59 protein-coding genes are annotated in these 57,154 nt (G+C 44.2%); 14 read left to right on the top strand and 45 right to left on the bottom strand.

Going from position 1 to position 57,154, the window contains the following annotated elements:
* Positions 1–85: 85 nt before the first annotated feature.
* From GGR02_RS13100 to typA, 3 genes are read right to left on the bottom strand one after another with little or no spacing between them, the layout of a single operon-like run.
* The gene (locus GGR02_RS13100) at positions 86–361 is read right to left on the bottom strand and encodes a hypothetical protein (protein WP_183185477.1); all 276 of its coding nucleotides are present in this window, start codon (positions 359–361) and stop codon (positions 86–88) included.
* Between the two features lie 60 nt (positions 362–421).
* Positions 422–736, bottom strand: a complete 315-nt coding sequence (locus tag GGR02_RS13095) for a YlaH-like family protein (RefSeq protein ID WP_183185476.1) — start codon at positions 734–736, stop codon at positions 422–424.
* A 12-nt stretch (positions 737–748) separates the two neighbouring features.
* A complete protein-coding gene (typA, locus tag GGR02_RS13090) occupies positions 749–2,590 on the bottom strand; it encodes a translational GTPase TypA (protein ID WP_183185475.1) in 1,842 nt (613 codons plus the stop codon).
* A gap of 116 nt (positions 2,591–2,706) precedes the next feature.
* Between typA and GGR02_RS13085 the strand changes: the two genes are divergently transcribed.
* Positions 2,707–2,892: a YlaF family protein gene (locus GGR02_RS13085; protein WP_183185474.1), complete on the top strand. Its 186-nt coding sequence runs from the start codon at positions 2,707–2,709 to the stop codon at positions 2,890–2,892.
* A 27-nt stretch (positions 2,893–2,919) separates the two neighbouring features.
* Here GGR02_RS13085 and GGR02_RS13080 read toward each other — a convergent pair whose 3' ends face one another.
* The 4 genes from GGR02_RS13080 to GGR02_RS13065 all read right to left on the bottom strand — a co-directional run bounded on the left by GGR02_RS13080 (position 2,920) and on the right by GGR02_RS13065 (position 5,388).
* Complete coding sequence (locus GGR02_RS13080) at positions 2,920–3,708, bottom strand: inositol monophosphatase family protein (RefSeq protein ID WP_183185473.1); 789 nt, start codon at positions 3,706–3,708, stop codon at positions 2,920–2,922.
* A gap of 127 nt (positions 3,709–3,835) precedes the next feature.
* Positions 3,836–4,024 carry a hypothetical protein gene (locus GGR02_RS13075; RefSeq protein ID WP_066323466.1) on the bottom strand — a complete coding sequence of 63 codons (189 nt, stop codon included), beginning with the start codon at positions 4,022–4,024 and terminating at the stop codon, positions 3,836–3,838.
* Positions 4,025–4,133: 109 nt separating this feature from the next.
* Positions 4,134–4,412: a UPF0223 family protein gene (locus GGR02_RS13070; RefSeq protein ID WP_183185472.1), complete on the bottom strand. Its 279-nt coding sequence runs from the start codon at positions 4,410–4,412 to the stop codon at positions 4,134–4,136.
* Between the two features lie 16 nt (positions 4,413–4,428).
* Positions 4,429–5,388, bottom strand: a complete 960-nt coding sequence (locus tag GGR02_RS13065; protein ID WP_183185471.1) for an NAD(P)H-dependent flavin oxidoreductase — start codon at positions 5,386–5,388, stop codon at positions 4,429–4,431.
* A 220-nt stretch (positions 5,389–5,608) separates the two neighbouring features.
* Between GGR02_RS13065 and GGR02_RS17635 the strand changes: the two genes are divergently transcribed.
* Both GGR02_RS17635 and GGR02_RS13060 read left to right on the top strand, forming a co-directional pair.
* On the top strand, positions 5,609–5,743 hold the full coding sequence (locus tag GGR02_RS17635) for a hypothetical protein (protein WP_260175119.1): 135 nt from the start codon (positions 5,609–5,611) through the stop codon (positions 5,741–5,743).
* 97 nt (positions 5,744–5,840) lie between these two features.
* Positions 5,841–7,313: an aminotransferase class I/II-fold pyridoxal phosphate-dependent enzyme gene (locus GGR02_RS13060; RefSeq protein WP_183185470.1), complete on the top strand. Its 1,473-nt coding sequence runs from the start codon at positions 5,841–5,843 to the stop codon at positions 7,311–7,313.
* A gap of 108 nt (positions 7,314–7,421) precedes the next feature.
* Here GGR02_RS13060 and GGR02_RS13055 read toward each other — a convergent pair whose 3' ends face one another.
* Positions 7,422–7,544, bottom strand: a complete 123-nt coding sequence (locus GGR02_RS13055; protein WP_183185469.1) for a GapA-binding peptide SR1P — start codon at positions 7,542–7,544, stop codon at positions 7,422–7,424.
* Positions 7,545–7,687: 143 nt separating this feature from the next.
* Positions 7,688–7,990, bottom strand: coding sequence for a DUF3055 domain-containing protein (locus GGR02_RS13050; protein ID WP_183185468.1), 303 nt, complete (start codon positions 7,988–7,990; stop codon positions 7,688–7,690).
* 107 nt (positions 7,991–8,097) lie between these two features.
* Here GGR02_RS13050 and GGR02_RS13045 point away from each other — a divergent pair, with 107 nt between their 5' ends.
* Entirely contained in the window at positions 8,098–8,511 is a 414-nt protein-coding gene (locus tag GGR02_RS13045) for a DUF1885 family protein (protein ID WP_183185467.1), read from the top strand.
* An 18-nt stretch (positions 8,512–8,529) separates the two neighbouring features.
* Here GGR02_RS13045 and GGR02_RS13040 read toward each other — a convergent pair whose 3' ends face one another.
* From GGR02_RS13040 to GGR02_RS13015, 6 genes are all read right to left on the bottom strand, one after another.
* Positions 8,530–8,769, bottom strand: coding sequence for a hypothetical protein (locus GGR02_RS13040; RefSeq protein ID WP_183185466.1), 240 nt, complete (start codon positions 8,767–8,769; stop codon positions 8,530–8,532).
* A gap of 94 nt (positions 8,770–8,863) precedes the next feature.
* Positions 8,864–10,273, bottom strand: a complete 1,410-nt coding sequence (lpdA, locus tag GGR02_RS13035) for a dihydrolipoyl dehydrogenase (protein WP_183185465.1) — start codon at positions 10,271–10,273, stop codon at positions 8,864–8,866.
* 5 nt (positions 10,274–10,278) lie between these two features.
* A complete protein-coding gene (locus GGR02_RS13030) occupies positions 10,279–11,571 on the bottom strand; it encodes a dihydrolipoamide acetyltransferase family protein (protein WP_183185464.1) in 1,293 nt (430 codons plus the stop codon).
* Positions 11,572–11,756: 185 nt separating this feature from the next.
* Entirely contained in the window at positions 11,757–12,734 is a 978-nt protein-coding gene (locus GGR02_RS13025) for an alpha-ketoacid dehydrogenase subunit beta (RefSeq protein ID WP_183185463.1), read from the bottom strand.
* A gap of 2 nt (positions 12,735–12,736) precedes the next feature.
* Positions 12,737–13,846, bottom strand: a complete 1,110-nt coding sequence (gene pdhA, locus GGR02_RS13020) for a pyruvate dehydrogenase (acetyl-transferring) E1 component subunit alpha (protein WP_066323454.1) — start codon at positions 13,844–13,846, stop codon at positions 12,737–12,739.
* Between the two features lie 364 nt (positions 13,847–14,210).
* On the bottom strand, positions 14,211–14,834 hold the full coding sequence (locus GGR02_RS13015) for a YkyA family protein (RefSeq protein ID WP_183185462.1): 624 nt from the start codon (positions 14,832–14,834) through the stop codon (positions 14,211–14,213).
* Between the two features lie 46 nt (positions 14,835–14,880).
* Between GGR02_RS13015 and def the strand changes: the two genes are divergently transcribed.
* Positions 14,881–15,435 carry a peptide deformylase gene (def, locus tag GGR02_RS13010; RefSeq protein ID WP_183185461.1) on the top strand — a complete coding sequence of 185 codons (555 nt, stop codon included), beginning with the start codon at positions 14,881–14,883 and terminating at the stop codon, positions 15,433–15,435.
* 27 nt (positions 15,436–15,462) lie between these two features.
* Here the strand turns inward: def and GGR02_RS13005 are convergent, their stop codons facing one another.
* On the bottom strand, positions 15,463–16,239 hold the full coding sequence (locus GGR02_RS13005; protein WP_183185460.1) for a Cof-type HAD-IIB family hydrolase: 777 nt from the start codon (positions 16,237–16,239) through the stop codon (positions 15,463–15,465).
* Between the two features lie 451 nt (positions 16,240–16,690).
* Between GGR02_RS13005 and GGR02_RS13000 the strand changes: the two genes are divergently transcribed.
* The 4 genes from GGR02_RS13000 (at position 16,691) to GGR02_RS12985 (ending at position 19,991) form a co-directional block, all read left to right on the top strand.
* Positions 16,691–16,900: a DNA-dependent RNA polymerase subunit epsilon gene (locus GGR02_RS13000; protein WP_183185459.1), complete on the top strand. Its 210-nt coding sequence runs from the start codon at positions 16,691–16,693 to the stop codon at positions 16,898–16,900.
* Between the two features lie 3 nt (positions 16,901–16,903).
* Positions 16,904–18,571, top strand: a complete 1,668-nt coding sequence (rnjA, locus tag GGR02_RS12995) for a ribonuclease J1 (protein WP_183185458.1) — start codon at positions 16,904–16,906, stop codon at positions 18,569–18,571.
* A gap of 212 nt (positions 18,572–18,783) precedes the next feature.
* Positions 18,784–19,236, top strand: coding sequence for a TlpA family protein disulfide reductase (locus tag GGR02_RS12990; RefSeq protein ID WP_183185457.1), 453 nt, complete (start codon positions 18,784–18,786; stop codon positions 19,234–19,236).
* Between the two features lie 86 nt (positions 19,237–19,322).
* A complete protein-coding gene (locus GGR02_RS12985) occupies positions 19,323–19,991 on the top strand; it encodes a potassium channel family protein (RefSeq protein ID WP_183185456.1) in 669 nt (222 codons plus the stop codon).
* 146 nt (positions 19,992–20,137) lie between these two features.
* On the opposite strand, the gene GGR02_RS12980 is transcribed toward GGR02_RS12985, so the two are convergent.
* From GGR02_RS12980 to fadH, 10 genes are all read right to left on the bottom strand, one after another.
* A complete protein-coding gene (locus GGR02_RS12980; RefSeq protein ID WP_183185455.1) occupies positions 20,138–20,380 on the bottom strand; it encodes a YkuS family protein in 243 nt (80 codons plus the stop codon).
* A 57-nt stretch (positions 20,381–20,437) separates the two neighbouring features.
* Complete coding sequence (locus tag GGR02_RS12975; protein WP_183185454.1) at positions 20,438–21,559, bottom strand: N-acetyldiaminopimelate deacetylase; 1,122 nt, start codon at positions 21,557–21,559, stop codon at positions 20,438–20,440.
* A gap of 41 nt (positions 21,560–21,600) precedes the next feature.
* On the bottom strand, positions 21,601–22,311 hold the full coding sequence (dapD, locus tag GGR02_RS12970; RefSeq protein ID WP_183185453.1) for a 2,3,4,5-tetrahydropyridine-2,6-dicarboxylate N-acetyltransferase: 711 nt from the start codon (positions 22,309–22,311) through the stop codon (positions 21,601–21,603).
* A gap of 71 nt (positions 22,312–22,382) precedes the next feature.
* Positions 22,383–22,832, bottom strand: coding sequence for a cyclic-di-AMP-binding protein CbpB (gene cbpB, locus GGR02_RS12965; protein WP_183185452.1), 450 nt, complete (start codon positions 22,830–22,832; stop codon positions 22,383–22,385).
* A 79-nt stretch (positions 22,833–22,911) separates the two neighbouring features.
* Positions 22,912–23,109 carry an antirepressor AbbA gene (gene abbA, locus GGR02_RS12960; protein ID WP_183185451.1) on the bottom strand — a complete coding sequence of 66 codons (198 nt, stop codon included), beginning with the start codon at positions 23,107–23,109 and terminating at the stop codon, positions 22,912–22,914.
* Positions 23,110–23,197: 88 nt separating this feature from the next.
* On the bottom strand, positions 23,198–23,344 hold the full coding sequence (locus GGR02_RS12955) for a hypothetical protein (protein ID WP_183185450.1): 147 nt from the start codon (positions 23,342–23,344) through the stop codon (positions 23,198–23,200).
* Complete coding sequence (locus GGR02_RS12950) at positions 23,341–23,601, bottom strand: YkuJ family protein (protein ID WP_183185449.1); 261 nt, start codon at positions 23,599–23,601, stop codon at positions 23,341–23,343. The genes GGR02_RS12955 and GGR02_RS12950 overlap by 4 nt, the downstream gene beginning before the upstream one ends.
* Positions 23,602–23,699: 98 nt before the next feature.
* Positions 23,700–23,936: a hypothetical protein gene (locus GGR02_RS12945; RefSeq protein ID WP_183185448.1), complete on the bottom strand. Its 237-nt coding sequence runs from the start codon at positions 23,934–23,936 to the stop codon at positions 23,700–23,702.
* A 49-nt stretch (positions 23,937–23,985) separates the two neighbouring features.
* On the bottom strand, positions 23,986–25,203 hold the full coding sequence (locus GGR02_RS12940; protein ID WP_183185447.1) for an EAL domain-containing protein: 1,218 nt from the start codon (positions 25,201–25,203) through the stop codon (positions 23,986–23,988).
* Between the two features lie 140 nt (positions 25,204–25,343).
* Positions 25,344–26,111 carry a 2,4-dienoyl-CoA reductase gene (gene fadH, locus GGR02_RS12935; RefSeq protein ID WP_183185446.1) on the bottom strand — a complete coding sequence of 256 codons (768 nt, stop codon included), beginning with the start codon at positions 26,109–26,111 and terminating at the stop codon, positions 25,344–25,346.
* Positions 26,112–26,263: 152 nt separating this feature from the next.
* On the opposite strand from fadH, the gene GGR02_RS12930 reads away from it, so the two are divergent.
* Positions 26,264–27,142: a metallophosphoesterase gene (locus tag GGR02_RS12930; protein ID WP_229706220.1), complete on the top strand. Its 879-nt coding sequence runs from the start codon at positions 26,264–26,266 to the stop codon at positions 27,140–27,142.
* A gap of 7 nt (positions 27,143–27,149) precedes the next feature.
* On the opposite strand, the gene GGR02_RS12925 is transcribed toward GGR02_RS12930, so the two are convergent.
* Both GGR02_RS12925 and ppx read right to left on the bottom strand, forming a co-directional pair.
* Positions 27,150–29,237, bottom strand: coding sequence for an RNA degradosome polyphosphate kinase (locus GGR02_RS12925; protein WP_183185478.1), 2,088 nt, complete (start codon positions 29,235–29,237; stop codon positions 27,150–27,152).
* Between the two features lie 16 nt (positions 29,238–29,253).
* Positions 29,254–30,777 carry an exopolyphosphatase gene (gene ppx, locus GGR02_RS12920; RefSeq protein WP_183185445.1) on the bottom strand — a complete coding sequence of 508 codons (1,524 nt, stop codon included), beginning with the start codon at positions 30,775–30,777 and terminating at the stop codon, positions 29,254–29,256.
* Between the two features lie 157 nt (positions 30,778–30,934).
* On the opposite strand from ppx, the gene GGR02_RS12915 reads away from it, so the two are divergent.
* Complete coding sequence (locus GGR02_RS12915) at positions 30,935–31,375, top strand: YkyB family protein (protein WP_183185444.1); 441 nt, start codon at positions 30,935–30,937, stop codon at positions 31,373–31,375.
* A gap of 20 nt (positions 31,376–31,395) precedes the next feature.
* Here the strand turns inward: GGR02_RS12915 and GGR02_RS12910 are convergent, their stop codons facing one another.
* The 13 genes from GGR02_RS12910 to GGR02_RS12850 form a co-directional block, all read right to left on the bottom strand.
* A complete protein-coding gene (locus GGR02_RS12910; protein WP_183185443.1) occupies positions 31,396–32,490 on the bottom strand; it encodes a Ger(x)C family spore germination protein in 1,095 nt (364 codons plus the stop codon).
* On the bottom strand, positions 32,487–33,593 hold the full coding sequence (locus GGR02_RS12905; RefSeq protein ID WP_183185442.1) for a GerAB/ArcD/ProY family transporter: 1,107 nt from the start codon (positions 33,591–33,593) through the stop codon (positions 32,487–32,489). Before GGR02_RS12905 ends, GGR02_RS12910 begins: the two co-directional genes overlap by 4 nt.
* A gap of 3 nt (positions 33,594–33,596) precedes the next feature.
* On the bottom strand, positions 33,597–35,048 hold the full coding sequence (locus GGR02_RS12900; RefSeq protein ID WP_229706219.1) for a spore germination protein: 1,452 nt from the start codon (positions 35,046–35,048) through the stop codon (positions 33,597–33,599).
* Positions 35,049–35,131: 83 nt separating this feature from the next.
* The gene (locus tag GGR02_RS12895; protein WP_183185440.1) at positions 35,132–38,008 is read right to left on the bottom strand and encodes an ATP-binding protein; all 2,877 of its coding nucleotides are present in this window, start codon (positions 38,006–38,008) and stop codon (positions 35,132–35,134) included.
* Positions 37,995–38,366: a response regulator transcription factor gene (locus GGR02_RS12890; RefSeq protein ID WP_183185439.1), complete on the bottom strand. Its 372-nt coding sequence runs from the start codon at positions 38,364–38,366 to the stop codon at positions 37,995–37,997. Before GGR02_RS12890 ends, GGR02_RS12895 begins: the two co-directional genes overlap by 14 nt.
* A 5-nt stretch (positions 38,367–38,371) precedes the next feature.
* Complete coding sequence (locus GGR02_RS12885; RefSeq protein WP_183185438.1) at positions 38,372–41,596, bottom strand: hypothetical protein; 3,225 nt, start codon at positions 41,594–41,596, stop codon at positions 38,372–38,374.
* Positions 41,593–43,002, bottom strand: a complete 1,410-nt coding sequence (locus tag GGR02_RS12880) for a glycosyltransferase family 2 protein (protein ID WP_183185437.1) — start codon at positions 43,000–43,002, stop codon at positions 41,593–41,595. The genes GGR02_RS12885 and GGR02_RS12880 overlap by 4 nt, the downstream gene beginning before the upstream one ends.
* A complete protein-coding gene (locus tag GGR02_RS17795) occupies positions 42,993–44,042 on the bottom strand; it encodes a HEAT repeat domain-containing protein (protein ID WP_183185436.1) in 1,050 nt (349 codons plus the stop codon). The genes GGR02_RS12880 and GGR02_RS17795 overlap by 10 nt, the downstream gene beginning before the upstream one ends.
* Entirely contained in the window at positions 44,043–45,650 is a 1,608-nt protein-coding gene (locus GGR02_RS12870; RefSeq protein ID WP_183185435.1) for a diguanylate cyclase, read from the bottom strand.
* A gap of 31 nt (positions 45,651–45,681) precedes the next feature.
* Positions 45,682–46,587 (bottom strand): chemotaxis protein, encoded by a 906-nt coding sequence (locus tag GGR02_RS12865; RefSeq protein WP_183185434.1) that lies wholly within the window; start codon positions 46,585–46,587, stop codon positions 45,682–45,684.
* Positions 46,588–46,720: 133 nt separating this feature from the next.
* A complete protein-coding gene (locus GGR02_RS12860) occupies positions 46,721–47,371 on the bottom strand; it encodes a glycoside hydrolase domain-containing protein (RefSeq protein WP_183185433.1) in 651 nt (216 codons plus the stop codon).
* A gap of 60 nt (positions 47,372–47,431) precedes the next feature.
* On the bottom strand, positions 47,432–48,679 hold the full coding sequence (locus tag GGR02_RS12855; RefSeq protein ID WP_183185432.1) for an ATP-binding protein: 1,248 nt from the start codon (positions 48,677–48,679) through the stop codon (positions 47,432–47,434).
* 125 nt (positions 48,680–48,804) lie between these two features.
* Positions 48,805–50,025: a PLL family lectin gene (locus GGR02_RS12850; protein ID WP_183185431.1), complete on the bottom strand. Its 1,221-nt coding sequence runs from the start codon at positions 50,023–50,025 to the stop codon at positions 48,805–48,807.
* A gap of 140 nt (positions 50,026–50,165) precedes the next feature.
* Here GGR02_RS12850 and GGR02_RS12845 point away from each other — a divergent pair, with 140 nt between their 5' ends.
* Positions 50,166–51,674 carry an MDR family MFS transporter gene (locus GGR02_RS12845; RefSeq protein ID WP_183185430.1) on the top strand — a complete coding sequence of 503 codons (1,509 nt, stop codon included), beginning with the start codon at positions 50,166–50,168 and terminating at the stop codon, positions 51,672–51,674.
* A 92-nt stretch (positions 51,675–51,766) separates the two neighbouring features.
* On the opposite strand, the gene GGR02_RS12840 is transcribed toward GGR02_RS12845, so the two are convergent.
* Together GGR02_RS12840 and corA are read right to left on the bottom strand one after the other, a co-directional pair.
* Positions 51,767–52,321, bottom strand: coding sequence for a TIGR00725 family protein (locus tag GGR02_RS12840; RefSeq protein ID WP_183185429.1), 555 nt, complete (start codon positions 52,319–52,321; stop codon positions 51,767–51,769).
* Positions 52,322–52,334: 13 nt separating this feature from the next.
* The gene (gene corA / locus GGR02_RS12835) at positions 52,335–53,279 is read right to left on the bottom strand and encodes a magnesium/cobalt transporter CorA (protein WP_183185428.1); all 945 of its coding nucleotides are present in this window, start codon (positions 53,277–53,279) and stop codon (positions 52,335–52,337) included.
* 172 nt (positions 53,280–53,451) lie between these two features.
* On the opposite strand from corA, the gene GGR02_RS12830 reads away from it, so the two are divergent.
* Together GGR02_RS12830 and GGR02_RS12825 are read left to right on the top strand one after the other, a co-directional pair.
* Positions 53,452–53,673 carry an IDEAL domain-containing protein gene (locus GGR02_RS12830; RefSeq protein WP_183185427.1) on the top strand — a complete coding sequence of 74 codons (222 nt, stop codon included), beginning with the start codon at positions 53,452–53,454 and terminating at the stop codon, positions 53,671–53,673.
* Between the two features lie 291 nt (positions 53,674–53,964).
* Positions 53,965–55,113 (top strand): aminotransferase A, encoded by a 1,149-nt coding sequence (locus tag GGR02_RS12825; protein ID WP_183185426.1) that lies wholly within the window; start codon positions 53,965–53,967, stop codon positions 55,111–55,113.
* A 244-nt stretch (positions 55,114–55,357) separates the two neighbouring features.
* Here the strand turns inward: GGR02_RS12825 and GGR02_RS12820 are convergent, their stop codons facing one another.
* Together GGR02_RS12820 and GGR02_RS12815 are read right to left on the bottom strand one after the other, a co-directional pair.
* Positions 55,358–56,332 (bottom strand): quinone oxidoreductase family protein, encoded by a 975-nt coding sequence (locus GGR02_RS12820; protein ID WP_183185425.1) that lies wholly within the window; start codon positions 56,330–56,332, stop codon positions 55,358–55,360.
* A gap of 79 nt (positions 56,333–56,411) precedes the next feature.
* Entirely contained in the window at positions 56,412–56,975 is a 564-nt protein-coding gene (locus GGR02_RS12815; RefSeq protein ID WP_183185424.1) for a TetR/AcrR family transcriptional regulator, read from the bottom strand.
* Between the last annotated feature and the right edge of the window lie 179 nt (positions 56,976–57,154).

Genomic DNA, 57,154 nt, shown 5'->3' with positions numbered 1-57,154 from the left:
CAATATGATGATAACATATTGCCAGATTAAAAATAACTATTTTTATAAAAATTTTTAATTATTTTTATTTATTTGGTTAATTTTATTATCCATATTTCTCAGGCTCGCGCTCGATTTGTTCAAGCATAACGTCAATCAATTCTACCGGAAAGCGCGCCGTTTTCCACTCGTCTTCTTTTTTATAGTGAACGGTATACATCGATTCCTCTTTCACGACGTTTATGTCTGTAACGTGAAAGTCCGTTTGTAAAATAGCGCGGAAAAAAGCAACCGTTTCTTGCGCTGCCGTATCATTCGGTCGCGCCTCAGCAACGACGTGAATCGTCAACCAGTTATAAAGGGCGTCTTGCAATGACTTCACTCCACCACCACCTTATTTTATGCTTGTATGCGTGGACTACGGCAAAAAAGATTTGTCTAATTAATTAGCCCCTTTATTTGCATCTTGTTTTTTCGCTTGATGTAGTCGAATTTTATAAATCGTCAAAATAAGCGCGGCGACTACTAACCCTTCCGCAATAGGCAAAAAGACAGCAAAAAATGTTAAAATGGTACAGCCTAACGCCAAGAGCACGTAAATGATGACGTTTTTTAATACCGGCAGTTTTTTCGCAAACCCAAGCCGATATACAATGGCGGATAAAATGAGCACTGTAACATACAACAGCCACATGCCTTGCTTCGGGTTCGTATGCACCCCGTACAGCGAGGCAAAGAAGGAAAGCCGCTCTAACATATTATCTCCCCCTTATTTCGCCTGTTCCGCCGCTTTCTTTTTCTTCGCTAGCTTCTCACGCTCGTTTTTATCTAAAATTTTCTTGCGCAAGCGAATCGATTGCGGCGTCACTTCGCAATATTCATCGTCATTTAAATATTCAAGCGCTTCTTCCAGCGTCATAATGCGCGGCTTTTTCATCGTCACCGTCTGCTCTTTTGTCGCCGAACGAATATTTGTCGCGTGTTTGACTTTGCAAATGTTTACGACTAAATCGTTTTCGCGCGTATGCTCGCCAACAATCATTCCTTCATACACTTCTGTTCCTGGCTCCACAAAAATCGTGCCGCGGTCTTCCACTTGCATAATTCCATAGGCAGTCGCCTTGCCCGTTTCCAGCGAAATAAGCACTCCTTGGCGTCGTCCGCCGACAAGCCCTTTTTGCACTGGCGCGTAATGGTCAAACGAATGGTTTAAAATCCCGTACCCGCGCGTCAACGACATAAATTCCGTGCGATAGCCGATTAACCCGCGTGCTGGCACTAGGAAAATAAGGCGGACTTGTCCATTTTCTTGATGGAGCATATCGACCATTTCCCCTTTACGCATACCGAGCGACTCCATAATCGCTCCTGTATACTCTTCTGGGATGTCAATTTGCACGCGCTCCATCGGCTCACAAAGCACCCCATCTACCTCCTTCATAATGACTTCCGGTTTGGATACTTGCAGCTCAAACCCTTCACGCCGCATATTTTCGATTAAAATCGATAAATGCAATTCCCCGCGCCCCGAAACAATCCACGCGTCCGGCGACTCGGTCGGTTCGACGCGTAAACTCACGTCTGTCTCAAGCTGTGTGCGAAGCCGTTCTTCGATTTTACGAGCGGTGACGTATTTTCCTTCGCGACCAGCAAACGGGCTATTATTCACTAAAAATGTCATTTTTAACGTCGGTTCATCAATTCGTAACGCTGGTAACGCCTCTTGCTGCTCAATCGGGCATACCGTTTCCCCGACGTTAATGTCTTCCATTCCCGAAACAGCAATAATATCGCCTGCTTCTGCTTCAGTAATTTCGATGCGCTTTAATCCGATGAAGCCAAATAGCTTCGTAACGCGGAACGTTTTCACCGATCCATCTAACTTCATTAACGCCACTTGTTGGCCGACTTTAATCGTGCCGCGAAACACACGCCCAATCCCAATTCGACCGACATAGTCGTTATAATCAAGCAGCGCCACTTGGAATTGCAGCGGCTCAGTGCGGTTATCAACAGGAGCAGGAATGTGCTCCATAATCGTTTCAAATAGTACCGTCATATCGCTTTCTTGCCGGTGCGGGTCTAAGCTTGCCGTCCCGTTCAATGCAGAAGCGTAAACGACCGGAAACTCTAGCTGCTCTTCTGTTGCCCCTAGTTCAATAAATAAATCAATGACTTCATCGACGACTTCTTCCGGACGAGCAAATTCGCGGTCGATTTTATTGACAACGACAATCGGCGTCAACTGCTGCTCGAGCGCTTTTTTCAGCACGAAGCGCGTCTGCGGCATGCACCCTTCGTACGCATCGACAACAAGCAACACCCCATCCACTAATCGCATAATCCGTTCTACTTCTCCACCAAAATCGGCATGCCCAGGCGTGTCTAAAATGTTAATGCGCGCATCTTTATAATGAATCGCGGTGTTTTTCGCCAAAATAGTAATGCCACGTTCTCTTTCTAAATCATTGCGGTCAAGCGCCCGTTCTTGTACTTGTTCATTTGCACGAAACGTCCCTGATTGGCGCAACAACTGATCGACTAACGTTGTTTTGCCATGGTCGACATGGGCGATAATTGCAATATTTCGAAGATCTTCTCGCCGTTTCACTTCATTCAACTCCTATACGTAAATTGCTCGTTTATTATATCATAAAGAGGATAGAAAAGCGGAATGTTTTCCTGTAAACTGAAAAAGGAAAAGAGAAGACGAGAAAGGGGATTTTCATGAAATCGATTCAGCCCGTGTTTTTGTTGTTTGCGATTTTGGCTGCTTCATCGATTATGGCCATCGGGATTTTTATTGCCGAACAAATTACAATCGGCATTATCCTTTCAATTGTTGCTTTTGTGCTTATTATGGGAATCGGATTCATCACGAAAAAACGGATGCGTGAAAAAGGTATGTTATAATCGGGACATGGAACGCTTGTCCCGATTTTATTTTCGAATATATTGCTTTACAATTTGTTCATGAAGCCCTGGTTTGGCGACTAACACCGAGTTTTGTTCAAGCAATTGAAGTGGTTCACCATAAATATTTGTCACCACGCCGCCAACTTCCTCGACAATGATAAGCCCACCGGCAAAATCCCACGGCGACAACCGCATCGTCATGTACGCATCTAACCTTCCCGCGGCAACATATGCCATTTCGAGCGCTGCTGAACCGTATGACCGCGTCCCACGCACTGCTTTCACAAGCGGTGTTAGTCTAGATGGGTCAATGCGGGCATTGTCAATCACCCACGTTGTATTTAAGGAAATAATCGCTTCGGAAACAGATACCGGCTGCAACCGCGGAAGCGGAGAATCGTTTACATACGCGCCCTTTCCTTTTTGTGCCGAATATAGTTCGTCATGCACAACATCGTAAATATAGCCAAGTTGACCGACGCCATCATGAAAAATGCCGATCGAAATGGCAAAATTTCGTTGTTGGTGAATAAAATTCATCGTCCCATCAATCGGGTCGATAATCCACACCGTCCCATCTAATGCTCCTATATCATCGCCAAACCCTTCTTCGCCAAGCACGCGATGTTGTGGAAAAGTATTTTTTATGTGCTCAATGAAAAACTGCTCCGTTTCTTTGTCCACGTTAGTCACTAAGTCTTTCCGATTCGATTTCGTTTGTATCGTCAATTGCTGCGCAAACGTTTCACAAATGCGGGATCCAGCTTCTTTCAACCATGCTCGGGCACATTCGTCGATTTGTTCCCAATTCATTTTTCCAACTCCTATCGAAAAAAATCATCATAATTTGTTATGTACGAATATACATTAGAATAGTGCAAGTTGGCACATTCTGCAAGAAAAAACGAACCGTATCATATGGTTCGCCAGTTCGCTTTCTTTATAGCTGAAGACGCATCAGTTCTTGACGTAACTTTTCTAATTTTCGCTTGCACTCTTTTTTCTTCTCTTCATCATTTTCCATCATCGCATCATAAAGGGTTGCCAACTCATAATCTAACTCAAGCTTGAGAACTGCCATCCGCTTTTCGCCGTCTGTCCGTTTGACTGAATTGACTGTTTTTTTCATTAACAGAAGCACCCCTTTCCCTTTCTTTTGGAAAATCACAAAATTTTCTGATAGTGTTTATATATATTATGTAAGGAAAGGGGGCTATGCAACAAATTTGTGCATTCGTCTAATTTTTTTCGTTCATCTGAATCCACTCGCCATTTTTTGCTTCTTTCGCTTTTTTCACGACGCGATAGGACGAGTAGCCGCTCGTTTTTTCAAATTCATCACACCATTTTTTCTCTTCGCTTTTGCTCGGAACGATTTCTTTAAATCGACGGTACATATTCATTAACTGCTCACGTTCCATTCCGTGTTCATAAACCGTTTCGACCGCTTCAAAAAACTTAATCACATCAATAATTTCTTGCGTTGTCCAATCGTAAGAAAACGGGTACGAGTACACTAAATCACCTCCGCCATTAGTTTGCCCAGCGTTTGCGAATTTGTTCCGCCTCTTTCACCATGCGGGCAAATAATTCGGCAACGGTCGGCACATCATGAATTAAGCCCATCACTTGTCCGGCCCACGCAAATCCTTCGTTCGTTTTCCCGTCATAAATAAAGCGACGGTTCGCTTCCCCGCTAATGTATTCTTTTAATTGTTCGTACGTTCCACCTTGTTGTTCCATTTGTAAAATTTTTTCCGTCCACTCGTTCGCAATCGCTCTTCCTGGCGCTCCTAAACTTCGCTTAATAACAACGGTATCGTTTTCCGATCCTTTTACAAGCAACTCTTTGTACAGCGGATGGGCATGTACACATTCTTGCGTTGCAATAAAACGTGTGCCCATTTCGATGCCTTCCGCACCGAGCGCTAATGCCGCCATTAGCCCTCTGCCGTCTCCAATGCCGCCAGAAGCAATCACCGGAATCGATACAGAATCAACAACTTTCGGAATCAGTACAAACGTTCCGATATCGTATTTTCCTAAATGTCCTCCTCCTTCTTGCCCGACGACCATCACCGCATCTGCCCCTAGCTCTTCTGCTTTTACCGCTTGGCGGACAGCCGCGACAAGTACAAGCTTTTTAACATCTACTCCTTTTAACTGCTCAAAAAACGGGGCAGGATTTCCTCCTGTCACCGAGACGACCGGCACTTTTTCTTCAATCGCCACTTCAAGCATATGGGAAAACGGTCGTCCGTGTTGCCCAATCGCAAAGTTCACGCCGAACGGTCGGTCGGTTTTCTCGCGCACTTTTCGAATTTCTTCACGCAACGCCTCTGGTGTCGATAGCGACATTGCCGTAATTTGCCCTAATCCGCCTGCGTTCGAGACGGCTGCTGCTAGCTCTGCATATGCTAAATACGCAAGCCCACCTTGAATAATCGGATAGTCAATCCGTAATAACTCTGTCACTCTCGTTTTCCAATCCATTTGTCACACCCCCTATGTATAAGTATAATATGTTTCGAGAATACTTGCCTCATTTCCTGCGTATCGAGCGGAAAAGTTTTTCCCCATTAAACATTGCCTAAAACATAATTGAAAAATCACGGGTGTTGATTATCCATTATTTTACTAAAAAAACACAGAATCATATGACTGAACATAAGCTTTTCTGCCTCTTCCCTCGAACAAGAACGCCGGCGGGCAAATGACATTTGCCCGCAAAGCGTGCATTGTTCGAGGAGGGCATGCTGTGCGCATGCCCAGTCGGCAAGCGGTTCGCTTGCCGACTAAGGCAGAAAAGCTAGAAATAGAGCGATGTCAACTGGTTTTTATTGGTTAATCAACACGCCTGTTGAAAAATGATTCTTTGCAAACGGTGAAATAAGTGCTATAATGCATTTGTTTTATTTTTATGCAAAAAGAGGTGTGAGGGAGCATTGTCACAGTTTGAGACACCGTTGTTTACTGGGCTGTTAGAACATATGAAAAAAAATCCGATTCAATTTCACATTCCTGGCCATAAAAAAGGAGCAGGAATGGATCCCGATTTTCGTGAGTTCATCGGTGAAAATGCGTTAGCCATCGATTTAATCAACATCGGTCCTTTAGATGATTTGCATCAACCAAAAGGGATGATTAAACGCGCGCAAGAACTAGCCGCAGAAGCGTTCGGCGCCGACTATACGTTTTTTTCCGTGCAAGGAACGAGCGGGGCGATTATGACGATGGTCATGTCTGTCGCAGGTCCTGGCGATAAAATTATCGTGCCGCGCAACGTGCATAAGTCGGTCATGTCTGCCATTGTTTTTTCTGGCGCTACGCCTATTTTTATTCATCCAGAGGTGGACAAGGAGCTTGGCATTTCACACGGCATTACACCAGAATCCGTCGAGAAGGCGTTAACGCAACATCCTGATGCCAAAGGAGTGCTCGTCATTAACCCGACGTACTTTGGCATCGCTGGCGATTTGAAAAAAATTGTGGAGATTGCTCATGCCCATCATGTGCCTGTCCTCGTCGATGAAGCACACGGGGTGCACATTCATTTCCATGAGAAGCTACCGCTTTCTGCAATGCAAGCCGGAGCAGATATGGCAGCGACAAGCGTTCATAAACTAGGTGGCTCGATGACGCAAAGCTCCATTTTGAACGTGCGGGAAGGGCTTGTCTCCGCGAAGCGCGTCCAAGCAATTTTAAGCATGTTAACAACGACATCGACGTCGTATTTATTGCTTGCATCGCTTGACGTCGCGCGCAAACGGTTGGCGACAGAAGGGAGAATCCTTGCCGAAAAAGCGATTCAGCTAGCGGAAGCGACGCGCGAGAAAATTAATGAAATTCCACATTTGTACTGCGTTGGCAAAGAAATTTTAGGGACGGAAGCAACGTACAATTACGACCCGACAAAGTTAATTATTTCCGTAAAAGAACTTGGATTAACCGGGTACGACGTCGAAAAATGGCTTCGGGAAATGTACCAAATTGAAGTCGAGTTGTCCGATTTATACAACATTTTATGTATTATTACACCAGGCGATACGGAAAAGGAAACAGACATATTAGTCAAAGCGCTCTGCCATTTATCCGAGCAATATCGCCATCAAGCCGATGCAGGTGTGAAGCCGAAAGTGTTGCTTCCTGACATTCCGGCACTGGCGTTAACGCCACGCGATGCGTTTTATTCGGAAACGGAAATCGTGCCGTTTGAGCAATCTGCCGGACGAATTATTGCCGAATTTGTGATGGTCTATCCTCCAGGGATTCCGATTTTTATTCCTGGCGAAATTATTACAGAAGAAAATTTAGCGTACATTAAGAAAAACCTCGAAGTCGGCTTGCCGGTACAAGGTCCGGAGGACGATACGCTTCAAACATTGCGCGTGATTAAAGAACATAAACCGATTAAATAACAGGGTGCCAACGCACCCTGTTTTCATGCAAAAAAAAGCACATGCCGCTCCCGTTCTGCATGCGCTTTCATTATATCGAAACCTTTCCCCCATTGTTTAAAAACCGTGTTACTCTCGCTCGTCTACTTCTTCATGACCACATTGTGTACATTTTCCGTAAAGCGTTGTCACTTTTTCGTCTTCAAAATGCCCAATTGTTGAATTGCATGTTTGACAAACGATTGTGCCCATCCCCATAACCCCTTTATGATGATTTAATGATTGGCTAATTTAATAATAATATATCATATTTTGTTTGTCAATTATTAATTTGTATGTCACATTTAAATAAAAATGCAACAAAAAACGGGCGTTATGCCCGTTTTTTGCCTTCACTAATAATCATATTCTGGATGCAACGCCGTCGCTGGAAGAACATCGGAGAAAAACTCAGCTAAATCTGCTGCCTGCTCGGCCGTATCAATTCGGAAAATTCGCTGCAAATACTCATGGTTTTCAACGTCTTTTGGATCGAGGAGAGTCGAGCGGCCTGTTTGCATACAAATGACGAGCGGCTTGCCAAAAAACATATTCGTATACACAATCCCAAAATCATACCGCGTATCTTTTGTCGTAAAGCCAACGAACCGCACTTTCACTTTTTCGTATTCATCATACAACTTTTCAAACAAATTCATAAACTCCCCCCTTTAAATATACTGAATTTTATTATAATTCAAATTTCTTTTTGAATCAATAGCAAAAATGTTGCGATAATGTTACAATATCGTTGGGGGTGATCGAAATGTCCACACATGCATACATAAAGCTTGTACCAGCATCGAAAAAGAAAACGATTACATTAGAAGAAGTAAAAGAGCTGTTTCACACATATCAACAACTAATGAAAAAAACAGGCGAACAGCTCGGGTGGGGATTTGAAAATGCCTCGTTTCCTTATCAAATCGTAGAGGCAGACGGAAATGGACAGTGGTTTTATTTAAAAGGAACGAACGACCGTTACCATTCAATTATTATTGGGGTCGGTCAAGAAAAGACAGAAGACGACGAAACGTCATTTATTCAAGTAACGCTTCCAAACAACGCTACGCATGGAGACAAAGGAAAAGCGAACGAATTTTGCAAATTTCTTGCAAAACAATTAGAAGGGGAATTGCATTTATTTAACGGCAGAATCATGTATTATTATAAGCGATAGCCCGAAGCTATCGTTTTTTTATATGAACTCCCAAACAAAATGTTGGCAACTAAAATAGATAATTGCTGTAACGCATGTTGTCAATAACGCTCTTTTCGTTCGCAAGCCAACTTTCCGTGCTAGCAAAAACGCCAAATATAAAAACATGCAAAGCAACATTCCACGAAATAGCGGACGATCGCGGCCAGATAACCATTCCACGAGCGAAAAACTACTCCAAATCATCATTTGCAGCAAAAAAACGACGTACGCTTTCATTGGGAATCCCCTTTTTTCCTTTTTACCATAACCATATGACTTTACGAGAGAAAATAGTCATAAAAAAGGACATCCCCCCGGATGTCCTTTTTCTTTATTTAATGATATGGATTGGGCTGCCAAGAACGACTTCCGCTGCTTCCATCGCGATTTCGCCTAACGTCGGATGCGCATGAATCGTCATCGCAATATCTTCTGCTGTCATCCCTGCTTCAATCGCAAGTCCAAGTTCGGCAATCATATCCGATGCGTTCGGACCGACGATTTGTGCCCCGATAATCACGCCATCGTCTTTGCGTACGACGAGCTTCATAAAGCCTTCCGCATCGTTGAGTGCCAATGCGCGGCCGTTTGCCGCAAACGGGAATTTTGCTGTTGTAACGTCAATGCCTTCCTCTTTCGCTTGTTTTTCAAAATAACCGACCGATGCACATTCAGGGTCTGAGAACACAACCGCTGGAATCGCTAAATAATCCATCTCCGACGGATGACCTGCGATTGCTTCCGCCGCGATTTTCCCTTCGTACGACGCTTTATGGGCAAGCGGCGGCCCTGGAACGATGTCGCCAATTGCATAAATGTTCGGTACACTCGTACGGCATTGTTTATCAATTTCGATGAGCCCACGCTCTGTCATTTTCACACCGACTTGTTCGAGCCCTAACTCATCTGTATTCGGGCGGCGTCCAACGGTGACAAGCACATATTGTGCATCAACTGTTTTCGTTTCCCCTTGTACTTCGAACGTCACCGTTACGCCATCTTCGCGTTCTTCCACGCCTTTCGCAAGCGCGTTTGTGAACACTTCGACGCCTTTTTTCTTTAAGCGGCGCTTCACGACGGCACTCATTTGTTTTTCAAAGCCGGATAAAATTTCATCTGCACCTTCAAGAATGGTCACTTTCGTCCCAAAGTTCGCGTACGCTGTCCCTAATTCTGTTCCGATATACCCTCCGCCGATGACAACAAGCGATTTCGGGATTTCCGGTAAGTTTAATGCGCCAGTTGAATCAAGAACGCGCTTTGAGAACTTAAATGCAGGAAGTTCGATTGGACGGGAACCAGTCGCGATGATGGCGTTTTTGAATTTGTACGTTTGTGCACTTGTTTCTGTCATGACGCGCACGGTATTTGCATCGACAAAATATGCCTCGCCGCGAACAATTTCCACTTTATTTCCTTTTAATAATCCTTCGACGCCGCCTGTCAATTTTTTAACAACGCTCGCTTTCCACTCTTGCACCTTCGCAAAGTCCACCGTTACGTTTTCCGCTTTAATCCCCATGTCTTCGGAATGGGTTGCCATTTCGTAGCGATGACCTGCCGAAATTAACGCTTTCGATGGGATGCAGCCAACGTTTAAGCATACGCCGCCGAGATTGCCTTTTTCAACAATCGTCACCTTTTGCCCTAACTGAGCGGCACGAATTGCTGCCACATAGCCGCCAGGGCCGGCTCCAACGACAAGAGTTTCTGTTTCAATTGCAAAATCGCCGACTACCATAATTATTACGCCTCCATTAATAATAGTTCAGGATCGTTTAGTAAACGTTTAATATGATTCAACGCATGTTGTGCCGTTGCACCGTCGATCATGCGATGGTCAAAGCTTAACGATAACGCTAATACTGGCGCAATAACGATTTCTCCGTCACGCACAACTGGCTTTTCTGAAATGCGACCAATGCCAAGAATCGCCACTTCTGGATGGTTAATGACTGGCGTAAACCATTGTCCGCCTGCAGAACCGATGTTTGTAATCGTGCAGGACGCCCCTTTCATTTCGTTCGGCATTAATTTGCCGTCGCGCGCCTTTGTCGCAAGTTCGTTAATTTCTTTTGCTAACGCAAAAATCGACTTCCGATCAGCATGTTTGACGACCGGAACGAGCAATCCTTTATCCGTGTCTGCTGCGATGCCGATGTTGTAGTAATGTTTATGAATAATTTCTTCTGTTGCATCGTCAATTGATGTGTTGAGCGCTGGATATTCGCGAAGCGCAGACGTTAACGCTTTAACAACGTATGGTAAAAACGTTAGTTTGATGCCTTTTTGCGCCGCCACTTCTTTGAATTTTTTCCGATGCGCAACAAGTTTCGTTACATCTACTTCATCCATTAATGTGACGTGTGGCGCTGTATGTTTCGAGTTCACCATCGCTTTGGCAATCGCACGGCGGATGCCGCTCATTTTTTCGCGCGTTTCTGGGAACTCGCCTTCTAACACAACTGGTGCAGCGGCAGGTTTCGCTTCTACTTTTGGCGCTACTTGCTCTTCCGCCCGTTGTTCTGCTGCCTCTACTGCCGGCGTAGCGGCTACTCTACCTGCTAAGTATGCGTCAATATCGCTTTTTAACACGCGGCCATTTTTGCCTGTTCCTTGTACTAAGCGAATGTCGACTCCTTTTTCGCGTGCATATTTGCGCACAGAAGGCATTGCAATCACGCGGCGATTCGGATCTACCGCTGTCGGTGTTGCTTCTGGTTGTTTTGGTGCCTCTTCTTTTCTTTCTTCCGCTTTTGGTTCGTCATGGTCTTGCCCTTTAAATTTTAAATGTTCATATCCAGGGGCATCGAACGTTACAAGCGTTTGCCCAACCGTTGCCACCGTTCCTTCATTCACTAAAATTTCTAATACTTTCCCTTTGACAGGAGAAGGAATTTCGACAACCGCTTTATCGTTTTGCACTTCGCATAGCACGTCATCTTCATTTACTTCATCTCCTGGTTTCACGAACCATTTGACAATTTCGCCTTCGTGAATACCTTCCCCGATATCTGGTAGTTTGAATTCAAACGCCACTGTTTGTCGACCTCCTATTTTTTCGCAATGCGGAGGAGGAAGTAAGCTTCCTCCTTCCTACTTTTAGACGCTCATCCGTGTTGATTTATTTAAGTCGGCAAACGGCTCGTTTGCCGACTACGGCAGAAAAACGATCAATGTAGTAATGCTACTTGGCTGATCAGCTGACGTAATAAACGCACTTGTTAGAAACTCATCACTTTTTTCACTGTTTCGATGACATCTTTAAAGTTTGGCAACCATACTGGCTCTGCTTGCGAGAACGGATATACTGTATCTGGAGCCGCCACGCGCAACACTGGAGCTTCTAGGCTAAGAATCGCCCGTTCATTAATTTCTGCGACGACGTTTGCTGCAATACCTGCTTGTTTTTGCGCTTCTTGCACAACAATGGCGCGACCTGTTTTCTCTACAGAGGCAATAATCGTTTCAATGTCTAACGGTTGTACAGTACGCAAGTCAACAACTTCCGCTGAGATGCCTTCTTTTTCAAGCTCTGCTGCTGCTTTCAACGATTCATGCACCATCGCTCCGTACGTAATAATCGACACATCTTTTCCTTCGCGTTTAATGTCCGCTTTGCCAATTGGAATCGTATATTCTCCTTCCGGCACTTCTTGGCGGAACGAACGGTAAAGCTTCATATGCTCTAAAAAGATGACCGGGTCGTTATCGCGAATCGCAGAAATAAGCAACCCTTTAGCGTCATACGGTGTCGATGGAATGACTACTTTTAATCCAGGCTGTTGCGCAACAAGTCCTTCTAAACTGTCCGCATGCAATTCTGGCGTATGCACGCCCCCACCAAATGGCGAACGAATCGTAATCGGCGCGTGGAAACGGCCGCCAGAACGATAGCGCATCCGCGCCATTTGTCCAGAAATCGAGTCCATGACTTCATACACGAATCCAAAAAACTGAATTTCCGGAACAGGTCGGAATCCTTGGAGCGCAAGACCGATTGCCAAACCGCCGATTCCTGATTCTGCAAGCGGGGTATCAAATACGCGCTCTTCGCCAAACTCCGCTTGTAGCCCTTCTGTTGCACGGAACACGCCGCCGTTTACCCCAACGTCTTCCCCAAACACTAATACGTTCGGATCGTTTTTCATTTCGATGCGCAACGCATCCGTGATTGCTTGAATCATTGTCATTTGCGCCATGCTTATTTCGACTCCTTCTCTTTATAAATTTCATATTGTTCTTTTAAGTTAAATGGCATCTCTTCGTACATGATGCTCATTAAATCTGTCACTTTTTGTTTTGGTGTTTCGTCCGCTTTCTTAATCGCTTCTTTAATATCTTCTTTCGCTTGTTCAATGACGCGATTTTCTTCTTCTTCGCTCCATAATCCTTTTTTCTCTAAAAATTTACGGAAGCGAACGATCGGGTCTTTTTTCTCCCATTCGTTTTCTAACTCTTTCGTGCGATAACGTGTCGGGTCGTCCCCTGCCATCGTATGCGGACCGTAACGGAAGCAAAGCGTTTCAATAAGCGTCGGTCCTTCACCGTTAATCGCGCGTTCGCGAGCTTCGCGCACTGCCACATATACTGCTAACGGATCCATGCCGTCGACTTGAATGCCAGGAATCCCTGCTGCTACTGCTTTTTGGGCAATTGTTTTCGCTGCGGATTGTTTTTCGACTGGCGTTGAAATGGCGAAACGGTTGTTTTGCACCACAAAAATCGCTGGCGCTTTAAATGCACCGGCAAAGTTAATTCCTTCATAAAAATCACCTTGCGAGGCGCCTCCGTCTCCTGTGTACGTAATCGCCACCGCTTTTTTTCCGCGTTTTTTCATTCCTAACGCCACGCCCGCTGCTTGAATGATTTGCGCACCGATAATAATTTGTGGCGGCAATACGTTTACACCTTCAGGAATTTGGTTGCCATGGAAATGACCGCGCGAGAACAAAAACGCTTGATATAATGGAAGTCCGTGCCAAATCATTTGCGGCACATCACGATATCCCGGCAAAATGAAATCTTCTTTTTCTAAAGCAAATTGGCTCGCAAGCTGGCTCGCTTCTTGTCCAGCTGTTGGTGCGTAGAACCCAAGACGTCCTTGACGGTTTAACGAAATCGAGCGTTGGTCAAGCACGCGCGTATATACCATTCGGCGCATTAACTCTTTCAATTGCTCATCGCTTAATTCCGGCATCGCTGCTTCGTTTACGATTTCGCCTTCTTCATTTAAAATTTGAAATGTCGGGAATTGCTCTGCTACTTTTTCCAATTGCTCTTTCACATGAAATACGGATGTTTTTGCACCCATTCCTTTCACCTCTACCTTTCTTCTATTAAAAAATTTAAATGTCAGTTCACCGAGTGTCATTCTAGCTTTAATGTGCCCAAAATTCGCGAGAAAAAGACAACAGCCAATCGCTTTAGTGAATCGGTTGTCAATAAACGCCAATAACAAAAACTGTATCAATGATTAATCAAAAAAAATTAATACAATTTTCGCTTGTATTTTTAAGTTTACACCTTCTCATTTCTAACGTCAATTACTTTGATATTTCAAAATTACACTATTCGTACGTTTTTAAAATAAAAAAGATCTGTTATAGTATATAAACAGATCTGTACTATATTCTGTACTATATCACATATGATAGAAAAAGTTGTCGAGTCGGCTGCTACGGAAGGATTTTATATAGTTGCTTTTTTTCTTGATTATACTGCTTCGTATATTCGTTAAATTGCTCGTTCGCCGCAAACAATTTTGCATACGCCTCATTCACTTCACCGATTTGTGTTTGCAACTCAGCTAACGTGACATCTGGCTGCTTGAAAAGGCGGTATAGTTCTTTTTCGGCGGTCAATGCCGTATGATAATGAGCGTATAGTTTTTCATAAGAATCGTACCGTTTGTTCCCTGTTTGAATGAGCTGATGCAACCGTTGTTTTAATGTTTCATCGTGAAGGTTATCGGCGTATGTATTGATTGTTTCTATTTGTTTGGCAGCTTTTTTGATATTCCTGTACTCTTTTTCAAGCTGCTTCTCTCTTTGTTTGATAAGCGCTTCTGCTTCGCTAACCAGTTTTTCTATGTCCTCTACTTGTTTCATTCCAAGCGCCATGATATCGTTGTAAAGAGCTGTTTGTTTCTTTTCAAGACGAACAAGTTCGTTTTCATTTTCGCTTATATTTGTTTCGTATTTCCCAAGCTGTTCAAATAACCGATTGATTTGTTGTTCAGGTGTTGTGCACGCTTGTAGTAAAATAACAACGAATACGAATAAATATTTTCCTACGTTCAATCCGTGTCCCTTCTTTCGTTAACTTTAATACGAGGAGTGAAAGGTGATGATTACAATGAAAGACATTATTAAAGAAGGTCATCCAACGTTGCGAAAAGTAGCGGAACCAGTTTCGCTTCCTGCATCTGCCGAAGATGAAGCGATTTTACGAAGTCTGTTAGAATATGTAAAAATGAGCCAAGACCCAGAGTTAGCAGCGAAGTACGGACTTCGTCCTGGCATTGGATTAGCTGCACCGCAAATTAACGTGTCAAAGCGAATGATTGCTGTGCACGTGCGCGATGAAAAAGGGACGCTATATAGCTATGCATTATTTAATCCGAAAATTGTAAGTCATTCCGTGCAATTGTGTTATTTAACAAGCGGAGAAGGATGCTTATCCGTTGACCGCGACGTCCCTGGCTACGTTCCGCGCTACGCTCGTATTACCGTAACCGGTACGACACTCGAAGGCGAAGCGGTTACGTTGCGGTTAAAGGGGCTCCCTGCTATCGTTTTCCAACATGAGATTGACCATTTAAACGGCATTATGTTTTATGACCATATCGACCAAGAAAATCCGTTTAAAGTTCCAGAAAACGCTATCCCTATCGAACGTTGAGAAAAAGAAGGGCGAGTGTGCCCTTCTTTATTTGATTAGCTCCAGCTGCTTTAGCCCGTATAAAATTCCTTCTTCATCGACGCGCTTTGTGACGAAATCAGCGACTTGTTTCACTTCCTCTTTTGCATTGCCCATCGCCACCCCTGTGCCGACAAACTGCAACATTTCCATATCGTTCAATCCGTCACCGAAGGCATATACATCTTCTTTCGCCATACCGAGGCGCTCGATGAGCTTGCGAATTCCTTCCGCCTTTGAACCGCCGACTGGCAGCACATCCGTTGAAACGCTATGCCAACGCACGAAACGAAACTCCGGGTAAGCGCTAACGTATTCGTGTTCTTCTTCTGGTCGACAAAACAATAGTGCTTGATAAATGTCGCGCGTTTCATAATATATTGGGTCATGCGGCGGATGAGCAAACTTTAAACTGCCCATGCTGACATGAATGTACGGATGGTCTTCCACACTTGCCCGCATCGTGCTTTCATCCATAAAAACAAGCGGATGTCCGTTTTCGTCGGCTTCTTCTTTCAACTCATGTAGCTTATGGCGCTCGAGCGGATTTTTATAAATGACGTTTCCTTCAAAAACGACGTACTGGCCATTAAAACTAACAAATGAATGAATCCCTAGCTTCTTTCGTAAATCAGAAAACATAAACGGCGCCCTTCCTGTCGCGATTGCCACATACACCCCTGCCTCTTTTAGCGCCTGCACTGCTCGGACGGTCGATGGCGGCAACTCTTTGTTCTCGTCAAGCAACGTGCCATCGATGTCAAAAAACACAATTTTTTTCCCCATGTTTTCTCACCTGTCATTAAAAAATCATTGCCTCATCATTACGTTAATGGAAAAAAGAAACGGTGTCAAATAAAACCAAGTTCCAGCTTTCTCCATGAAAAACATAGCCTTATATTCATATACTAAAGACAAGAACATTTACTTTCGTCAAGAAATGAGTACAATAAGAAATAGGGAGTGATGTGAGATGTTGAAAAAGCTCAAGAAAAAATTGCTCCAACAATGGAAAGATTTGCTCCGAAAAAAATCAATCGCCTAGCGTCATAAGCCCTTCTGTTCGAAGAAGGGCTTTCTTTTAAAACGTTGCTTGAATGAAACTTCCCCGTTTCGTCAAAGATGGTAAGACAAATATTCGTAACGGAAAAAAGGAAGAAAAACATGAAAAACATCTTTGTTTTATATATAATAAAAAAGTTAAGGAAATTATCGGTCAGTAAGGAGAGATTTTGTAATGATTTTTAAAGTGTTTTACCAAGAGAATGCGAACGAAGTGCCTGTGAGAGAAAAAACGAAAACGTTGTATATTGAAGCACAGTCAGAGCGCGATGTACGCCAAAAGCTAAAAGAACGGAACTTCAACATCGAGTACATTCATCCGCTTGAAGGTGCTCATTTAGAATATGAAAAACAAAACCCAAATTTTTCGGTATTGGAGATTTAGATGATGAAATTTTTAAAAGAAAACCAAGTTGGCGTATTTGCTCTCGGCGGATTAGGTGAAATCGGGAAAAATACATATGGCGTACAATTTCAAGATGAAATTATTGTTATTGATGCTGGAATTAAATTTCCTGAAGATGAATTGCTCGGAATTGATTACGTCATTCCAGATTATAGCTATTTAGTGAAAAACGCCGAGAAAGTAAAAGGAGTATTTATTACTCACGGGCATGAAGACCACATTGGCGGCATTCCATATTTGCTTCGCCAAGTGAATGTTCCCATTTATGGTGGGAAACTTGCGTTAGGACTCATTCGCAATAAACTAGAAGAGCACGGGCTATTAAGCCAAACGAAATTAATCGAAATTAAAGAAGACGATGTCATTCGTTTTTCCAAAACAGCCGTGACGTTTTTCCGGACAACCCACAGCATTCCAGATAGCTATGGCATCGTTGTCAAAACACCAGCGGGGCAAATCGTGCATACAGGAGACTTTAAATTTGACTTTACGCCTGTCGGGGAGCCTGCGAATTTGACAAAAATGGCGGAAATCGGAAAAGAAGGCGTGCTATGTTTATTGTCCGACAGTACAAATAGTGAAATCCCGCATTTTACAATGTCGGAACGCCGCGTTGGCGAAAGCATTCACGACATTTTCCGAAAAGTGCAAGGCCGCATCATTTTTGCGACGTTCGCTTCTAACATCCACCGCCTCCAGCAAGTAACGGAAGCAGCGGTGTTAAATAACCGCAAAATCGCTGTATTCGGTCGCAGTATGGAAGCAGCAATTGAAATCGGGCAACAGCTTGGCTACATTAAATGCCCGAAAGATACGTTTATTGACGCGGGACAAATTAATCGTCTCCCAGCAAACCGGATTACGATTTTATGTACCGGAAGCCAAGGCGAGCCAATGGCGGCACTATCCCGCATCGCTAATGGGACGCACCGCCAAATTCAAATTATCCCTGGCGATACGGTTGTGTTCTCGTCTTCTCCGATTCCGGGAAATACGGTCAGTGTGAACCGCACGATTAACATGTTGTATCGCGCTGGTGCCGAAGTCATTCACGGACCGCTAAGCGATATCCACACTTCTGGTCACGGTGGGCAAGAAGAGCAAAAGCTAATGATTCGCCTCATGAAGCCGAAATACTTTATGCCGATTCACGGAGAATATCGAATGCAAAAAATGCACGCCAAACTTGCGGTGGACTGCGGTGTGCCTGAAGAAAACTGCTTTATTATGGACAACGGGGAAGTGCTTGGCTTAAGTGACGAAGAAGCAGGCGTCGTCGGCAAAATTCCGTCCGGCTCTGTCTATATTGACGGCAGCGGCATTGGCGATATTGGAAATATCGTCTTGCGCGACCGCCGCATCCTTTCGGAAGAAGGGCTCGTCATCGTCGTTGTCAGCATTAATATGAAAGAATTTAAAATCGCCGCTGGGCCAGACATTATTTCGCGCGGATTTGTGTATATGCGCGAATCGAGCGATTTAATTAGCGACGCACAAGCGCTTATTACTAAACATCTCGAAAAAGTGCTCGAACGGAAAACAAACCAATGGTCCGAAATTAAAAACGAAATTACCGACACACTCGCCCCATTCCTATACGAAAAAACAAAACGAAAACCAATGATTTTGCCGATTATTATGGAAATATAGAAAAGCGGAGGCGACTGAACAGCTGTGACGGGGCGAATGTTCTTCCCCCCTCGAGGTGCTCGTCACCTCGAGGGGGAAGGTTATTCGACACCCGAGCAGCTAGGAGCCGTAGCTAGAAAAGAAAAGCGGAGAACAATCCTTGGCGTAGCCAAGGAAGCATCTATCGAAACGAGGTCTAACAGAACGTTAGACCTTTTTCATGGGGGATAACAATGAAGCTACGTGAGTTGATGCCAGATTTAAACGGTGCAACCGCTTATTTAAACGGAAAAGTGACAAAAGAGCAGCTACAAGATAAGCCGACACTCATTCACTTTTGGGCGGTAAGTTGTCATCTTTGCAAAAAAGCGATGCCGCAAGTAAATGAACTTCGCGACCGCTTTCAAAATGAGTTACATGTGGTTTCCATACATATGCCACGTTTAGCGAGCGATTTACATATCGAACTCGTGAAACAGACAGCGGAAGAACACGATATTACTCAACCGATCTTAGTCGACAACGACCGGAAAATTACAGAAGCGTTTGAAAACCAATATGTCCCTTCGTATTATTTGTTTGATGCGGAAGGAAAGCTCCGCCATTTCCAAGCAGGGGGAACCAGCATGACAATGCTAGAAAACCGCCTTATGCGCCTATTGGAAGAAAACAAACGATCGGAATAAAAAGGAACTGGCTTGCAGTTCTCATTGCCTTTTTTGCATCCGCGTATTACATTAAAAATAGTAGATGAAGCACTGGAGGAATTTATGTGAAAAAGAAGCAGTTTGCGGTTATTGGGCTTGGTCGTTTTGGCGGTAGCATTTGCCGTACACTAAGCGAACAAGGAATGGAAGTATTGGCGATTGACGTTGATGAAGACCGCGTCAATGAATATGCGTCGATTGCTTCCCACGCGGTCGTCGGAGACTCTACGGACGAAGCGGTACTAAAAAGCTTAGGGATTCGCAATTTCGACCATGTCATTGTGGCAATCGGTGACAACATTCAAGCAAGCATTTTAACGACGTTAATTTTGAAAGAACTTGGCGTACAAAACATTACGGTCAAAGCGACAAACGATTACCATGAAAAAGTGTTAAAGAAAATCGGCGCCGATCAAGTCGTGCATCCAGAGCGAGACATGGGTGAGCGCATTGCGCATAGCATTATTTCCAACAATGTTCTCGACTATTTAGAACTGTCAGATGTACATAGTATCGTAGAAATTGCCGCAAGCGATCGGCTGGACGGGCACTCGTTATTAGAGCTTGATATTCGTGCGCGTTACGGCATTAATATCGTTGCAATTAAACGAGGCAATCAAGTGATTGTATCTCCACTTGCGTCAGAAATTATCCGAAAAGGCGATGTGCTCATTGTGATTGGTGCAGACGAAGACATTGACCGCTTTGAAACAAAAGTCGTAAGCAATGAATAAAAGGGGCTGACTCAAAAGGTCGACTTTCTCCAAGGAAGATACAGTATATAGTTTCACAAAGATGTTTCGTACACATATATAGGTATAACAAAGGGTGCCCCGTTTCTTTTGGGACACCCTCTTTTTTGTCGTCTTCGCTTTTCGTTTTATCGAACGGTTGCTTCGACTTTTTGGCAAATTTCTTCCGCTGTTAACCCGCTTGCATCGATGACTGCGCCTCTCGTGACCGCGTTTTGAATGCCCATGACGTTTACGTCTTGGCCTGTCACGACACAACAGTCACACCCTTTAGCATCGCTTTCTTGCCGAAGCGGGACAACTTCGTATCCTCTTTCTTTTAACGCTACTTGTACGTTCGTTAATGACGGTTCGACACCGATTTTCGCCATCGTCACCCACCTCCTCCGTTACATAATGTGGCTAAACAGAGGAGAAAGTATGCAACACTAATTGTTTCCTTTCCATGAAAGATAAGCAGTTACTAGCGAAATTGCGAAATCAATCGCGCGTTCGTCTGGCAGCAATTGCGCATGGTGTAACCCAAACGGGGAATCGACACCAAGCCAAAACATAAATCCAGGAATTTTCGCAAGCATGTAGCCAAAATCTTCTCCCGTCATCGCCTCTTTACAGCGAACGACCGTCGTATTGGACAATTGCTCGGCAAATTCGATAAATTCGGTCGTTAATGCTTTATCGTTATCGACTTGGTGATACATCGAACCGTAATCAATCGTCGCTTCACACCCATAAGCGATTTCGACTCCACGCACGATCGCTTCAATTCGCTCTTTCACTTTCTGCATCGATTCCACTGATAACGTGCGAATCGTTCCTTCTAAACGGGCGCGTTCGGCGATGACGTTTTGTACCGTCCCGCTCGTAATTTTACCGATCGTGATCACAGCGCTATCTAACGGATCGACGTTTCGCGCAACGACAGACTGCAGCTGTGTCACGAGCGAGCATGCTGCTACAACCATATCGTTCGCTAAATGCGGAAACGCCGCGTGACCACCTTTTCCTTTTAAATCAATAAACAACTCCGACGTATTCGCAAAAAGCAGCCCTTGTTTCGTCGCAATTGTACCGACTGGATATTCTGGGGCAATATGCAAAGCAACAATCATATCAGGCCACCATTGTTTCATTATTTCACTTTCAAGCATCGGTAGCGCACCGCCTGGCCCTTCTTCCGCCGGCTGAAAAATAAACAATAAATCGTCACGAATTGGCTCGTGCACAAAATGTGTCAATACTCCAAGCGCAATGCTCATATGAAAATCGTGCCCGCATGCATGCATATACCCTTCATGCTCCGAACGGTACGGGACGCCTGTTTCTTCTTGAATCGGCAATCCGTCGATGTCCGCGCGATACCCGATCGTTTTCGTCGGACGTATCCCATGCACTTTAACGAAAATACCCGTCCGCCACGTTTTCACTTCTAACCGTTCTTGCGGCAATGTCGCGAGATAATCTAATAAATAACGTTGCGTTTTCACTTCTTGGAACCCTAGTTCTGGGATTTTGTGCAATTCCCGGCGAATGGCAACAAACTGACTCATTTTCCCTCTCCTTTGCAAAAAGCGTGGAAGTTTTCCACGCTTTATAGTTGGCGAAGTTCTTGCTTAATTTCTGTTTTTGCTTTTGTTTTCTCGTCAATTTGCTTAATGACGCGTGCTGGCACGCCGGCTACGACCGTATAAGGAGGCACGTCTTCGATGACAACAGCGCCTGCTGCAACGACTGCTCCTTTTCCGACAGTTACTCCTTCTAAAAGGACGGCGTTTGCCCCGATGACAACATCGTCCTCAACAATGACTGGTTTTGCAGAAGGCGGTTCAATGACCCCTGCTAATACGGCACCTGCTCCAACGTGGCAGTTTTTCCCTACCGTTGCTCGCCCGCCAAGCACCGCATTCATATCAATCATCGTTCCTTCGCCGACGACAGCCCCAATATTAATCACTGCTCCCATCATAATGACCGCGTTGTCGCCGATTTCCACTTGGTCGCGAATGATTGCACCCGGCTCGATGCGCGCTTTAATTCCTTTTAAATCAAGGAGCGGAATCGCCGAATTGCGGCGGTCGTTTTCGACGACATAATCTTCAATCCGCTCTTTGTTCGCTTCCAACGCTTCTTTAATTTCCTGCCATTCGCCAAAGACGACGCCCGTATTTCCGGTCAGGAACGTTTTCGCATTAGCACCAAAGTCAATGCCGTCAAGCTCTCCTTTTATGTATACTTTAACCGGAGTTGCTTTTTTACTATTTTGAATAAACGCAATAATTTCGTTCGCATCCATCATTTTCATCGTTGCTTCCTCCTTTTTTGTTCTTATTTTTTTACTTTAACAAAACGTTGTTTATGCTGACAAGCAGAAATTCACCCTTTTGCATTTAGCCGGCGCAGCTGCCGATTTAATCGCTTTAATACTTCCCGTCTTGTAAAAATCCCTTCAAAATAACCGTCTTCGTTTTCCACGCAAACAAACGGATGGTTGACCACTAATTCAATCCCTTTCATCACATGATCCGTTACCATTAACCTAGGAATGTCTTTATTCATCACTTGTTCAACTTTCATCGTTTCGAGCCGCTCAAATTCAATTCGTTCCAGTCCTAAAATGGCATCCATAATGGCGGTCATGCTAATTAAGCCATGCAATTTATACGATATATCTAGCACCGGAACGGCGGAATAGCCTGTTCTTGTAAGCACGAGCAACGCATGGTCTAAAAAATTGCCAATTTGGACATGCGCTACTTTATCCGAAGGAATTAAAAACTGCGCCACCGTTTGTTGAAGAAATTCTTTACTATCGAAACTAATCATGCTCATTTTCCGCCTTTCTATTAAACTCCCCTTTTAGTTTACCACACCCGACACTAGAGCAAAAAAAATAACTACCGCCTTATAGCGATAGTTCATTGCAAATCCGTTCATACAGCTTTACTAAATGACGATACCGTGCTTCATCCACTTGCTTCTGTCCGCTTTCCATATCAGCAAGCTCAGAGCTAATGATTTCTAGCGCGTATCGTTGATTAAATAACACCTCTAATAGCAAGCATTGCTCGTCTGGCGATAATCGCTCCATCCATTTTTCCATCGCTATTCCTCCTTCCGTCCACTAATGGTATATTCACAAAGACGAAAAAAAAGTCCAAGAAAAAAAGCCTTCGCCACTGGAAGACTTTTTATCCTTTGCTCGTATAAATGTTGCGCAGCATAAATTGGCACGAAGGACATGTGTAAATTACGTTTTGGTTTGACTGTGCTGTCAACACTTCCTCTAAATACGCTCGCTTTTGGCAAGCGGGGCAAACAACTACCGGCTTTTTCATCTCATCGCCTCACTTTTTTCATCAAGCAATTCAAAAATTTCAATGGCAATCATATCAATATTATCGAATTGATACGTTTTTGGTTTTTTCCCTTTCTCATACACTTCGAGCATGTATGTATCTGTTTTCGCTAAATACGTCACACTGCATTTTTTTTCGCCATTTACTTCAAAATTGCGTTGAGGTGCTTCACTTCCATTTTGTTCTTGTTCCCGAAGCTGCATTAAACGTTGAATAATTCCTAACAATTGAGACATCGATTTTTCCCCTTTCTTTCCGAAAACGAACGGTTTATTGCCCCTCGACCATATTATAGCAAAAAGAGCAGCCCTTTCATAGGACTGCCCGTCACGCGTTACCATTGCGTATTGATCGCTAAATAAATAATCGATCCGACCGCTAACAATCCTGCCAGCAAATAAGCTAAAAGAATAGGGTTACGAACATATGGATGTTCCTGAATTTTTTCGTTGATTGGAGCATCGTACTCCCCTTGCAACTTTTGCCGCCTGCCGAGCATGACCGTATAAATAAACCCGATGACTGCAATAAGGAAGATGAGAATCGATAAAATGAATGAAAGTTGCGCCATTATCTTTTCACCTCATGTTTACTTTCCCACGACGATTTCGTTTTATGCATTAATAATGGGCATCTTGTTCAAACAAATAGCTGTAGGATAAGTCGATGAACAAATAATGGCGTTCGTCCATCGGGTATGAATACGTACGAATCGTTTCCCCTGTTTCAATGTCCGCATATAAATCCGACAAAATGCCACGTTTGCGCGAACGCATTCGGATAATGTTTTCTAAAAAATAAGGACGCCAGCTCCAGTTTTTCATGTAATATTCTGGTTGTATTTCCCACATATTATTGCGTTTAAAGATATTTGCTGACCGCTGGAAGCCGTCTTCGTCGCAGACGTATACGCGAAAACAAACGTCGCCCAATTCGTTAGCAATCGCCGCAATCAGCTCATTAACATCGATTGCTTTTTTATGTTTTGCTAGTAGTGCGGTGAGGCGCTGCTGAAATTGCTCGGAAATGTTGTATAACGTTTGTAGCTTTTTCTTTTCTTGTTGAATGAATTGGTGGCATTCATCGCGCAACCGGTCTTTTAAAAAGTCTGCAGGCAATAATTCTGGTTTCGGCTTCGCTAAGTAATACCCTTGATAATAGCGGCCGCCGTTTCGCCATGCGTATTGCAGTTGAAAAGACGCTTCGATGTCTTCGTACAACAGCGTCGCCCCTATTTTTCGTGCCAACAGCGAAATGGAATAAAGGACGTCTTGGTACGAATAGCTTGCTGACGTTTTCCGCAATTCGCGCAAGTCCATTTTTAAAATATCTGGCGCGAGTAAGCTAATTCGTTCGAGGTTGCTGCTATGTTCGCCGATATTATCTAGCGCCACGCGAATGCCGTATGTACGAATATATGTTAACAGATGGCTTAATTGGTCGAAATCGCCTTTGAAATGTTTTTCATTAATTTCTAATACGATTCGATCAAGCGCCAGCCCTTTTTCTTCGTACTGAAATAAAAGCGTTAAAAAAGATTCCGCACGGTCGAGCATTAATAAATTGGCATCGCGATTAAGGAAAATGAGTAGCTTTTCGTCGCCATTGGCAAGGAAATGATCGAGCGCTTTTTTCGTTACCGTTTCATCTACTTCCAACCGAAACTCTTCCGGAATCGTTTCGTCATGAAAAAACGGTCCTAAGCTATCTACGTGCTCTCCTGTTTCGTATCTCCCTAATACTTCATATCCAATTACCCGATGTTCGTCCGCGCTGAAAATCGCTTGGTAGTACGGAACGACATGTTGCAAATTGGCTATAATATCTAACGCATCCACGTTGCTCACCTCTTTTTGCACTCGTCATTTCGCATATTATACCATATGATGCTCTCCATTTATAAATAAAACGCGCGTGGTCATCTTGCTGACCGCGCGCGTTTTTTCAAGGGCTAACGAGTCGCCTCCGCTTTTCTTTGTTAAAAAGGATGTTGATTTAGCCACTGTCCTCCGTCCATTGTAATGCATTCTCCGTTAATATAGGCTGCGTCGTCGGAAAGTAGAAAGGCAGCGAGTGCGGCGATTTCTTCCGGCGTTCCGAGCCGTCCGAGCGGAACGCTAGCAAGTGTCCGTCTTGCCGCCTCTTCCGACTCCCAAAGCTTTTCTGCCCCACCAGTTCGCTCAATTGGACCTGGAGCGATGGCATTCACACGAAAGCCGTACTTTTTGCCCCATTCGACCGCTAGCGTCCTTGTCATCGCTAATACCCCTGCTTTCGCGCAAGCGGAATGAATGACGCCAGCGCCCGCGTTCCACGCATATGTAGCGACCATGTTAATAATCGAGCCTTTTTGCCCGTTTTGAATCCAATAGTTGCCGACTTCACGACTGCAATAAAACGTTCCGTTTAAAACGATGTTAATAACGCTATTCCATCCGTTAATCGACAGCTTTTCCGCTGGGCAAATAAAGTTCCCTGCTGCATTGTTAACTAACGCATCAATTTTTCCGAATTCCGCATCCGTTCGTTTCACCATTTCCGCGACAAGTTCTGGGTCGCGCACATCCATCGCAATCGGCAACACTTTCCCGCCCGTCGGCGTTTCAATTTCTTTCTTCGTTTCTTCTAGCGCTTCCATTCTTCTTCCGGTAATAACGACATGCGCCCCGTCGGCAACAAACCGTTTCGCCATATATTTCCCCATGCCGCTCGACCCGCCTGTCACAATAATTACTTTCCCTTGCATGTTCCTCCCCCTTTTTAATGACTGATTACTCATTCATTTTTATTATACGACAAATAGACATAATTTTCTAACATTTATTTTAACGATTTGTTTCTTTTCTATTCCCTTTTTCCCATTTATAATAAAACTAATTGTGAAAGGACGATGGGAAGATGAAAACAGCGACTACTATGACACGAAGAACGTTTTTGCAAAAAAGCATTACTTCATTGTTCGGCGGAATAGCTCTCCCTTCTTTCGGCTATTATTACGCTCGATTTATCGAGCCGAAGCGGCTAACAGTCACCGCCCATACAATCAGCCATTCATTAATTCCGAAAAGCTTTGACGGCATAAAAATCGTCCAGTTTAGCGATACCCATCTTGGCTATCATTTTTCCCTTGCCCAATTGCGCCGCGTCGTCATGCGGATAAACGACCTAGCGCCAGATGTCGTCGTATTTACTGGGGATTTAATGGACGCACCGAATCAATACCGCTTCTCGCACGACATTGCCCCGATTCTTACAAAAATTCGCGCCCCTTTAGGTAAATTTTGTATTTACGGAAACCATGACCACGGTGGGTACGGAACGGACTTATACAAAAAAATTATGAAACAAGCCGGATTTCGTGTATTAGTAAATAAACACGCTTGGATTGAACAACCCGACAAAAGTAAAATTGCCATCGTCGGTGCTGACGATTTAATGCTTGGAAAACCAGATTTCGCGAAAATGTTTCAACCTATCCCTCCAGCGACGTATACGATTTTATTGTTGCACGAGCCAGACGGCGCAACGAAGGCAGCACGTTATCCTGTGCATTTGCAATTATCAGGGCATAGCCACGGCGGGCAAATTCAGCTTCCGTTTATCGGTCCGCTCATTACTCCACCGCTTGCCGTTCAATATTACGAAGGTTTTTATCGCATTCAAGACATGACCCTTTACGTCAACCGCGGCCTCGGTACGACGCGAATGCCGTTTCGCTTTTTAACGCCCCCTGAATTAACCGTCTTTACATTAAAACATGAGCCGCCTTTGTCATAAGGCGGCTTCATTCTTCATCTTCGCTTACTCGATACGCCATCTGAAACAAACATAGTTGGCTATCGATTTCCGGTTCTCCCTCTTTTCGCTGCACATAATGATACTCTCCATGCTCGTCTTGCTCGCGTGCTTTCACATTATCAGAAAGTAAAAGCGATAAAATTTTCAGCACGCGCTTTTTCAACTGCTCGGAAAAAATTGGCCATAAAATTTCGACCCGCTTTTCCATGTTGCGCGTCATCATATCGGCTGAGGATAAAAACACTTTCTCCGCCCCGTTATGATGAAAATAATAAATGCGGCTATGTTCGAGAAAGCGGCCAACGATGCTGCGAACGCGAATGTTGTCACTTATTCCTGGGATTTGCGGGCGCAAACAACAAATGCCGCGCACAATTAAATCGATCGACACTCCTGCTTGCGACGCCTCATATAGCTTCATAATTAATTCTTTGTCCGTTAAGGCGTTCATTTTCGCAATAATGCGCCCGTTGCCATACGCTTGATGGAAGCGGATTTCCTCGTCGATGAAGCGAATAAAATCACGGCGTAAATCGAACGGCGCCACCGATAAATGATGAAATGCTGGTTTTTCCATATATCCGCTTAAATAGTTAAAAAAGTTCGTCGCATCTTCACCGATTTCCCGATTGGACGTAATAAACCCTAAATCGGTATAAAGCTTTGCCGTTGCATCGTTATAATTTCCTGTTCCTAAATGGACGAACCGCTCGATTTTCCCTTGTTTTTGCCGGACAATGAGCGTAATTTTACTATGCGTTTTTAAATGGGTAATCCCATAAATGACGTGGCACCCTGATTTCTCGAGCTCTTTTGCCCACTGGACGTTATTTTCTTCATCAAACCGCGCTTTTAATTCGACAAGAACGGTCACTTGTTTGCCGTTTTCTGCTGCGCGCTTTAACGCTTCAATAATCGGCGAACCGCCGCTAACACGGTAAAGCGTCTGTTTAATCGCAAGCACGTGCGGGTCTTCCGCCGCATCGGCAATAAAATCAATGACCGGTTCAAACGATTCATACGGGTGGTGGAACAATAAATCTTGTTCCGCCGCCTTTTCAAAAATATCTTCGTCCGAATCTAAATCTTTCGGCGGCTGTGGAATCAGCGTTTCGTATACTAAATGCTCTTTATAGCTTGCTAGTTCTTTATGGAAATGGTGTAAAAACGTTAAATCAAGCGGACCGTCGATTTCGTACACATCTTTTCGGTGAATTTCGAGCTCCTCTAATAAATAATGCAAAATAAACGGGTCAAACCCATCTTTTCTCATTTCGAGGCGAACGGCTGCCCCCCATTTTCGTTTTTTCAATTCTTTTTCAATTTCTTTTAATAAATCGCGAGCGCCTTCTTCGTGAATCGTTAAATCGGCGTTACGTGTAATGCGAAACGGAGTAACAGAAACGACGTCATAGCCTTTAAACAAAATGTCAATATGCGCGGTAATGACATCTTCCAACAAAATATAAACAAATTCCTCCTGCTCTGACGGAAGACGAATAAAGCGGTTTAACACGGACGGTACTTGCACAAGCGCTAGCTTCCATCGTTCGTCCTCGTCCTCTTCGTCATCGTCAAGGATGACTGCCAAATTTAAACTTTTGTTTGCCAACATTGGAAACGGGCGATACGCATCGACCGCCATCGGTGTCAATACTGGAAAAATTTGTTCTATAAAATACGTATACAAAAATGCACGCTGCTCGTCCGTTACTTGTTCCATCGAAATAAGCCGAATCCCTTCTTCCCTTAACATCGGTAACAATACATCGTTATACAGCCGATATTGCGAGCGCACTAGTTCATGCACTTTTTCGGAAATGCGCTTTAGCTGTTGCTTCGGCGTCAAGCCTGCTTTATTTTCCGGCTTATTAAAGCCTGCTTTCACTTGGTCTTTCAAGCCCGCTACTCTCACCATAAAAAATTCATCTAAATTGGAACTGAAAATCGCTAAAAATTTGAGTCGCTCCAACAGCGGATTTCGCTCATCGAACGCTTCTTGTAACACGCGTTCATTAAACGCGAGCCAGCTTAATTCTCGATTATTGTAATAGTTTGGATTATTTAGTCCCATCATCGTCTTCCCTGCCTTATTGTCGAAACCGTAATTCAATCGGTTGTTTCCATAGTTTTTCAAGCTGTTTTTTATTTTTTTCTGCTTGGTATTCTTCGGCGCGAAAATCACCGGTGCACGTAATATCCATGACAATCGCCTCTGGCTGTTTCGTCAGCGCAATATGTTGAACGATTTTTCGTTTCGTATCGTTTAAGCTATGAGCAAATTTGACGAGCGCACCAATAAACCGCATTCTTCGCTGCTCGTCTTTAGAAAACCAATCGGAAAATGGCGCGATATATTGCTTAAACAACGGTTTATTTTTGTACGAAGCGATTAAGGCAAGCTTCACCCGGTCTTTATGCATTAATCCGTCGATTGTACGGTTCGCCAACAAATAAAACGTATGTTGGCTACTCGCCTCTTCGTCAATATATTGCCCTAAATAAAAGACGTGCGCCGCCTGCTTCATGTCGCGTACATCCTCTTCTGTAATCGGATAAAGCTCTAGCTGGCGAATTTGTGCCACAAGCTGCGCTAATAGCTGATTTACGTGCTGAACGTCGTCTAAACGGATGTCATAGTCTTGCGCCAATTCGTAAAAGCTTTCTTGCAGTACGTTCGGAAATAGCCGCGTGCCGAACGGTTGAATCAATTCTTCGTAAAAAATGCCGTCGCGCAAGCCTTTCCGGCTTAACACAAAAGAAGAAGCATCGACAGCATCGTACAGCGCACAAAATACTTCGAGCGCAGGGATAATTAAATCGGCACGGTCTTTCGACAATCCTTCTAGTTTTTGCAGTTCTTCAAACGATAACGATGTTAACAACTTCCGAACGTCAAGCAAATGCTTCCGTTTCATTTCATATTGGTGGACGCCCGCTAACGGATATTGCTTCATCAGCTGATGAATTTGCACAATATTGCGTGCGCTCCCGCCCATCGCAACGAGCGGCACTTTTTTTTCTACGAGCCACGGTAGCGACTGAAATTGCTCCGTCAAATAAACCGACAAGCGCTTCAACTCTTCTTCTGTCGGCACGTTGCCGGCAACAAACGCTTGTCTTAGCGACAGCGCCCCGAACGGAAAGCTGTATGATTCAAGCAATTCTCGATCTTTATAATAGGTGACTTCCGTACTTCCGCCGCCGATGTCGACCGTAATCGCTTCCGTAATCGCCGTCGAGTTGACAACCGCCAAAAAGCCGTAATACGCTTCTTCTTCTCCCGTTAAAACGCGCATGCGAAAATCTGTGTTTTTTTCTACTAGCTCGATAATTTCTTGCTTATTTTTCGCTTGACGAATCGTAGCGGTCGCTACGCATATGACGCGTTCGAGCTGATGATGGCGAGTAATTTCTTGAAAGCTACGGAGCGTATCTAACAATAAAAAAATTCCTTCTTCTGTCAATATATGCTCATCTGTTAAGTAATTGCGTAGTCGCGCCACCGCTTTTACGTTTTCCATTTCGCGCAATCGCCCGCTTTTTTGTCGTTCATAAATGACTAAGCGAATCGTGTTTGAGCCAATATCAATAATGCCGTATTTTTCTTTCATGTCCGTCCATCCTTCAACGCTTTTTTTTATTATAGCACACGAAAGATTCACAAAAATAGTTGCACCTGCCCCAATTCTCATACACCTAATATTGAAAACAACTGTTTATGATGTATAATAAAGGTAGTAGACAAGCTAAAAGAAAAGGAGATTTGCTATGGAACGTTTAGAACCAACGATAGATAATTTGGCGAAAGCGATTTTTACGGTAAACCGCCATGCGAAAACAGCGTTAAACCCCTCATTTTTATATTCGCTTAAGAAAAAAGCGATTGAAAAACTGCTTGCGGAAGGAAAAGCAAAAAAAGTCGGGCTCCATTTTTCACCAAATCCGAAATATAGCCAGCAGCAGTCTGACGTACTCGTTGCTGTCGGTGAGTATTACTTTCACATTCCTCCAACGAAAGAAGACTTCGCGACACTTCCACACCTTGGTGCATTAAACGGTTCCTATCGCAATCCTATGGCAAAAATGCCGCTTTCGAAAGCAAAGGCGTTACTGCAAACATACACAGGAATGACAGAAACAAAAAACGAGCCGCCTCGAACGAAGCGACCATATCAAAAACCTGTATTTAAGCGGCTTGGGGAGCGCTGACAGCTAGTTAGCTGTCAGCGCTAGTGGATGACCCCATAGCTAATTACTTTTGCTTTCACAGACACAGAAACGTCCGCTGCGGCAAACGCTTTGCCCCAATCGTTCTCGACTTTTTTCCAATGGTCATATTCATACGCCCGCGCATACAGCCCAAAACCGACTGGGTCGACGTGATGATGTTGAAACGTCTTTACTAGGGCGGTCGTCTTTGTTTTAATTTCGTGAGCAATCATTTTTTCTAGTTTCTTTTGTTTTTTGCTGATGTCAATATCGGCGATTTTTTCGGTAATAATCACCCCGGCATCGATTTGCACATGAAACTGAAACCGACCGTTTCGATACCGTGTTTCATAGCGAACTTTTCCATGCTCTATCGATACGCTAATATTTTCTTTTTTCCCTGTCAACGCCGCCGTCCGGAGCGTAAACGGAATCGCCGGTTTTATTTCTTTTCGCAAAAGCTGAAGAAACGGCGTTTCTTTCGGCGACAGCGAAGTGACGTATTTTCCTTTATTATCAAATAACGCAGTGCCGTTCGCCATCATTTTCCCGTTTTTCCGCGTCATTTCTGATGCAAACGGTGTACATCCTTTATCAAATAGTGTTCGATGAAAATCGAGTAAATTTGTTTTGACCGTTTGTTTATCTACTGCCGTTGTCATAATTAAGTCTTTAATCGCTACCGCTAAGCGCGGTTTATCTTTTTGTTTCGATTCCATTAGTTCTTTCACTGGTCCATCATAAACGATGAGCAAAGCGGTCGTCGAGTTTTTCGGATCGCGATACAACACATCTAGCAACGAAGGAATTTCTTTTTTCTTTGCAAGCGCTTTGCCGATCACAACGTTTTGGATTTTCCCGCCGACTGCCCGGCCAGAAGCAAATAAATCGATTTTATACCGTCCTTCCCTTAAGGAAGACGCATTGACTTCAATCACTTCCGTATGCTCTTTCGCATCTTTATTAAACACAGGGCTTGATGAATACGAGAGCAATTTTCCTCCATCTGTATCAAGCCCAAGCGTTAACGTCATTGTTAAGGAATCCAACTTCGTGTTCATGCCGCAGCCGGATAAGAAAAGTGCTACACAAAGCAATAAAGCAGCAGCTTTCATGACGGTTTTCCCCCTCTTAGCCATTGATACAATTTCATATATAGCCATAAAACGACCGGAAAAATGTAGCCAACAATCGTTCCTGTTTTTCCCCACCAATCAGAAAATGCTTGTAAATCGGCGAACGGCGGGGTGTATAAAAACGAAACAATAATATACAGACCAACGCCAACAACGAGAACGCGCACATGGTCGTACTGTTCCAATACGTGCGCAATGCCGAACACAGCGGTAAAAATATACGGGATGCCTGTTGTCGATAAAACAAATAAATATGCGGCTAAAAAAATAATTTCAAACCGTTCCATAAACGGAAACTCAATCGTTTTTAATAACGACAACGTCGGCCAGACGTATTCGGTAATTTCGTCAGGGCTGTAAAAAATAAAGCCGACAAGCGTCACAAATACAAAAGCTGCCATGGAAATGCCGTTGGCGATAATAATCCCTTTTTTCGCTAAATGCTTTTCTTTCACATATGGATAAAGCAAAAACGCTAATTCAAACCCTAAAAACGATAAAATCGTCTGTTTCACCGTTTTTATAATCGGCAGCCACCCTTCTTTAATGACTGGCAATAAATGAAGCAAATGACCGTCTTTTAACGGCACGGCAATTAATAACGGCATCCAAAGCGTCATATAAAATACGATTTCCGCATACCGGCCGAGAATGCGCACTCCTTGACGTGCAGCTAAAAAACCTGGAATCATAAACAAAATCATAATCCAGTAGTTCGACGTTTGCGGCAACACCCATACTTGGACGAGATGAATCGACGTAAATACGACTGTCGTTGCCGCCAGCGCCGCATAAAGCGAAAATAAAAGCGACAGCAATTTCCCGAACCATTTGCCAAAATAGCGTAATAACAAATCAAAAATCGTATCTTGCGGATGTTGTTCCATAATGGAGACGATAATTAAACTAGCGATTATCGATAGCACTCCGCCAAAAATAATCGCAATCCAGCCGTCCGTTCCGCTCCCCTTTGCCACATCTGCCGGCAATGATAAAATGCCGATACCGATTTGTGCACCGACGATAAAAAAGACGTATTGAAAAATCGTAATTTCGTTTTGCGGGATACGTGTCATCGCCATCTATCATTTCCTCGTTTTCGTTTGTCGTTTTAGCTGAATGGGATGGGCAGAGAGCGGACGGCTACGCATCGTCCAAAGTGGAAAACGAACGACCGTATCTTTCCAGTCGCGAAACCGAACGGGTGCAAACGGGCTACCAAACGGAGTGCCAAGCGATTCTAAACATGCAAGATGAATGACTAAAATCATCAACCCAATCGCCATGCCAATGACTCCGAACAACGAAGAAACAATCATCATTGGAAAACGAATCAACCGCACCGATTCGGACATGTCGGGGTTTGGAATAATAAACGAGCCAATTGCGGTAATGGCAACGACAACGACCATAATGTTGCTGACGAGCCCTGCCTGCACCGCTGCCTGCCCGATGACGACCCCGCCGACAATCCCGACCGTTTGTCCAATTGGCGCTGGCAAGCGAAGCCCTGCTTCGCGCAACATTTCGATCGCTAATTCCATTAAAATCGCCTCCAATATCGGCGGTAGTGGCACTTGTTCGCGCGATTCGCCGACCGTTAAAATTAAATTGAGCGGCAATAGTTCATAGTGAAAGGAAATCGCCGCAATGTAAAGCGACGGCAAAAAAATGGCGATAAAAAACGCTAACGTACGCAACAGCCGCAAAAACGTCGCAATCATCCACCGCGTACTATAGTCATCAATCGTTTGAAAAAACGCAATAAATGACATCGGCGCAATCATGACGCTTGGCGAACGATCTACAACAACGACGATGCGTCCTTGCAACAAATTGCTAACCGCAGCATCGGGACGTTCCGTTAACAAAAATTGTGGAAACGGTGAAAAAGGATTATCTTCAATCAACTGCATTAATTCGCCTGTATTCACGACCGCATCGACGTCAATCATGCGAATGCGGTCTTCTAACTCTTTTAATACTTCTGGATGGGTAACATCTTCTAAATAAAGAAGCGCCACTTTTGTTTTTCCTCTCCTTCCGACGACAAGCTCTTTCACTTTTAACTCTCGATTCGGAAGGTAGCGACGAATAAGGGCAATATTTTTTCCGCTCGTTTCAATAAACCCTTGATGCGCTCCTTTAATTGATGATTCGACTTGCGGCTCAGCAATCGCTCGCTGCGGCCATCCTTGCGTATCTAAAAGGAGCGCTTGTTGCTCCCCGTCAATAAATAAAACGCTTTCCCCTTGAAAAACAGCCGTTTCAACTTCTGACCATAAATTTGTATATTTTTTTTGCCCGATTAAAACAGCTACCTCTTCTACGTTTGTTGCATCGTGTGTTTCAAAAAGAAGGGGCTGCAAAACGTTATTATTAATCGAGTTTTTATCTGCTAAGCTATCTAAATATAAAAGCACTACGTCTTTTTTCAGCTGCCGTACGTTTAAACGACAAACGACTAAATCGGGCGTTTCGCCCCACGTCGCTTGAATCGTTGCTTCCACTTCTGCTAACGATGACGGAATCCACATCTTCATCCCTCCATTACCGTTATTATGCATAAAATTCCTTTTTTTAAACAAAAAAAGACCGCCCGTTCTAGGCAGTCTTCACATCATTTATCCTCTTCATCCGTTACCGGCACTAAAATTTCGCCTTGGCGTTCTTGTTTTAATAACATATGCAAAATCGTTTTTGTCAGCTGGCTCGGTTGATACGGCTTAATGAGATAATCGCTTGCCCCAAGCATCAATCCTTTTTCTTTTTCCTCAAGCGCGGATGACACAATAATTGGAATGGAAGAAAGCTCTTTGTCTGCTTTCATTTTTTCAAGAACGTCCCATCCAGACATTTCGCCTTCTTCAAGCATAATGTCAAGCACTACTGCCGCCGGCTTTTCCGCTTTTATCGCCCCAATTGCCTCTTTTCCGTTTTTAAAGCTTTTCACGGAAAAACCGCTATCGGATAGCTCTGCTTCTAATAATGACGCTAAATTGCGGTCATCTTCGACAATAATTACATTCATTCCTTTATCTATTGGTACGTCGTTTTGTGGATCCGTTTCGACAGCAACAAGCGGCAAGCTTATGGTAAACGTACTCCCTTTTTTCACTTCAGACGTGACAGCAATTTCTCCGTCATGTGCTTTCACAATTTCTTTGACAATCGCTAACCCAAGCCCTGTTCCACCGATGCGGCGGCGGTCAGAGTTGTCGACACGGTAAAATTTCGTGAACAAATGCGGAATTGCCTCCGCTGGAATACCAAGCCCTTCATCTGTGACGTCAATCGCTAACCGGTCGCCTTGTTCATAAATGCGTACCGTTATTTTTCCGCCGTCTGGGGAATATTTCACCGCATTGCTCAGTAAATTCGTAAACACTTGCGCTAGTTTGTCGCGGTCGCCAAGCACAATTGTCCGATTTGTTTCTTTTTGAATCATAAACTCATGAATCGTTGTGTTTACTTTTTGCGTTTCAATAACGTTTTGAATAATCGGAACGATATCTTCGTATTTTTTGTCGTACGTTTGCCGTCCGGATTCCATCCGCTGGACGTCTAAGAAGTCGTTAATAAGCGCAGTCAGCCGTTTTGCTTCTTGGTATATCGTCGTTAAATATTTTCGCTGCCGCTCTGGCTTCAGTTCTTTATTTAGCATTAATTCTGTAAAGCCAAGCACGCTAGAAAGCGGCGTGCGCAGTTCATGGCTGACGGTGCTAACAAACTCCGATTTCATTTGATCGACTTCAAACTCTTTCGTAATGTCACGATGAACAAAAACCGTACCAAATCGTTCCGTTCCACGATAAAGCGGCTCTGCGTACATATGGATCACTTTTTTCTCGCCTTTAACGTGGTACGTAAACGATTTTGTCTCCAGTGTATCGTGCAGCAAAACACGATCTAAATAATCGGACAAGTTTTTCTCATCCACTACTTTTTGCAGCAGCAGCGATTTCCATTGTTCATACGGCGCTTCGGAAATTTCGTTTACATCCACGTGTAAAAAGTTCGCAAGTTGTGTATTCATCATTAAGTTTACCCCGCGCATGTCAACAAGTTGAATGCCTTCTTGAATGTTATTTAAAATATCTTGCGTCATGCGCCGGTCTTTTTCCGACTCTTCGTATAAGCGAATTTTTTGTAACGAAATCGACACTTGTTTCGTCAAACGTTCATATTCTTCGATTTCATGCGGCGAAAAGTCGCCGCGGAAACGGCTAAACATCATTATTGCTTCTACTTCTCGCTGCGCAGAAAGCACTGGCAAAACCAAATCGTACGAATAAAGCGCTTCTTCGTAATACCCTTTCTCTGACGTCGGCAATTCTCGCTTTACCGAAAACGGTTGCTTCGTTTTCTGCAATCGTTGGTACATTCCGTTATCTAGCTCATGTAAAAATTGCTGTACCCCTTGTGCGGATACCCCAAACGCTGCATATGATTTTTTATCATTTAACAATACGATCATGCCGCGGTCGGCATCCATTACTTTGCATATATTACAAACAATGCTATCGAGCACTTCTTGTTTGTCAAGCGAATTAGAAAGCCCGTTAATAAACTCGTTTCGCCGCCTTAATTCTTCTTCTCTCCGTTGCATCGTTTCGAGCGCTTGCTCTAGTTCCGCTTGTTGTGACTCTAGTTCGTCTTGCTGGGCAAGCAATTCTTCGTTTTGGGCAACTAGGCTATCTTCTTTTTCCCGAATGCTATAGATCATTTTCTGGAACGCCCTTGATAGTTTTCCAATCTCGTCATCTCGCTCATTTGCGAACGACCAATGTACATCTGTTTCCTCTTGCGCAAATTTTTCCGCCGCCGTCGCAAACGCATTCAACGGTCTTCCGATTCGCTTCGCCATCATGCGCATAATGCTCATTAATAAAAGCATCATCAAAAAAATAAACAATAAAAATGAATATTGCAGTTGCGCCTGTGTCATTTTCAACTGTTTATACTCATTTTCGATTTGCTCGACTAATGACGAGTGATATTCCGAAAGCTGCTTTTGAAACCGTTGAATCGAGGCAGTACCACCGTTTTCCGACGCTTTCAATACCGCTTGTATATTCCCTGCTTCAAAATCAGCAATCGCTTTTTTTACTAAATCGTCGAAATAATACGATGTAAACGCCGCTGCCTCTTCTAACAGCTGCCGGTCTTCTGCTGTTTTCGCAAGCGGCTTTAGCTTTTGCATCGTTGCTACCACTTGCTCTTTTTGTTGATAAATGCTTTGTTTAAACTCTTTTCGTCCAAACGCCAAATAGCCGCGAGCGTCGAAAAATGCTTGGGTAAACGCTCGATCTAGCTGCTCGGCATATCTTTCCTTCTGTTGCAATTGCTCACGCTTTGCTTCAAACGTATTGACAAGCGTCTGCTGTTTCCAAAGAACGAGTGCTCCCCCGACTAAAAAAAGGACGATAAATAGGCTCATTAGTCCAATAAATTGTCGCGTTAAACTTTGGCGAAAATAGCGGCTAATTTTCTCCATGCAAAATCTCCTCGATTCGTTTTACTAGCTCTAGCGGGCTGTACGGTTTTGCCATAAAATAATCCGCGCCAGCTTCGAGCACGCGCTGCTGATCCGCCTGCTGGCTTTTGGCGGACAGCATCATAATTTTCACGTGCTTTTTCTCAGGGAGTTCGCGCACTTGTTGAATCACTTCGAGCCCTGTATAAATCGGCATCATGTAGTCAAGCAAAATTAAGTCATACTCATTTTCTTTAATGAGTTCAATCGCTTCTTGCCCGTCGCACGCCTCATCAATTTCATATCCTTCGTCTTCGAGCGTATCGACGACTAACATCCGCAATACTTCTTCATCTTCCGCAAGCAAAATTTTCGCCATTCCCATTAGTCTCCTTCCCGTTCAAACACTTTTTTCAGTTCCTCATACGATTGTTTGAGCCGTTCATGATATACGGGCTCTTCCCACGGTTGCCATTGGTAATGATAAAACTGATTGGCAGGCAATGCATCGTTTTGTAGCGTAGGATAAGCGAACGATGTTTTTCCATCTGTTTCATATAGCCCGATACGAATTCCGTCCAAATGCACGTTGCTTGTTAGCCCTCCTGACCAAACATCGCCCATCGCTTCACGCGTGCTCGGGTCTTTTATATTAAGAAGGAGCCACGGAATACGAATTTCGTACATCGTTCGCTTAGCGTTGACGCTAATATCCGTGAGCGAATCATAGTTCTTATCTTCTGGATTGGCTGTCCCAAATCGGAAAACTCCTGTTTCGTACGACTGAAACGGCACTTTTTTCCCGCCAACGTCCAATTGTTTGTTGAGCGTCAAACGAATCGGGTGATATACGCCGTTATCTTTCTTTTTGGCATACGGTGCTTCTTTAATCATGTGCAATAAATGCCCATAATGATAATAAAACGTATCGTAATAGCTGTCTACCCATAATCGCGCTTCCGTCGTCCCCTTTATTTCTAAAATAAAATCAATATCAGACGTTTTTACGTTTGGCACGTGTAAAATCCGCGATTGTCCTTGGTTTGGAATCGTGTTGAATAACACGTACGTCGTTTTATTGGTTGCAATCGTCGTGTCGATGCGCAAATAGACGTACCGTTCGTCGCTTGTTACATACAGCGCACGCCCTTTTTCACGAAACGCTTGCGTCCCTTCAGTAAACGCCCAATCTTGCGCGCGACCGTCGACTTTAATCATATCCGTAGCATCTTTGCCAGGGTCAAAGCTGAGCAACCCAAATTGTTGTTCGTTTGTTTGCGCGTTCGACCAAAACGGACGCCGATTCGGGTCGTCGTAGTCCATCGTGTTCCACGTTCGTTTAAACCATTCGTCTTGCCAAACAAACACAAGACCGCCCGCCATTTTTTCCTGCACAATGTCTTCAAATAACTTCCCGTCGATTTCGCCTTGCTCTTTTTCCGAATGAAACCCCTGATTCATCCCATACACGTTACGGTGCGTCATTCCTCGTGACGACGGAACACCGAATTCCGCGACTAATACGGGCATGTCATGCGCTTGTTTCATATCGTGCAAGTAGCCGGCATAGTTGTTTTTTTGCCCACGATGATCGATATAGTCGACATATTTCTTTTCATAGTTTAAAAAGTCTGGATAGTACGGATAAATATGATACGAGGCAAATAGTCCGCTATGCAAATTGGTTGTCTTTTTCATCACATTCGGGTTGACGGTGACCATGTCTTCTTTTTCGAGCGGCTCGCTCGGATGCGTTAATAAGTCGGTCGTCACCCAATTTGTAAAGCTCACCGGGCGTTGCCAATGGTACGTCTTCGTTTCATAATCGATCGCTTCATCGATCATTTGCGCGAGCCAAATTTCAAACGGCTGTGCTTTTTCTGTCTGAATGTATGTCCCTTTATAATCCACAAGCCCTTTATGTTTGTCATTTGTCGCTTTCACTACGGTCGGATCCCACTCAATGCCGAAAATCCAGCCGAGCACATACGGCGAAATGTCGTAACGATACGCCCCGCTTGCATGCCCTCTTCGTTTCGGCACATTCGCTTTTCCGTGGACGATGTCGATCGTTCGTTTGATTTCCGTGGCGAATTCATCCGTATTTGCTTTCGCAAACGCATCGTTCGTCCGCAAGAGCGTTTCTTCGTTTACCCATACCCCATGGAATAAATAAAGCGGACGCGCGGCAATTTGGTTATATTCATAAAACGCTTCGTAAAAGGCTGGCGGATGAATCGTATAGATGCGCACCGCGTTTGCCCCCATCGCGCCAATTTGCTTAAACCAGCGGAAATATTGTTCTTTCGTAATCGCCGTTTCGCCAGGAAATGCGCCCGGTTTCGAAATGCCCATATTGACACCTTTAATCAATAAATTCGTCCATTTCCCGTTTCGATAGATTTGCAAATAATCTTTTCCGACCGTACCAGCAAGGTGAATCCCGTCCACTTTCGGCGTTTGTACCGTCGCTTTCAGTGTGTTGTGTGGCTTCGTTATATTTTGTAAAATCTCGGTCATCATTGGGACATACGCTTTCCAATAAAATGATGACGCGTTGTCTGGGCTATCGGTAGCCATCCATTTTCGCCATGTCGTAAAGCCAACCGTTTCGTAAATGTCCGGTACTTCCGCTTCATCCGCGTAGTCTCCACAAAAATAATACGCGTTATAGACGCGATTCGTATGATGGACGACCGCAGGAAATTTTGTTGGCAATCCGAGCGCGCGCAACGTATCTTCTCCACGTGCCGATAGCGACAACGTATACGTTGCTAATACTTCGTTTGGATTGAGCGGGGTAACGATATCAAACCAATACGAATACGGAGTAGTAATTTGTTCTCCGAGTTGCGCTTCCCCCGCTTTTGTCGTCGAAAACGTGACCCCTTTTTTCCCAATCATTTGCCGGTCAAGCACTACCAGCCGGTCGTTTTCGTCGACGAGCACAATCCCAGCGCCACGAAAGCGAAACGGACGCCCGTATTGTTTTTCGTAGTTGTCTTTCACCCAAACAGGCACTTCCCGACTTTGCAAGTTCGGAAAATACCGACCAATCCATCCCGACCATTCGACGTTTAACAGCGAATAAAACTGCTTTCGGACGTTTATCGGCGTCGGATGGGCGAACGAGTTAAACTCGGCGAGAAGCGTTTTTCCACCTGCCATCACAAACTGATGGAGAGCATTTACCTCTTTTTCCGTTAGCCCACCGTATATTTTTGCTGAACGTTTGCCTGTTTTGTCGTTTTTCAAAAATTCCTCTTCATACACGCCATACGTATCAGCAACGTAAACGGCATCATAGCGCGAAAGCGAACGGGGAAGCTGCCGCACCGCATATTCCCCATTTTTTTTCGGCACAAACCCGACATAATCGTTTGCTAAATCATACGGTGTTCCGTCGCTAAATACGTATTTTTGTTGGCTTAATAGCCAGACAAGCCCTTTATGTTCACGATACGTCGCGTCAGGAACCGTTTTATCCATAATTAGTAAATTTAATGGTTTTGCCGGCTTTAACTGCCAAAGCCAATATGGCGAGGAAACGAGCGCAAGAAGCAACAGAAGATATAGAAGCAATATGCGAGTAACACGACGCTCTTTCATTTCGACACACCTTTTCTTGTCATTTCTCCCCATCCTCTCTTTTTCCGAAGCACATCAACAATCCCTTCACAGCGCCACCATACCGTTAATGGGCGATACCATAGCGACTCGGTGAGCGAAAATAGAAATAAACGAACGATGTCGGATACGTTCGGAAATTTTCGTACCGTCCATTCTTCTAAAAGCACGGCAGCCATCGAAAAAACCGAGCCGTAAATAACCGATAATAAAAAAAGTAGAATCGCAAATTCGATATATACGCCGCCGAAAAATAGCGAGACGAGCATCACGACATATCCAAGCAATTCGACGACTGGACCGAAAAATTCGATGAATAAAAAATACGGCATGGAAACAAGCCCAATCGAGCCATATTTAGGGTTAAAAATGAGGCGGCGATGTATCCATAAGCTTTCCAATAAGCCGCGATGCCACCGGCTTCGTTGCCGCCGCAAATATTTCAATGATTCAGGCGCCTCTGTCCAACAAACAGGGTCAGGAACGTACACAATTTTTTTCGACTCTTTTCGTTCTTTTATTAAGCGATGAAGCCTAACGACTAATTCCATATCTTCCCCAACTGTATGGGCGTATCCACCCGCTTCAATGACCCATCGTTTCGAAAACACACCGAACGCACCAGATACGATAAGCAGTAAATTATGGCGGCTTAACCCGATTCGTCCCATTAAAAACGCGCGCAAATATTCAATTACTTGCATAACAACAAGCGGATGACGCGATAAGCCAACTTTCACAATTTCCCCACTTTCAATTTCACAGCCGTTTGCGATGCGGATACTCCCGCCGGAAGCAATGACTTCCCCATCGGAATCAATAATCGGCTTCATCACTTTTAAAAACGCACTTCGCTCTAGCACCGAATCGCCATCAATCGAGCAAAAATACGGATAGCGCGACACGTTAATGCCTGCGTTTAATGCGTCTGCCTTGCCACCATTTTCTTTATCGATGACAAATAAATGCCGATACAGCTTCGAACGGTATACCGCTTTCACTCGTTTTGTTTTTAGCTGCTGACGAATGACGTGGTTGATACGCACAAGCTGAAACGACTCGATTAACTTTGCAAGCGTATCATCGGTCGAACCGTCGTTAATGACAATAATTTCATATTCAGGATATTCGATGCTTAGCAGCGACCGAACCGTTCCAAAAATTCCGGCCGATTCGTTATACGCTGGAACTAAGATCGAGAGCGGTTTCGCATAACTAACATCGAGCAGTTCTTCGTACGGTTCCCACTCATCTAATTGATATGATTTGCGAAGTTGGACGAGGGAAACGAGCAATAAAAATGTGTAAAAGGCGATAACTGCCACCATAAACAAAAAGACAAACCACCCGACAACGGAAACGAACGTATACCATATATCTATCCCCATACTTCCACCCCTCTTTCTAGCCATTCGCGCGCCATATCGCGGGCAAACGGGTCGTCTGCAGAAGTTGCGACTTCTTTTAGCCATTGTGAACCGTTTTCCATCCGCAATAGCGCCTGTGCAGCTTGCGAACGCACAGAAAATATTGGGTCAGACAATAGCGAAACGAGGTGTGGGATACATTCATTGGCGCGGATTTTTCCGCACACTTTTATCGCCATCAGCCGCTCTTGCCATAGCGGGGACGAAAGGAAGTGGATTAGTTTTTCGTGTGAAAGAAAATACCCCATTGTCGCCATCGCTTTCAACGAACGAATGCGAATTTCTTCAGACTCGCTTTCTAGCAATTGCTCTAAATACACGCCATATTCGCTTCGATTACGAATCCCTACAATATCGATGAACGCATATTGCATCAGCGGCGGCCATTGTGCGAAACGGTGAACGATCGCTTTCAGTGTCTCATCGTTCATATGGCGAAACAATAGCCGGTACGCAAATTCCGTCAACGGATATTTCGGGGCAAGCATTCGTTCATAAAGCTTAGGGCAGTCGAATATCGCGTATATTTTTAATAGTTGAATTTCTTCGCTCTTTGTTAATTTCGCCGATTGATATAGCCGCTCTAAATCGTTAATCATCACCTTCATCTGAAAATCTTCAATATAAAATAACGCATTCATCCGAACCCCCCAGCGTCGATGAAACAGTTGCTTGCGAATCATTGGTTGAAAATGGGTTTCCGCGAATGCACGAATGCGCGCTTGAACATGCTCGCTTTCTATTAATCTCGAAAACTCTTCGAACAATTCAAGGAGCGCCTGTTGTTTTAGCGGGGAGCGACACGAAAGCTCCCCTTCGCCAATCCCTTCGTTTAAGTAACGAAAGACGGTTTGTTGATAAGAAGTTTTATACGCATCAATTTTCCGTCGCCTTTCATTTTCGGCTGCCTTTCGGATAACAAGATAAAGAAACAAACTTGTTAATACGATGAGCAAGCTTATAAACAGAACGAAAAAGTAAACGATAGCTGGCTGTCGCACTTAACTCATCCTTTTCATCATTTGGCATATTCTTGCCTCAAGTTCAAGTAATTTAAACGGTTTCGTCATATAATCGTCCGCGCCAAGTTCAAGTGCGCGAGCGATGTCGCTTTCGCTTCGCCTTGATGTAAGCATAATGACTTTGTAGCGGTCGGAACGTTTTTGTGTGCGAATCCACTGCAATACTTCTAAGCCGTCCATTTTCGGCATAACGCCGTCTAAAAGAACTAAGCATGCGGATTCGTCTTGATGCCAATCCGACGCAATAAATTCGATCCCATCTTTAAACGTTTGCAGTTCATGCTTTACTTTTCCGTTACAAGGCAGTTTGGTGACGATGTCGGTAATAATCGTTCGCATAATCGGGTCATCGTCTACGACAGCAATTTTCATCACTTTTGGATGGGCGGCTACTTGGGAAGAAGCTGCGCTAACGACTTGGTTTCGCCCATTTTCTTTCGCTTCATATAAGGCGTTATCGGCAAGACGAAGCCAATGTTCGAGCGGCTCGCTTGCATCTGTAATTTCGACGACTCCGCACGAAAACGTGCAAGAAAACGTCGTGTTTCCTTCGTGAAACGTATGCTTCATAAACGTTTCGCGCAGGCGGTTAAGCGCGTCGCGTGCCTCACTCAACTGCGTTTTTGGAAACAATACGACAAACTCTTCACCGCCAAAACGGACGATAATATCGCTTACGCGTAGCCCTTGTTTTAAAAAGTTAGCAAACTCCCGTAATACGACATCGCCAACTAAATGACCGTGACGGTCGTTTACTTGCTTAAAATGGTCAAGATCGAGAACAGCTAAACAAAACGGCTCTTTTAAGCGCTGCCATTCGCTCTGTAATAAGGCATATGCTTGCTTTAAATATTTGCGGTTATACACATGTGTTAATTCATCAAGCAATAACACTTCGTCAATATGTCTTTTTCGTTCGAGCTGTCGTTTGACACGTACAATAAATTCATCTAAATCGAACGGTTTTTGAATAAAATCGTCCGCGCCCATTTCATAGCTTTTTATTCGCACGTCTTTGCTATTGTCGACGCTAACCATCATCGTTGGGATGAACTGCTGCTTTAGTTTCTCTTTTAAAAATTCTAATACAGCAAAACCGTCTGTTTCTTTCATATGAATGTCAATGACGACACAATCTGGGCGAACGTCATAAAACGACGTAATTGCTTTTTCTGGATTGGCAATCGCAACGACATACCATCCAATATTCTCCAACTTCTCTTTCATATACATTAAAAACGACGTATCATCATCAATTAATAAAATCACCGGCTCCTCGCCTTGCTTCGCCCGTTTCCCGCGAAACGAAGCAAGCGCGCCTTCTCCGTTTTCGTAACATGACTCTAATAAGTCAAATATATATTGCTTCACATCGTCAACCGACCACATTTTGTCGTCGTTTTCATTTAACGCATCCATTAATTGACGAGCCTTTTTCCCAACGTCCTCTAAGCCGATAATTGCAGCAGTTCCCGCCATCGAATGAAGAAAACGATACACTTCCTGATGTGGAATCGTTTCAACCGCTTCCCATTCCTCAAGCTTTTTACGGATATTTTGAAAAAAATATTGTTTGTATTTATCCATTAGCGATCCCCTTACTCGTTATGATGGATCATTATAAAACGTATTGATCAATCACTTTCACTAACTCTCCAATTTCCGGCTTACTTACTTGCGCGGTTGCCCCGACCTTCTCCCCTTTATGGCGAAGGTCGTCGGTAATAAGCGACGAGAAAATGACGACTGGCAATTTTTTTAATCGCTCGTCTTCCCGAATGCGCTTTGTCAGGTGGTGACCATCCATTTGCGGCATTTCAATATCGGTAATAACAAGCTGCACTTCTTGCTCAATCGGCGTTCCTTCTTTCACAATCGTCTGTAAATAGCGAAGTGCTTCTTCTCCGTTTTCAAAAAACTCGACAAATACATATCCTGCTTCCGCAAGCGTATCGTGCAACAGTTTGCGCAACAATGGCGAATCTTCTGCAACGACAATTTTTTTATTGGACCGTTCTCGCTTGCCAAGCTTTTTTACTTGCTCGACGTTAATTCCTGTTTGTGGATTGATATCGACAATTATTTTTTCAAAATCAAGCAGTAAAATCATTTTGCCGTCAAGCTTAATGACCCCAATAATTTGTCCGTCAATTCCTTGGTACATTTGCGACGGTTTTTCGATTTGTTTCCACGAAATGCGGTGAATGCGCGTCACGTTGTGCACGTGAAACACGACTTTTTGCTGATTAAATTCCGCAACGATAAATTTATCTTGTGCTGGTGTTTCCGAAGGAGGCAAGCCGAGCGCTTTCGCCATATCAACGACCGGAAGCACCTCCCCGCGCAACTCGATAATCCCTTCAACATGCGGATGAGCGTGCGGCACTTTTGTCGTCGGCACAGGGTTTAAAATTTCCCGCACTTTCATCACGTTAATGGCAAACGGGTTTGCGCCAATGAAAAATTCGACAATCTCTAATTCATTCGTTCCGCTCTCTAATAAAATTTCACGTTTTTTCTCCATCCTATAAACGCCCTCTCATCATAATATGTCTATATTTATTATATTTTGTCGAATCGAAAGACGAAACCATTTTCTTTCTACACTTATTTCCTATTTTATCATTTACGCAAAAAGGCTGCCATGCTGGCAACCTTTAATACAAAAATTCAAGCAATCTTCGGTCAGCTAAATTCGTATCGACAGGGCAGCTTTGTGCATCGCGACCATATTGCCACGCCCATACGTTTGCTTTGCAACTAGGAGACGCAGGCGCATATTTTGGTGCCCGTTGCTCGCTTGTCGTGCCAGTGCGAGGCGCAGAACTCCAAATAATCGCTTGGACAGCGACTTTATTTTGTTGTTGCACCGCTTCACAATATGCTTTGGCAAAATCACCTTTCGTTGGGTCTGCGTACAGCCCTGGGCGATACCCTGTTGGATACAACGTTTCTACCCATGCGCGAATCCAGGCGGCATCAACAGCAAAAAAATCTTCGATGTTCGCAAACAACACTTTATTTTTCGGAATTCCAAGCCGCCGTGCGTGAAAAGCGGCATTACGAGCAGCTATTTGCCCATTGGAAAAACCTGTCGCTTGGCGAAACGCATTATAAATGGGCAAAAGATGCACGCCATAATTCCGCAACAACGTAATTTCTTGCCGCGTTAAACCGTCCGATACGTTCGGAACATCGGTTAAATACCGCCCCCAAAATTTCGGATAGCCAAGTTCATTTTTGACGCAATAAAAAAGCTGTTCGGTCACCTTTGCTGCTGAATCCACTCCCCAAACCGCTCTCGCCATCTTCTCATCCCTTTCGCTTTTTTCTTCATATATATGACTTGAGCGGGTTGTCTTATCAAGCTATTTTACAAGCGGCAGCGTAATTTCGACGCGCGTTCCTTTGCCGAGTTGGCTCGTATAATGAATCGTTCCGCCCATTTCGCGAATTAAGCGGTTCGAAATCATGCTTCCTAGCCCTGTCCCTTTCGATTTTGTCGTATAGTACGGCAAGCCGATTTTTTTCAATTCTTCTTCCGTCATTCCTTTGCCGTTATCTTCAATAATCACTTTTACCACATTGCGCTGCGAATGCGCTTCGGTGGAAATTTTCACAACCCCGCTACCTTCAATCGCTTCAATTGCATTTTTCATAATATTTAAAAGCGACTGTTTTAAATATTGTTCATCGCCCAATACGCGACATTCGCCATGGCGATCCCACTCAACCGCTACGTTTGCAAATGCCCCTAACGGCTGAATCAGCTGCACACAATCGCGAAGCACATGATGCAAATCGATCGGTCGGACGCGAAAATCGTTCGGCTTCGCCAACTGCAAATAGTCGGTAATAATTTTATTGGCGCGGTCTAGCTCTTCTAAAATGAGCGGGGCGAATTGTTGCAGCTGTTCGTCTTTCGTGCTTGTTTGCAACAATTGAATAAACCCGCGCACCGTTGTAATTGGGTTGCGAATTTCATGAGCAAATGATGCCGCCATTTCGCTGACCATCGTCAACTTATCGACATATACCATCTCATCAAACTGATGGTTATACATAATCAGGCGCTCAATTAAAAAATAGACCATCATATATGTCAACAAAAACATCGCAAAATAGACAAGATAAAAATCCACGCTCAAAAAAGAAACAGTCTGAACAATAATGGTAAAATAAAAAAAAGAATACAAAACAGCAATAACAATAGCGTACATCCATTTATGCTGCGCTTTCATATATACTGGGCGAAACAATAACGCCACAGCAAACGCCACAAGCGATACGAGCACGCCAATCCATGCAAACGAACCACCAATCAATAGCCGCATGATAACAACAATCGCCGTACATATTCCGCCGGCAATCCATCCGACATATAGCGTCACAATTAAAATGACAATCATCCGAAAATCAAAATTCGTTTCGCCTAACGTTTCAATCGGATAAAACATGCATAATGCCGCTGCAAACGCCGACACAAGCCCGTAAACAACTTGTTGACGTAGCGTCAAAATGATTCGTTCACGAAACGGAAAAAACAAATTAGCGTTAAACGTTAATGACAATAATATTGTGATATTCACAATAAGAGGTTTAATCATTAAGAGCATTCTCGATTTTCCTCCATCTCTTCCAGCCATCGCCCCTCATTGTACCACAATTTTTCATATCGATGCATTGTTTTTTAGGAAAGTAAATCACGCGCTTGGACTTCGTTCCAAGCGCGTAATGTTCGTTACCCTTTCCAACGGTGCAATAAATCGTGACGCTCGCCGCGGGCAAACACGTCGAGGCGATTTCTCCCCGATGAAACAGCCGCTGGTTCGGACGTAATCCGACCGTCCAAATGGAGAAAATCACTCCATCGTTCTCCATCCCAATATTTATACAACAGCTCTTCGTTTGCCCCGCGCGCAAATACATCTAGCCGATTCGCGCGGCGAGAAGCCGCTGCTGGACTAGAGGTTAACACCCCGCCAAGGTCTTCCCAGTCGCTCCAACGCTCTCCGTCCCACCATTTATGCAATAGTTGGCGTTTCGTGCCGCGAGCAAACACATCGATTCGGTTTTCTCCCCATGAAACAGCTTCTGGGGCAGAGGTGATTATTCCCCCTAAGTTTTCCCAATCACTCCAACGTACCCCGTCCCACCATTTATGGTATAAGTGGCGATTTTCCCCGCGGACAAATACGTCGAGGCGATTTTCTCCCCACGAAGCAACCGCTGGGCTTGACGTTAACACTCCCCCTAAGTTTTCCCAATCACTCCAACGCTCTCCGTCCCACCATTTATGCAACAACTCATGTTCTGGGCCGCGCGCAAATACATCTATCCGATTTCTCCCCCATGAAACAGCCGCTGGAGAGGATGTTAATGTTCCTGAAAGGTGTTCCCAATCGCTCCAGCGTCCCCCGTCCCACCATTTATGCAACAATTCATGTTCCGGACCACGGGCAAATACATCTAAACGGTTCCCTCCCCAAGAAGCGGCGGCAGGCCCAGACGATAAAACCCCACCAATACTTTCCCACTTGCTAAATTCTTGTTCCGGCTGATAACCGATATGTTCGAGCACGGCGCGAATAACCGTTTTCACGATATGCTCGATTTCTTTTTCTGGTACTCGATACGCTTGTAAAACAACCGTTATCCATGGGGAATTCGTTTTTACGATATAAAATAATTGCTGCACGCGTTGGTCAAGCGAACCACTCACTTCACTTTTATGTTGCAGCGCCAGTTGAACGACGACACGAAAAATATGACGGGAAACGTTGCGCGGCACATAATATTGTCCAAGCGTAGTATATAGCGGCTGCAACATCGGGCGAATCATGCGCCAAATATTATCCAATTCTTGATCGCGTTCACGTTGCTGTCGGTCGTAATAGTCGATTAGCATTTCCGTAAATCCCGGCACATATGCCGAAAACGCCCCGTATGGATCTAAGTTCATATCGGCCCCTCCTTTTGTGAAAACTCCATCACTTTATCGTATGACGCTTCCAAGTGAGATAGTCCATTTTTCTTGCTACATCAATAACTTTGATTATAATAGAGATATGTTTACTCATTTAGAAAAAAGGGGAAAAGAGCATGAAAAAAGAAAGCAAACGAACGTTTGTCGTCATTGGATTATTGCTTGGCATTTTAATGGCGGCGATGGACAACACAATCGTCGCAACGGCGATGGGAACAATCGTATCAGAACTCGGTGGACTCGATCAGTTTGTTTGGGTTACATCCGCGTATATGATTGCCAGTGTCGCCGGCATGCCAATTTTCGGGAAACTTTCCGATATGTACGGTCGAAAATTATTTTATGTGTCGGGCTTGACACTTTTTCTAGTTGGCTCCGTTCTTTGCGGACTTGCCCAAGATATGGTGCAATTGAGCTTATTTCGTGCCATTCAAGGACTAGGCGGCGGTGCGTTAATGCCGATTGCATTCACCATTATGTTTGACACGTTTCCGCCGGAACAACGCGGAAAAATGTCTGGATTGTTTGGCGCTGTTTTCGGTATTTCAAGCGTATTTGGTCCACTGTTAGGGGCATATATTACCGATTATATCGACTGGCGCTGGGTATTTTATGTAAACGTTCCGCTTGGTCTATTGTCACTTTTCTTCATCGGTAAATTTTATTTTGAATCACTAGAACACCGGGAGCAAAAAATTGACTGGTGGGGAGCGATTTTGCTCGTATCGTCCGTTCTTTGCTTGATGTTCGCTTTAGAGCTTGGCGGCAAAGAGTATGCATGGGATTCATCGGTAATTATTAGTTTATTTAGCGGTTTTGCTGTTTTCCTTGCTCTATTTTTCTGGGCGGAAACGAAAGCAACCGATCCGGTCATCCCGTTTCATTTGTTTAAAAAGCGGCTGTTTGCGACCGCACAAGGAATCGGCTTTTTATATGGCGCGACGTTCATTCTCGGCACGATTTTCATTCCGATTTTCGTTCAAGGGGTATATGGCGGGACGGCGACAAACTCTGGGCTCATTTTAACGCCAATGATGCTCGGCTCTGTTGTTGGTAGCCAAATTGGTGGACGGTTTGCGGCAAAGACGTCGTACCGCAATTTAATGATTATTTCTGGCATTCTTTTTTTAACAGGCATTTATTTATTAAGTACGTTAACCGCCGATACGGCTCGTTCTGTCGTCACTATCTATATGATTATTACTGGAATCGGTGTCGGGTTCTCGTTCCCGCTATTGAGCATGTCGTCCATTCACGGGTTGGATATGCGTGAGCGCGGGACTGCAAACTCGACAAACACCTTCTTCCGTTCCATCGGTATGACATTAGGGGTAACGATTTACGGTACGATTCAAAACCATTTATTGATGGACAAATTAGAAAAAGCGCTGCCGATGATGAAACAATTCAATCCATCTGGCGATTCGCGCGTATTGCTTTCAAAAGAAGCGCGCGCCCACATTCCGAAAGAAGTATTGCAAAAAATTGTGGACGCCTTGGCAGACTCTATCGCGACGATGTTTTCTTGGGCAACTATTCCAGTCATCATCGCCATCGTCCTCATTTTCTTTATGGGGTCTGCACGTCTAACCGACCAGTTTACAGCAACTAAAAAAGCCCAATAAGGTAGAATTGCCTTATCGGGCTTTTTCTCTGTTCGACGTATACACACGAACGCTCCGATTCGAGAGCTAACCAGTCGCCTTCGCTTTTCGTTTTAATCGCCAATTCGTCCGGTGTTTTTTTCTTCGTCTAACGGCTCTTCGCTGCGGCGAAAGGCTAAGTCGACCGCTTTTTCCGCTGAGTCACAAAACGCGATTTCAATTGTGCGGCGCTCGTCTAAATAACCGCCTTCATACGCCACCTCTTTTATTTTCGCTGCCCATCCTCCTGACGTTTCAATAATCACCACCGGCTTTCGATTCATATAAGCGGCGGACAATTCCCCGAGCGTCCCGTTGCCGCCGCGAATCATAATAAGCGCATCAGACGAATGCACGAGAATTAAGCTACGAAAATCAAAATGCAGCCCTGTCGTAATCGGCACGTCTAAATAATCGTTCGCTACATCGGTACGGTCCCCCGCTAAAATACCGATGACAAGTCCTCCAGCTTCTTTCGCCCCTTTCGAAGCAGCTTCCATCACGCCGCTTCCTCCACCGGTTAACAACACTGCTTTCCGCTTGGCAATTTCCGCTCCGACAGCTTCTGCCATTTGGCGAACGTCGTCCGGAATCTCCCCTGATTGTCCAATAACTGCAATTCGTTTCATCTTGTGTCCTCCCTTAACGATCTTCCTTATGAAAACGAATCCATCCGTTTTTCTTAAACCAAAGAAACATGGTGACCGCAATGATTCCCATGACCGCAAGCACCGTGAAATAGCCATATTTCCAATGTAATTCTGGCATATAATCAAAATTCATTCCGTACACACCGACAATAAAAGTAAGCGGCATAAAAATGGTCGTAATCACTGTTAATGTCATCATAATCGTATTCATACGGTTGGAGTTCAATGACAAATAACTGTCCCGAATATCGGACGTAATTTCTCGATTTTCTTCAATCATCTCTACAAGTTTCAAAAGGTGGTCATAAATGTCATGAAAATAAATTTGTCGCTCCTTCATTCTTTCTAACCGATCCGAATGAATAACTCGGTACAACAAATCGCGCATCGGCACAATTGTTCGACGAAGCTTGGATAAATCTCTGCGAATATCAAATATCCTTTCAATATCCGGGTTTTCTTCCAATTCATTCAATACATCCTCTATATGATAAATGAACGGAAAATATTCGCCGACTAACTTATCTAACAGGCAATACATCGTATGCAAAGGACCTATTTTGAAATCCTCGTCCGTTTTCAAACGCATCCACACTTGATCAACTCCTTTAATCGGTTGTTTATGAAACGAAACGATAAAATTGTGCCCAACAAATAGGTCAACTTCTTCTGCATCGAGCGTATGTTGGTGAATCGAATGCAGTACGACAAATAAATATTGCTCATAAAAATCAAGTTTCGGGCGCTGGACATATTCTAAACAATCTTCAATTGCTAGCGGGTGGAAGTGAAAAAAATCTGCCAACAATTTCGTTTCTTCATCAGTCGGCTCATGAAAATCGACCCAATACCAAGAAATATCGTCCCCTTTTAACGTTTGCAACGGCAAGTCATAAACGACCTCAAAATCTTTTGTTACTGCGCACGTCCGAATCATTTGATTCACTCCTTTCCGTTCCATACCTCTTTATATCATAACCGAAAACATACAAAATCGTTTGTAAAAATTGCTATCATTTAATTTATCAAAATTTTCTTTACATTTTCGTAAAAAACAACGATAATATAAAAAAGGGGACCTTTCGTTCCCGAACAAGGGGGAGTCACATATGTACGAAAAACATTATCCTCACGAAGTTGCGTTTGGTCATCCGGAAGAAAAAAATAGTTATGGACCACTTGCGCAAATGATTTTGGAACAAGCGATCTTTCTTTATCAGAAAAATAAATTGATGGAAAAGATCGATGAAGCGCTAGCAACAAAAAATAAAGAGCTGTTTTTAGAACTCTCCGCCCAATATAACGAGTTGCTAAAAAAATATGGAGCGTAAACAAGGAGATTGTCAAATGGAATGCGAAGCCTCACAGTCATATAGCGCCTTAATAAGGTGAGCCACTTCTTCCGCGAGTATCGAAGAAGACGGCTCACCTTTTATGATTTTTTGGTACAATTAAGAAAAGTGAAAAGCGCCCGCCTATCGGCGAAGATCGCACAAGCCCCACCGAGGAGGGAACGCCTCAGGCCGATGGCGCTTGGAGCTAGACAGCTCCCCACCATAGTAGCAAATTTTATATTTTCTTATCTTTTGAAAAAATAACCTATAACGGAAGGAAGGACGATTGTGGAACATCTTATTCATTCACGAGTGAGAAACATTGAAATATCAGGCATTCGCAAATTTTTTAATATGGTCGCCGACCGTCCGAATTTAATTTCATTAACGATCGGTCAACCGGATTTTCCGACTCCTGAACACGTAAAGGAAGCCGGAAAGGAGGCAATCAGTAACAACTTTACAACGTATACGCATAACGCTGGGTTCGTTGATGTGCGGCAAGCTGCTTGCCAATTTGTCTACGACAAATACGGACTGCAATACAACGAACAGGAAATCATCGTCACTATCGGGGCAAGCCAAGCGATTGATGTGGCGTTTCGGACGATTTTAGAAGAAGGCGTGGAAGTCATTTTACCAGGACCGGTCTACCCAGGCTATGAGCCAATTATTCGCATGTGCGGGGCAAAGCCTGTCTACGTCGATACGCGCTCGACCGGCTTTCGCCTCACCGCAGAGCTAGTCGCCCCTCACATAAACGAGCGGACGCGCTGCATCGTTTTGCCGTATCCATCGAATCCGACCGGAGCAACTTTATCGGAACAAGAACTCGTTAAGCTTGCCGCGTTGTTAAAAGATAAACCGATTTGGATTTTATCGGACGAAATTTATAGCGAGCTCGTCTATGATGGCGTCCATCGTTCCATCGCGTCATGGCTTCGCGACCAAACGATCGTTATAAACGGGCTGAGCAAATCTCATTCGATGACAGGATGGCGTATCGGGTTTTTGTTCGCCCCAGAATTTTTAACGAAACATATGTTGAAAGTGCATCAATATAGCGTTTCGTGCGCTTCTTCGGTTTCGCAAAAAGCGGCATTAGCGGCTTTAACCGTTGGAAAAAACGACGCGGACGACATGCGCAAACAATATAAAGCGCGCATGGAATATGCGTACGAGCGGCTTGTCGGTATGGGATTAGCCGTCGAAAAACCGACAGGGGCGTTTTATTTATTCCCGTCGATTCAGTCGTTCGGTCAATCGTCTTTTGATTTTGCACTCGATTTAGTAGACAAAGCTGGGGTCGCCGTCGTGCCTGGCAGCGCCTTTTCTTCCTATGGGGAAGGATACGTTCGATTGTCGTATGCGTATTCGTTTGAAACGTTAAAAGAAGGGCTAGACCGGATGGAGCAGTACATTCAGCAAAAAAGGTGAGAGTCATGGCTGTTGATTATCCATTATTTTACTAAAAAACACAGAATCATTTGACTGAACACAAGCTTTTCTGCCTCTTCCCTCGAACAAGAACGCCGTTGTTCGAGGAGGGCATGCGTACAGCATGCCCAGTCGGCAAGCGGTTCGCTTGCCGACTACGGCAGAAAAGCTAGGAATAGAGCGAGGTCAACTGGTTTTTAATGGTTAATCAACACGCCTGGGTGAGAGTTCTCACCTTTTTTGCCTATGGAACGAGAATTAATTTTCCGTGCGTTTGCCGCGACTGTAATAAACGATGGACGTCTGCTGCCTGTTCTAACGGATAGACGCCGCCAATCGTCAGTTGCACGCGCCCTGTCTGTACATAATGAAGCATTTCTTGCAAGCTTTGCTGATATAATGCGCGTTTTCTCATGATTTGTGGCAAAAAGAAGCCGATAACGGATAAGTTTTTGCCCATTAATAGCGATGGGGTCATTTTCGTCAATTGCCCGCTCGCTACTCCGTAGATGACAAGACGGCCAAATGGGGCCAAGCATTGCAACGTTTGCTGAAAAACGTCTCCGCCCGCCATTTCTAAGGCGACATCGACCCCTTTACCGTCCGTAGCTGCCAACACTTCATCTTTCCATCCTTCTTTTGTATAATCAACCGCTACATGCGCGCCAAGCTGTCGAGCTAGTGCACGTTTTTCGTCTGTGCTTGCCGTTGCGATAATGGTACCTGCCCCAAAAATTCGCGCCAGCTGAACAGCAATCGTCCCCACTCCTCCCGCTGCTGCATGAATAAGCACTGTTTCTCCTTCTTCCAAACGCCCCATCGTTTTTAAAATATGATACGCGCTTAATCCTTGCACCGGAAGAGCGACCGCCTCGTAAAAATCGAATCCATTCGGAAGGGCAATGACACTTCGTTCGTCCACAAGCACATAGTCCGCGTACCCACCTTCCTCGATTAGTGCGACGACACGCTGTCCAAGCGAAACGGACGTCACCTCTTCTCCGACATCACAAACAATTCCTGCCACCTCTGTCCCTGGAACGAACGGCAATGGGGTCGGCACGACATATTTTCCTTCCCTTCGCGCCGTATCCGCATAATTTACCCCAATCGCTTTTGCTTCAATAAGCACTTGTCTTCCAGTTGCTTTCGGTTGAGCGGTTTCGATTACTTGCAACACTTCTGGTCCACCGTATGTTGTGAATTGAATTTGCTTCACTGTATATTTCTCCTTTCATTATATACTAACTAGTCAGTATGAAAAAGAGAAGCTGCTTCACGTATACAGCCGAAGCAGCCTATTTTTCTATCCCTTCGAGAAAAATCGTTACCATTTGCTTCGCAACTTCTGCATCCGTATATAAACCATCTGGTTTAAACCATTGGTAGCTCCAGTTTGCAGCGCCTAAAATCGTTAACGTCGCAATGCTCGGAAGCAAATCTTGGCGAAACTCGCCGTTTTCGATTCCACGCTCAATTAATGCTTGCACTCCATAGCGAAATTGGTCGCGTTTTTGTTTAATCTGTCGCAAATGTTCCGCATTCAAATGCCGCATCTCGCGAAAGAAAATGCGCGCTTGCCTCCCTCTTTTCTCAATGTTATGAATAAGCATGTATACGATGCCTAACAATTTTTCTTTCGTCGTTTTTGTCGAATCGTTCATCATTTCTTGTTGTTTTTCAAGCAGTTCTTCAATGTAACGAAGATGAATGTCCATTAACAACTCTTCTTTACTTTTAAAATAGTAATAAAACGTTCCTTTTGTGACCCCTAACGCATCGACAATGTCTTGAATCGATGTGTCGCTAAACCCTTTTTGTTCAAATAACGTAATGCTCGCATCAATAATTTTTTCTTTCACGCTCTTCCACCTTCCGTCATGTTTCCTTTCGTTATTATATCATAGAACACTCCCGATACTTGCGCAAACGCAATGGAAGAGCGGGATTGAGTCAAGAGTTTGTGGGAGATTTTTTTTGATATTTCGATTCTCTGGATATATTTGGTTTAAATAACCCAGTGTTTGTAAGCGTTTTCTAA

It is taken from the genome of Anoxybacteroides voinovskiense, assembly GCF_014196205.1.
Taxonomy (GTDB): Bacteria; Bacillota; Bacilli; order Bacillales; family Anoxybacillaceae; genus Anoxybacteroides; species Anoxybacteroides voinovskiense.
Note: the sequence above shows the minus strand (reverse complement) of the source record. Positions and strands in the feature narration are given on the sequence as shown.

Coding starts and splice junctions, on each gene's coding strand:
- GGR02_RS13095 (WP_183185476.1), bottom strand. CDS start 736: ATGTTAGAGCGGCTTTCCTTCTTTGCCTCGCTGTACGGGGTGCATACG.
- GGR02_RS13085 (WP_183185474.1), top strand. CDS start 2,707: ATGAAATCGATTCAGCCCGTGTTTTTGTTGTTTGCGATTTTGGCTGCT.
- GGR02_RS13080 (WP_183185473.1), bottom strand. CDS start 3,708: ATGAATTGGGAACAAATCGACGAATGTGCCCGAGCATGGTTGAAAGAA.
- GGR02_RS13075 (WP_066323466.1), bottom strand. CDS start 4,024: ATGAAAAAAACAGTCAATTCAGTCAAACGGACAGACGGCGAAAAGCGG.
- GGR02_RS13065 (WP_183185471.1), bottom strand. CDS start 5,388: ATGGATTGGAAAACGAGAGTGACAGAGTTATTACGGATTGACTATCCG.
- GGR02_RS17635 (WP_260175119.1), top strand. CDS start 5,609: ATGACATTTGCCCGCAAAGCGTGCATTGTTCGAGGAGGGCATGCTGTG.
- GGR02_RS13055 (WP_183185469.1), bottom strand. CDS start 7,544: ATGGGCACAATCGTTTGTCAAACATGCAATTCAACAATTGGGCATTTT.
- GGR02_RS13050 (WP_183185468.1), bottom strand. CDS start 7,990: ATGAATTTGTTTGAAAAGTTGTATGATGAATACGAAAAAGTGAAAGTG.
- GGR02_RS13045 (WP_183185467.1), top strand. CDS start 8,098: ATGTCCACACATGCATACATAAAGCTTGTACCAGCATCGAAAAAGAAA.
- GGR02_RS13040 (WP_183185466.1), bottom strand. CDS start 8,769: ATGAAAGCGTACGTCGTTTTTTTGCTGCAAATGATGATTTGGAGTAGT.
- lpdA (WP_183185465.1), bottom strand. CDS start 10,273: ATGGTAGTCGGCGATTTTGCAATTGAAACAGAAACTCTTGTCGTTGGA.
- GGR02_RS13025 (WP_183185463.1), bottom strand. CDS start 12,734: ATGGCGCAAATGACAATGATTCAAGCAATCACGGATGCGTTGCGCATC.
- pdhA (WP_066323454.1), bottom strand. CDS start 13,846: ATGGGTGCAAAAACATCCGTATTTCATGTGAAAGAGCAATTGGAAAAA.
- def (WP_183185461.1), top strand. CDS start 14,881: ATGATTACAATGAAAGACATTATTAAAGAAGGTCATCCAACGTTGCGA.
- GGR02_RS13005 (WP_183185460.1), bottom strand. CDS start 16,239: ATGGGGAAAAAAATTGTGTTTTTTGACATCGATGGCACGTTGCTTGAC.
- GGR02_RS13000 (WP_183185459.1), top strand. CDS start 16,691: ATGATTTTTAAAGTGTTTTACCAAGAGAATGCGAACGAAGTGCCTGTG.
- rnjA (WP_183185458.1), top strand. CDS start 16,904: ATGAAATTTTTAAAAGAAAACCAAGTTGGCGTATTTGCTCTCGGCGGA.
- GGR02_RS12990 (WP_183185457.1), top strand. CDS start 18,784: ATGAAGCTACGTGAGTTGATGCCAGATTTAAACGGTGCAACCGCTTAT.
- GGR02_RS12980 (WP_183185455.1), bottom strand. CDS start 20,380: ATGGCGAAAATCGGTGTCGAACCGTCATTAACGAACGTACAAGTAGCG.
- GGR02_RS12975 (WP_183185454.1), bottom strand. CDS start 21,559: ATGAGTCAGTTTGTTGCCATTCGCCGGGAATTGCACAAAATCCCAGAA.
- dapD (WP_183185453.1), bottom strand. CDS start 22,311: ATGAAAATGATGGATGCGAACGAAATTATTGCGTTTATTCAAAATAGT.
- cbpB (WP_183185452.1), bottom strand. CDS start 22,832: ATGATTAGTTTCGATAGTAAAGAATTTCTTCAACAAACGGTGGCGCAG.
- abbA (WP_183185451.1), bottom strand. CDS start 23,109: ATGGAAAAATGGATGGAGCGATTATCGCCAGACGAGCAATGCTTGCTA.
- GGR02_RS12955 (WP_183185450.1), bottom strand. CDS start 23,344: ATGAAAAAGCCGGTAGTTGTTTGCCCCGCTTGCCAAAAGCGAGCGTAT.
- GGR02_RS12950 (WP_183185449.1), bottom strand. CDS start 23,601: ATGTCTCAATTGTTAGGAATTATTCAACGTTTAATGCAGCTTCGGGAA.
- GGR02_RS12945 (WP_183185448.1), bottom strand. CDS start 23,936: ATGGCGCAACTTTCATTCATTTTATCGATTCTCATCTTCCTTATTGCA.
- fadH (WP_183185446.1), bottom strand. CDS start 26,111: ATGCAAGGGAAAGTAATTATTGTGACAGGCGGGTCGAGCGGCATGGGG.
- GGR02_RS12930 (WP_229706220.1), top strand. CDS start 26,264: ATGAAAACAGCGACTACTATGACACGAAGAACGTTTTTGCAAAAAAGC.
- GGR02_RS12925 (WP_183185478.1), bottom strand. CDS start 29,237: ATGGGACTAAATAATCCAAACTATTACAATAATCGAGAATTAAGCTGG.
- ppx (WP_183185445.1), bottom strand. CDS start 30,777: ATGAAAGAAAAATACGGCATTATTGATATTGGCTCAAACACGATTCGC.
- GGR02_RS12915 (WP_183185444.1), top strand. CDS start 30,935: ATGGAACGTTTAGAACCAACGATAGATAATTTGGCGAAAGCGATTTTT.
- GGR02_RS12910 (WP_183185443.1), bottom strand. CDS start 32,490: ATGAAAGCTGCTGCTTTATTGCTTTGTGTAGCACTTTTCTTATCCGGC.
- GGR02_RS12905 (WP_183185442.1), bottom strand. CDS start 33,593: ATGGCGATGACACGTATCCCGCAAAACGAAATTACGATTTTTCAATAC.
- GGR02_RS12900 (WP_229706219.1), bottom strand. CDS start 35,048: ATGTGGATTCCGTCATCGTTAGCAGAAGTGGAAGCAACGATTCAAGCG.
- GGR02_RS12895 (WP_183185440.1), bottom strand. CDS start 38,008: ATGGAGAAAATTAGCCGCTATTTTCGCCAAAGTTTAACGCGACAATTT.
- GGR02_RS12890 (WP_183185439.1), bottom strand. CDS start 38,366: ATGGCGAAAATTTTGCTTGCGGAAGATGAAGAAGTATTGCGGATGTTA.
- GGR02_RS12885 (WP_183185438.1), bottom strand. CDS start 41,596: ATGAAAGAGCGTCGTGTTACTCGCATATTGCTTCTATATCTTCTGTTG.
- GGR02_RS12880 (WP_183185437.1), bottom strand. CDS start 43,002: ATGGGGATAGATATATGGTATACGTTCGTTTCCGTTGTCGGGTGGTTT.
- GGR02_RS12870 (WP_183185435.1), bottom strand. CDS start 45,650: ATGGATAAATACAAACAATATTTTTTTCAAAATATCCGTAAAAAGCTT.
- GGR02_RS12865 (WP_183185434.1), bottom strand. CDS start 46,587: ATGGAGAAAAAACGTGAAATTTTATTAGAGAGCGGAACGAATGAATTA.
- GGR02_RS12860 (WP_183185433.1), bottom strand. CDS start 47,371: ATGGCGAGAGCGGTTTGGGGAGTGGATTCAGCAGCAAAGGTGACCGAA.
- GGR02_RS12855 (WP_183185432.1), bottom strand. CDS start 48,679: ATGCTCTTAATGATTAAACCTCTTATTGTGAATATCACAATATTATTG.
- GGR02_RS12850 (WP_183185431.1), bottom strand. CDS start 50,025: ATGAACTTAGATCCATACGGGGCGTTTTCGGCATATGTGCCGGGATTT.
- GGR02_RS12845 (WP_183185430.1), top strand. CDS start 50,166: ATGAAAAAAGAAAGCAAACGAACGTTTGTCGTCATTGGATTATTGCTT.
- GGR02_RS12840 (WP_183185429.1), bottom strand. CDS start 52,321: ATGAAACGAATTGCAGTTATTGGACAATCAGGGGAGATTCCGGACGAC.
- corA (WP_183185428.1), bottom strand. CDS start 53,279: ATGATTCGGACGTGCGCAGTAACAAAAGATTTTGAGGTCGTTTATGAC.
- GGR02_RS12830 (WP_183185427.1), top strand. CDS start 53,452: ATGTACGAAAAACATTATCCTCACGAAGTTGCGTTTGGTCATCCGGAA.